Raw genomic sequence first — 57,458 nt, 5'->3', positions numbered from 1 at the left:
CGGCAATTCGTGCCATTCATTAACGATCAGACGACCTTGGGCATCTTTCGGAAGCGACATTTTTTGCACAAGCTCTACGGGTTGAATACCGGCCGTCCATACGGTCACATCCGTGATGATCGATTCGTTGCCGTTATGAATGACGCCATTTTCCAATGCGGTAATTCCGATGTGGGAACGCATTTCCACGTCGTGTTGACGAAACCAGTCGGCAACGTATTGCTGCAATTTTCCCGGAAACGCGGACATGACGCTATTCCCGCGATCGAGAATGCGGATATTGATATCCGAGCGGGCTTCACGCAGCTCGGCGGCGATCTCGACGCCGCTTAAACCGCCGCCGACGATCGATAATTGACCGTAGGGACGGATGTCGTTAATTTGTTGAAAGGTACGTCTTGTAGCCGATAGGGACTGGATGCTACAGGAATAATCCGCAGCGCCGAGAATGCCATGGTGATTGTCCGTGCAACCGAGAGCGATGACCAACGAATCGTAAGACAGCGGCTCTTGTTCCGAGATATGAACGAGTTTATTTTCCAAATCGACATCGAGAATATTCCCGTAAACCATTTGCAATTGCGGATGGGCGGGGAAATTCACGCGAATTTCCAAGTCGGCTACGGTTCCTGCCGCTAAAGCATAATATTCCGTTTTTAAGCCTTGATAAGGCATGCGATCCACGAGAAATAATTGGACATCGGCCGGGAGATGCTCAATCAGCTCCTGAATGACCATTTGTCCTCCGTAACCTCCGCCTAATACGACGACCTTACTCATACGTTGATCTCCTTTTATCGTGTGTTCAAAAAGCCGGTATCCAGCATCGGACAAGAGGGAGGCTTTTTGAACAATCTTTTATGTCGGTTTGCCTTAGTATGACACAGAAGAGCCCCCGTCTACCCGACGGGGAACTCAGGGGATTATTCGTATATTTTCATCTCGTTATAGAATGTGTCGCGTTCGACCGGGATACGCCCGGCGCCTTTGATCAACCAGACCAGATCCTCTCTGGTAATGCCGGCTGGCGTCAAAGCCCCCGCCGCATGGCTGATTTTCTCGCGAACGATCGTGCCATGAGCGTCGGATGCCCCCATTGTAAGCGCTACCTGCGTCAATTGGGTACCGATATTGATGAAGTAGGCTTTAATGTGCTGAATGTTATCAAGCATCAATCGGCTGATCGCAATGGCTTTAAGATCGTCGTAAGCGGAATTTCGCCGGCGAATGCTTGCTTTAGGACTGATCGGTTGCATGGACAGCGGGATGAACACTTGGAACCCGTTCGTCTCGTCTTGCAAATCCCGGATATGAATCATATGCTGGACTCGTTCTTCCAGCGATTCGATCGATCCGTATAGCATCGTCGTGTGCGTACGTAATCCAAGTTGATGAGCCGTACGATGAACGTCCAGATACTGCTCGATGTTCGCTTTGGTTACGCGCATTTTTTTGCGATATTGATCGGACAGAATTTCTGCTCCGCCGCCCGTTAAGGTTTCCAGTCCGGCTTCGATCAGGCGTTCTAGGACTTCCTTGAAGCTTAAACCGGAAATACGGGAGAAAAATTCGATTTCCGCCGCGGTATACGCTTTGATCGTCACGTTCGGATACTTCGCCTTGAGCGCCCGAATAGACTCCACGTAATACTCGAACGGTACGTTCGGGTTATGTCCGCCGACGATATGGAATTCGCGAACGCCAGGATGAATGTGCTGTTCCACGTAATCGATCATTTCCTGCGGGGATAACGTATAAGAGCCTTCTTGTCCCTCATCTTTACGGAAGTTGCAAAACGCGCAATGAGCTTCGCAGACGTTCGTGAAGTAGAGACTCATGTTTTCGATAAAATAAACCTTCTTGCCGTTCTTTCTTAAATTAACCTCGTTGGCCAATTGCCCGATTGTCAACAAATCATCGGAACGGTAAAGAAATACGCCATCCTCGAAAGATAGCCGTTCGCCGTTCCTGACTTTATCGGCGATTTCGGCCATTTGGCGATCGGGGTGCGTCGTAACGAGCGTCATAAGATGCGCCTCCTGTAACCCATTATTCTGATTCTTAGTAAGTACGAATAATGTCGCATAAGTTTGTGAAAAAAATAACTAGTATAAATGCGTACAAATCCTTCGTGAACAACTGTAAATATTATAAACCCGAACGTTAACCTCGGCAACTGGAAATAGAAAACGTATAAAGGTTGGCAAAATCGGGAATGAACTTGAATAATAAACAAATTATGGTTATGTTAGTAGTGAAAATATTGAACAAGGCGGTGTATTAACCTGAAACCCGAAATTTTGCCACTTAGCGAACTTGAAAAGCTGGACGAGGCAGAGAAAATTCAAACATTACAGCAGTATCGGGCGGCATATACGATTAAAGATTTAAGTCAAGCTTGGAGCTTGTCCAATCCGATTCAATATTACATGTGGCTGAAGAAACAAAGAATATACGAGCAAATCGTCCGTCGAGCGGATAAATTCGAGCCTTCGAAGGAATGGAAGAGAATGCAGGAGTCGGAAGGACGGGAAATCGAGAGAAGCCGGTTAAGGGATTTGTCCGCGGATCAATTTCGCTACATGCTGGATACCGATTCTACAGGACCCGAACTTGCGATGGTATTCCGGCGGTTAGCCGATTTCCTTCAGAATGAAATGGGGCACTTTCGTTGCCGAATAGAGCTGAAAGCACTCGCCCAACAAATTGCGGGCGATACCTCTCTTGAGGCTTAACACTCTCTAGGGTATACTGAAGAGAGTACACGCAAGGGGGAGGAACCGATAATGGTCAACATTAGCGAGTCTGCAACAGGCAAAATTCAAGAAATGCTGGCGGCGGAAGAGATGCCGAATATGTTCTTGCGCATTGGCGTCCAAGAAGGCGGATGCAGCGGGTTCTCGTACGGCATGGGTTTCGACGACGAGCTTCACGAAGGCGACAATGAGATGGATATTCACGGCGTTAAGGTCGTCGTTGACGGAGATAGCATGAAGTATTTGAACGGACTTCAGATCGATTGGAAAGAATCAGCCATGGGCGGGGGCTTCACCATCAACAATCCGAATGCCACCGCGACTTGCGGCTGCGGATCTAGCTTCCGTACGGCAACCGCTGCGGGTAATCCGGCTGCTGATCCTTGCTAATTGACAGCGAAGGAATGACTTAAGATAAAAACCTTCTGAACGGCGAGCGAATGTCTCGTCGATCGGGAGGTTTTATTTTTATGGAATTCACGCCTTGTTCAATAAAAACTAACAATTGCTTAATAGTTTTCCATGAACTTTCCAAAAGATTGGCGATTATGATCGATATACAATCCAGAAAACCGGAATATTCGCTTGAAATTGATTGCAGGGAGGAGGTAGCGAAATGGAGAGTAAAACGAAATTATCAATAATCATGCGGAGAATCGAGAATTTGCGAAATGAGATGGTTCAAAGCTTTTTGCAGAACGGCACCGATATGAGCAACCCGCAAGTGCTTCGTCTGTCTCGGCTACTCGACGATCAGCTAAATAAATACGAACGCTGTAAACGCGAAATAAAGTCCGGCAGTTCTAGTCCGACCGTGAAGTCACCGCTATTTATTTTCCGCAATCCCCATGTCGTAAGCCAATCCGGTCATTGCTTCTAATCGATGATTTGCTGCCATAGGCAATCGTAACCATCGTTGAAGCGTTATCCCAATCGTTCGGCACAATAGGCTATCCATGTTCAAGGCGATAGTCGAATGGTTAACGCTTGAAAACAAATAGAGGCGAATCTCCGGCGACATCCATCCAAGAACCTGTCCGCTTTAGAGAGTATGTATAAGTATACCCTCAGGAAAGGAGCCTCAATGGATGGAAGTTACGATTAGCAGGCAATTGGCCAGCAAGTGGCTGAAGACCAACACTTTGCTTTCCAATCCATACATTGCCCGGCATATTCCGCCTTCGCGGTTGTTTAACGCGGGGAATTTGCGCACGATGCTGTCGCGTTACGGGATGGTTGTCGTGAAGCCGGTTCGCGGAGCAGGGGGAATCGGCGTTATGAAAGTCGAAAGCATAGGCAGATCGTATAGGCTCACACATAAATCATCCAAACGGACGTTTTCCAGCTTCGATGGACTTATGCGCGCACTGAACGCCTCCCGAAGGAAACGCTCTTATTTGATTCAGAAAGGGATACATCTAGCCACGATCGGCGGACGGCCGATCGATTATCGGGTTAAATACGTCAAAATGAACGGAACATGGACTTATCGTTCGATGGTTGGCCGTTTGGCCAGAAGGGGATTGTTCGTCACGAATCTGTGCCGGGGCGGAACTCAGATGACCGCCGCTCAGGGAATAAGGCGTTCGCTCTCGTCACGGCTTGTCGGACCGAAGAAACGACAAATGCGACAATTGACGAATGCTTCAACGGCGCTACTGGAGAGTCGTTATCCGGGTATCGGGTCGCTAGGCTACGATTACGGAATCGACCGAAACGGACATATTTGGATGCTGGAGGTCAATACACGACCGCAGTAGTTGTCTTGAAACGACAGTCTTTTCTATAGATTCCTCTAATTGAATAATTTGCGGTCATGAAAGTTATTTATCCTCGATTTGAAGGGAAGCTTTCTTGTAAACTGTGTATAACTTCATCCACAAACCGCACAAAGCTGACAAAGGTCTACAGGCATTTTTCAACAAATTGCACACATATTGCGCACACCCTTCTGTGGATAACCGGCAAGCTTGTCCGTGAAGTTGGGGACATGCTATGATGCCTTCACAAAGCTCCCAATAAAGAAGGAAAGGGTGTGCGCGATGTTGCCTTTACTGTCCGATGACCTGCTATTGGATGCCTATCAAAGCGCGATTCGTTTGCAATTAGAAAGAGAGTTTGTACGGATGCTTAGGTCCGAGATTAAACGGAGAAAACTGTTCGTTCCGGAAGAACGGGGTTTCTAGATATGCCAAGCGGTTATTTCTACTGTAAAAGAGAAATGGCACGCGCTGCAGCGAACGGAATGCTGACAGGCTGTCTGGTCGGAGATTGCGGTTGTTGCGGCGTTCGATATGGGGAGGAAGGGTTCATAGGGGGAATACGGACCGCTCCAATCGTTCCAACGACCTTCGTCTTCGGCTGCGGAACCGCAATTCGGACAAGAAACCTCTAGGGGGTTTAAGGCATTGCAGACTGGACAAATCATAAGGGCATCCTCCTTAGGAGCCGGAATTACTCCGGTTTACCTCAGGTAGGATGCCCTTTTGTCGTTTATAATTTCATATTACTGCTATGTCCGGGAGACAGCTTCGCATTCGGATCTACGTATACTTTAGCGTTGTTGATCGCAGTTGGCGCCTCCCCGAATCCGACGGCAATGAGTTTAAGTTTACCGGGATAGGTCGTAATATCTCCCGCGGCGAAAATGCCCGGGATATTCGTCTCCATCCTGGAATCGACGATAATCGATCCGCCTTCGATGCTAAGCCCCCATTCGGCGATCGGGCCAAGCGAGCTAACGAAACCGAAGTTGATAATGACGGCGTCGACCGGATGCTCGGTAACGGCACCGGATTTCACGTCGGTTAGCGTTACCCTTTGAATCGATTCTTCTCCGTGAAGCGCGGTGATCTCGGTCGGAGTAATGACTTTTACTTTAGACTTCATTAATAATTCGACGCTATGCTCGTGAGCGCGGAATTTATCCCTGCGATGAACCAAGATGACTTCTTCGGCTATCGGTTCGAGCATTAATGCCCAATCGAGCGCGGAATCTCCGCCGCCGCTGATGAGAACTTTCTGATCGCGGTAACGTTCCAGATCGCTAACGAAATAGTGCAAATTGGATTTCTCGTATTGTGCCGCTTCCGGTAATTCCAACCGACGAGGCTCGAATGCCCCGACTCCAGCCGTTATAATAACGGCGCGTGCATGATGGACGCGTTTATCGGTAACAATTTCAAATAGGCGTTCCTCGAGCTTGGCGACTCGAACGACTTTTTCTTCCAAATACAGTCGGGATTGAAAATGCTCCATTTGGCTTTTCAAGTTATTGACCAACTCTTGAGCCGTTATTTTCGGAAACCCCGCGACGTCATAAATATATTTCTCGGGGTAGAGGGCTGCGAGTTGACCGCCGAGTTGTGGCATGCTTTCGATAAGACTTACGGACATTTGCCGCATTCCGCCATAGAAGGCCGCGAACATCCCGGCGGGGCCTCCGCCGATAATGGCAACGTCTACGGCAGGTTCGATACTTTGGTTCAATGGGGTGACACCTCCGTTATTGATGCCGAATCTTCGTTTTCATTATAAACTTGTGTTCGAACCATGGAAAGTCATTTGTAGAGATGTCCAAATTAATTCGTGAAAATGAACCTTGAAAATTGTTGGAAAAGCTTATATGATTACTTTGTAAATCTCCGTTAAAGTGACTTAACGAAGAACATTGTGTAATTTTTCACAAACTAAACACACACAAGGATTGGATGGGATCATCAATGAGCAGTATACCGAAAATTGTTATCCTGGGAGCAGGCTACGGCGGCGTACTCACCTCGCTTCGACTGCAGAAGGAGTTAAATTATAATGAAGCCGATGTAACATTGGTCAACAAACATGATTACCATTACATCACGACTCACTTGCATATGCCGGCAGCAGGGACGGACAATCCGGAAAATGCGAGAGTGAACATCTCCAAATTGATCGACGAATTCAAAATCGACTTCGTGAAATCGACGGTCGTGCAAATTCGTCCGCAAGACCGCAAAGTCATTCTCGAAGACGGAACGCTCTCTTACGATTATTTGATCATCGGTCTCGGCGGCGAATCCGAAACGTTCGGAATTCCGGGATTGGGCGATTACGCGATGAACATCCGGAGCATTAACTCCGTTCGTTTGATTCGCGAGCATATCGAATACCAATTCGCTCGTTTCAAACGCGAACCGCACCGTACGGATTACCTGACTTTCGTCATCGGCGGAGCCGGGTTTACAGGTATCGAGTTTATCGGCGAGCTTGCCGATCGCGTACCTGAACTGTGCAAACAATTCGACGTGGATCCATCGCTCGTTAAGATCATCAACATCGAAGCGGCTCCTACGGCTCTTCCCGGTTTCGATCCGGAGTTGGTCGAGTACGCTATGCAAGTGTTGCAGAAAAAAGGCGTTACGTTCCGCATCGGAACGGCGATCAAAGAATGTACTCCGGACGGCGTAATCGTCGGCGAAGGAGAAGAAATCAGATCGCAAACGGTAATCTGGACCGGTGGCGTACGCGGTAACCGCCTCATCGAAGAAGCGGGCTTCGAAACGATGAGAGGCCGCGTGAAAGTAGACGAATTCTTGCGCGCTCCTGGCCACGAGAACGTCTATATCCTGGGCGATAACTCCCTCGTATTTAATCCGGAGGGACGTCCTTATCCGCCAACCGCGCAAATGGCTATGCAACAAGGCGTTAATTGCGCGCATAACCTGGTTGCGTCTATCCGTAACCAACCGTTGAAAACTTACGCGTTCTCTAACAAAGGTACGGTTGCCTCGCTTGGTAAAGGCGAAGCGATCGGCGTAGCTTTCGGCAAGAAGTATAAAGGCCGCGTAGCTGCATGGTTGAAAAAAGCGATCGACATTCGTTACCTGTTCATCATCGGCGGAATTCCGTTAGTGCTGCGCAAAGGTAAATTCTTCTAATGAGACACTGCAGCGTGCAAGTGCGGGGCCTGTTAACACGAAATGAACTGGACCGTTACAATGCGCTGATGGAAGTGGGCTCATTCCTGGAATCGCAGAACCGATACGATCTTGTCGCGACGGTCCAAGCGGAAGTGGATCTTCTCATTCAACCCGGTATTGAACGGTTGAAGGAGAAAGGCCGGGCGCGGGATCGGATGACCCAGGAGTATTTGGAAGAAAAACGACTCGCGGAATGGGAAGCTCAGATGCGCGAATTGGATAACGAAGATTAAGTCTACAATTTCGGATTACGAAGCTCTCATGATTCAATCCAGCCCCTTAACGAGCAGCATAAGCTCGTTAAGGGGTTTTTCGACGTGTTATGGCACTGCATTCGGTGTAGAATAGAGATACAAACCGCATTTCGAAGAGGAGAGATAACGTTGTCATCCAGAGTCGAGAAGGATTCCATTGGAAGCAAAGAGGTGCCGAATTCGGTTTATTACGGCATTCAGACGCTAAGAGCCGTCGAGAATTTTCCGATTACCGGCGTAGCCGTGCACCCCGAGCTCGTTATCGCGCTGGCTCGAGTGAAGAAATCCGCCGCACTGGCGAACATGGAGTTGAAGCGGCTTCCTCATTCTATCGGACAAGCTATCGTGCAAGCCTCCGACGAGGTGGCGCAAGGACAATGGGCTGACCAATTTATCGTCGATTCCATTCAGGGCGGAGCCGGGACGTCCATCAATATGAATATGAACGAGGTTCTCGCCAATCGGGCATTGGAGATCATGGGGCATCGAAAGGGAGATTACTTCCATTGCAGCCCGAACAATCACGTGAACATGTCGCAATCGACCAACGATGCGATTCCGACCGCGTTAAGAATCGCGGCGCACGTTCTGACCGACCAACTGCTCGCGACGATGAGGGAAGTACGCCAAGGTTTCGAGCGTAAAAGAACCGAATTCGATGACGTCATTAAGATGGGGAGAACCCATCTTCAGGATGCGGTTCCGATCCGGATGGGACAAGAGTTCGGCGCGTACGCTAAAGTATTGGATCGGGACATCGGCCGGATTCATAGAGCCGCGGAGGGTTTGCTCTCCGTTAATATGGGAGCGACGGCGGTCGGGACGGGGCTGAACGCGTCACTTGAATACATTGAACTCGTCGTTAAACATTTAGCGACAGATTTGGATCTCCCGATACATTCAGCAGCCGATTTAGTCGATGCGACCCAGAACACGGACGCGTATACCGAGCTTTCCGCGGCGCTTAAAGTGTGCGCGGTTAATTTGTCTAAAATTTGCAACGATATCCGTTTGATGGCTTCCGGTCCTCATGTCGGACTGAACGAAATTTCTTTACCCGCCAGGCAGCCCGGATCTTCGATCATGCCGGGTAAAGTCAACCCTGTCATGGCTGAGGTCGTTAACCAAGTGGCCTTCCAGGTCATGGGCAACGATCTTACGATCTGCATGGCTTCCGAAGCCGGCCAATTCGAGCTCAACGTCATGGGGCCGGTTATCGCCTTTAACCTGCTGCAATCGCTTCAGGTGATGCAAAGGGCGCTAGACGTCTTTAACCGGTTCGCGCTGGAAGGCATGGAAGCGAATAGGGCCAGATGCCAAGCTTACGTCGATCAAAGCTTCGGAATCGTGACGGCATTGAATCCTCATCTCGGTTACGATGTCGCGGCGCAACTGGTGAAGGAAGCGACGGCGACCGGAATGACGATTAAGGAGCTCATTCTGGAAAGGAACTTGCTGACTCGGGATGAAATGAACGAAATTCTGGATCCGGTGCAGATGACGTCTCCGGGAATCGCGGGGGAAAGATTGCTGAAGGATCAAGATTAGGCGCGAGCCGGGCATAATATATCGGTCATGAGAGAAGTTATGATCGCAAAAAAGACCGTGGAAGCTCTCGTATTCGGAGCAAACACGGTCTTTTATTCGGAATTTATTGTTGCAGCAGCCGAGTCAGCGATTCGCCGGTCAGAAGATTGCCGACGTAGAACGCGCCGAACTCGCCGTAACGGGCGCTCACTTCATCGAAGCGCATTTCGTAAACGAGTTTCTTGAATTGCAAAGCATCGTCGGCGAACAACGTCACGCCCCATTCCCAATCGTCGAACCCGACCGAACCGGAAATGATCTGCTTCACTTTTCCGGCATACCCGCGACCGATCATGCCGTGGCTTCTCATCAGCGTTTTACGATCTTCCATCGGGAGCATGTACCAGTTATCTTGCAAGTCGCGTTTCTTGTTCATCGGATAGAAACAGATGTGCTTGCTCTTAGGCAGGATCGGTTTGAGACGGGCGACAATCTCGGGAACCTGCAACGGATCGACGCCGGGTGCGGCCATATAGTTGCTAAGCTCCACTACGCTAACGTATGAATACTCCTTGCGGGTAAATCGGGCAAAGCTTGAACGGTTGAACGAGTTCTCGATCGCATTCAGCTCTTCCAGCGTTTCCCGAAGATGCATGAAGATGAGGTCTGCTTTCTGCCCTACGATAGAATAGAGTGCCAAGCTTCCTTCTTTCCGCGCTTCGACGGCTTCCCAATCGGCCACCAAATTCGAAAGCTCGTTTAATGCGGTATCCTTCTCTGCCGGAGTAGCGGCATTCCAAGCTTGCCAATCGATACTGCGCAAGTCGTGCAATACATACCAGCCATCCAACGTTTGAGCTGCTTCACTCATCTATAATCTCTCCTTGTCCAACCTGTTTTCTCCCATTGTAGCCCAATCGGAAGGGAGGGGGCAAACCGTAGACTTCGCTATGTTCCGTAAAATAGATCACTTCCGCTTATTGTTCACATCCCATTCACACCCTGCTCGTTGACTGGCGCGGAACCAACTTGTAAACTGGATAAGTACACTATTTTGGAGGGACGCACAATGACCGGTGGAATACTCGGCGGGATATTATTCGGAATCGTCGGCTCGTTACTATGCCTGGTACTCTTTTTCGGTATCGGTTTCATATTGAACATGCTTATCAAAACAACCTGGTTTCCGCTATGGTTGTTCCTGATCATCATAACGCCTCTGGGCATCTGGCAATTATGGCAGGATGACCTGACCGTCACGGACAATATACAATCGCTGCTCGTATCGGATATGATATTGATCGTGGCTGGAGCGGTCGGCGCTTATTTAAGCGGCTGGGCGATCAGGGCGCTACGGCGCGGCGGGTACAAAATGTTCTAATAAGATAAGGAGGAGTCGAATGCTCCGATTATCTGAACGCATGAAGTTGGCGAAATACGCGCTCGTGGGCGGTTTGAACACGGGGGTGGATTTCGCCGTTTTTTGTGCATTCGTATACGGGTTTGGAATAGGATCGATCGCGGCGCAGACGGTATCTTATCTAGCGGGCGTGGCGAATAGCTATTTGTTGAACCGATATTGGACGTTTCAAGTGAAAAGCAAGCGGAATATGGCGGAGCTGGTTCGATTTATCGTGATCAACATCCTTTCCTTCGCCGCGGCTACGGCGCTGTTGCTCGGTTTGGAGCAGTGGGGTGCCGAGTCCGCGCTGGCGAAGATCGTATCGGTCGCGTGTTCGCTCGTCGTCAATTACGTCGGCTACCGATTATGGGTGTTTCAAGCTCGGAGGATGGACTCCGTCTAGTCGGATCACGCGGGCTATGGGCGATTTCGTTCGGTCCACCGCAAGGAGAAGACTTATTTTACATCTCTCCGGGAGGGTTGTTTTATGCTACAATAGAACAATCATTCATTTGTGAAAAGAGTTGTCGGTCCCGCTATGCGCGTGTCGAATATTATGGAGTTTACGGAGAATCATCGTTATTTTACCAGTCGTGATTTTGCTCTCAGCGGATTGGATCGTAAATTGTTTGTCTCCCTCTATCAACCGATGGTGGGGGCGATTTCGGCCGCTTTTTATCATTTGCTCTATCATCGGTTTGCGGAAGATTGCACGGGGTATTCCTCGCCCGAACCGCAGCGCGGATTGTTCCTAGGGCTCGGATTGGAACTTAACGCGGCCGGTCGCCAAACGGCGATCGATGCGGCTTCCCGGCTGGAAGCCGTCGGACTGCTACAGGTATACCGCAATCATAATCCATTAACGGAAGAATCGCTGTACGAGTACGTGCTTCTGAAGCCGTTAAGCTCGGCCGAATTTTTCTCCAACTATCATCTAACGCTTCTGCTAAGAGATAAAATTGGCAAGAGCGCCCTCTTAGAGCTTCGCGAAGAGCTCGCGATCGAGCAACCGCCGGAATTAGCCCGGTTCGTTAACCGCGAAGAGGCGACCGTGCCCTTCTACGAAATGTTCCGCATCAGTTCGGGCGCCACGGATCCGGAGCTTGAGATCGGTTGGGCGGAGAGCGCGAGCGCGCGAGAACGAACGCCTGCCACTAAGCAACAGGAACGGATACGACATAGCGAGATGATGCTGAGGTTTCCGCGAGGCTCCGCTAATCGCGGCTATGTGGAGCGACTTAACCGAGCGCCTGAATCGATGGCCCAACTGAACTATCTGGCCTATAAATTTAATTTGGAAGTTCCCGAAATTTGCCGCCTTCTCGATGAGGACGGGATCTTTCATCCCGACGGGACGTTAAATTGGGACGAGCTTCAGAACCGGGCGAATCTGATGTATCGCCAAGATCGGAAGCGAGACGAAGAGCGCGAACGTTACTTGTCCCGCGGGGAGGAACGCAAGCCTTCCGACGCTGGCGAAACGGGGCAGGTAAGCTCCGAATTGCAGCTGGAAATCCCGAAACGGTTTCAGACGGACGTCTCCGTCGAACGCTATAACGAGATGCTTCTGCGGGAACCCTACACGAGGATGCTCGAACGCTATTTTCCGGGGGCCGTTCCGGATGCTTTCGTCGGGATTTTCGAGCGGATAGATATCAATTACAAGCTGCCCGAGCCTGTCATTAACGTTCTTATTCATTACGTCTTTTCTATGGGGCATGCCCAGCGCTTAACGAAATCTTTCGTCGATTCCATAGCATCCAACATGTTGGCCAAGGGGATCGACACGTTGGATAGGGCGGTTCAATACATACGCGAGCAAGAAAAACTGAATGCTGCGTTGGAACGAAAGCGTCGGGGCGAAGAGCCTGCGCGCGCGGGCGGGAATTCATTCGGCTCGCAAGGACGGAATACGCGGAGAAAACCCGCCATGTCGGTCGTTAAGGATACCGGACCGACTCAACAGGTCACGCCGGAAGAGTTAGAGAAAATGCTTGAGCTTGCTAGGGAGCTCAAGGGGAAAAGCTAATTCGCCGATGATGCGGATGAGCCGAACGACCAAGCCTAAACGGCTATCGTCGGTTTAGACGGCGAAGGAACGTTTATGACGGAGGTACTTCAGAAAAGAATGGTGCCACGGCGGCATGTTTGTCTGAATGACTAAACAAAAAGGGGGAACGGGAAATGGAATCTTTGGGAGAGGCGCTCCGCCGCATGCCAAGCTTGCAGCGTGGCAACGCGGAACAAATCGCGAATCAGGTACTCAACGACCCGCTCGTACTAAAGCTGCGTTCCCGTTATCCCGAACTGGACGAAACGGTGCTGCGCTCTAACTTAAACCGGTTATATCAGATGACTACCGAATATCGGGCTTGCAAGGAATGTCCGGGACTTGCCAAGTGCCCGAACGATATGCAAGGCCATTCTACTGGAATCAATTGCGTTGAAATCAACGGACGTTGGCAAATCAACGATTACAAAACCGCTTGCTCCAAATGGACGGCCAACGAGCAGCAGGAGCAGATTCGTCGCAGGATTACGAGCTTCTACGTCGATGAAACCGTATTGGGAGAACATTACGACGAAGCGGAAATGATAAAGCTCGACGCCAATCGGATTCTTGCCGTTAATAAATTGCAGAATTACGTCAGCACGACGATTAATCAAGGCTTACAGAAGCAAGGGTTATACTTAAACGGAGACTTCGGCACGGGCAAAACCTACTTGGCAGGTTACTTGCTTCAGAGGCTAGCGAAGGAAGGCTTCTCGGGCGTAATCGTGTACATGCCGGAGTTCGTTGAGGATGCCAAAGCGCTCATGTTCGAGCCGCAAAAGCTCAAAGAAACGATTACGCTTATGAAGGACGCCGACCTTCTCGTCTTCGACGATATCGGCGCCGAGAATTTGACCCCGTGGGTCAGAGATCACGTGCTCGGAGCGATACTGAATCATCGGATGAATCGCAAGCCGACCTTCTACACGTCGAACCACGACCTTGACGACTTGGAGAGGCATTTCAGCTTCACGCACAAGGAAGGCGAAGAAATGCACAAAGGTCAGCGGCTGATGGATCGCGTGCGTCCTTTCGTCGACGTGATCCATGTTAGAGGCAGGAATCATCGGGGATCGTGATCCCTTCAATACGGGACTAATTCAGGCAACAACTCTCGAATTCGAGGGTTGTTTTTTTATGCGACAGGACCATAGACTAATTTCCACGGTTAGCTTGCTGCCAGCGGCTTGTAAGGGCTCAGTAATTGGAAGGAAGATAGGCGGAAAATCCGCAGGAGGACTCACTAAAAGGGAAATAGGCGGAAATTCCGTCTAACTTGGGCGTAGGTAGGCTTGCAAGCAGAAAAATAGACGGAAAATCCGTCTAACTCTGTCGCGGGTGGGCTCACTAGCAGGGAAATAGGCGGAAAATCTGTCTAACTCAATCACGAGTCGGCTGTCTAACAGGAAAATAGGCGGGAAAATCAGTCTAACTCGGTCGCGGGTGGGCTCATTAACAGGAAGATAAGCGGATAATCCGTCTATGTCGGGAGTAGCCTTAATATCTGAATCATAATAAAGGATTTATCAATTTTTTTTATAGCAGTTATTGACAGCTAGCAAGATCACCTGTTATCATTGCTCCATTACCAACTAAACAGGTAGGAATTATAAAACGGGTAGGAATTGTAAGCTTGTATGACTGGCTACCGGAATGGCCATCCGGTGCTTGCGCAAATCGCTGTATCCATTCATTAATCGAATAATAGGGGTGCATGAAAATGAAAACATTTAAAAACCTCAAGCTGGTCTTAATAGCGGTATTAATCATTACGGTATTGTCGGCATGCGGATCTAATAAAAATAATGAATCCTCTGCAACCGCAAGCGGTTCCGAATCTAGTCCGAGCGCGGCAGCGAGCGGATCGGGGGAAACTCCGAAAGACATCGAGTTGCTTAACGTCTCCTACGACCCGACTAGGGAGCTGTACGAGGAATTCAATAAAAGCTTCGCGGAGTATTGGAAACAAAAAACGGGCGGGAAAATTACGATCAAGCAATCGCACGGCGGTTCAGGCAAGCAAGCCCGCGCGGTTATCGACGGGTTGCAAGCGGACGTCGTCACTTTGGCGCTTGGATACGATATCGATGCCATAGCGGAAACGGGCGCGCTAAAAACGGATTGGCAACAATCTTTCGAGCAGAACAGTACTCCTTATACGTCGACTATCGTTTTCCTCGTCCGCAAAGGGAATCCGAAAGGCATCAAAGATTGGGGCGACCTGATCAAGGACGGTATCCAAGTCATTACCCCGAATCCTAAGACGTCCGGTGGAGCACGTTGGAACTACCTTGCGGCGTGGGGTTACGCGACGAAGACGCTTGGTTACGATGAAACGCAAACGTTGGATTTCCTCAAGAAGCTGTTCAAGAACGTACCCGTTCTCGATACGGGAGCCCGCGGATCGACGACGACGTTCGTGGAAAAGGGAATCGGAGACGTATTGCTTGCATGGGAGAACGAAGCGTATCTGGCTTTGAAAGAATTCGGCGATGATTACGAGATCGTAACGCCTTCGATCAGCATTCTGGCCGAGCCGCCGGTTGCCATCGTCGACAAAAACGTGGATAAAAAGGGTACCCGCGCGGCGGCCGAAGAATATTTGAAATATCTGTACACCGAGCAAGGACAGGAAATCGCGGCGAAAAACTTCTACCGTCCTAGACTCCAATCGGTTGCGGACAAATATAAAGATCAGTTCGGGCAACTGAATTTGTTGACGATCGATCAGGATTTCGGCGGTTGGAAAGAAGCGCAGAACAAACATTTCTCCGATGGCGGAACGTTCGATCAAATTTATACGCCGGGATCCTAACCAAGGGCCGGGAAGAGGAGTTAAGGCGGGCACATGACATTACTTCGCAAGAAAGACCGGGTATTGCCGGGATTATCCCTCACGTTAGGATTTTCGGTTCTTTACTTGAGCCTGATCGTATTGATTCCGTTGGCGGCACTCGCGATTAAGTCGGCGGAACTTTCTCCCTCCCAGTGGTGGGATACCGTATCCGGTCCCCGGGTCGTGGCCTCATACAGATTAAGTTTGCTGACTGCCTTCTTCGCCGCGTTCGTGAATCTGGTGTTCGGGTTGTTGCTAGCATGGGTGCTAGTGCGGTATAAGTTTCCCGGCAAAAAAATCGTCGACGGGTTGATCGATCTGCCGTTCGCATTGCCGACGGCCGTAGCGGGTATCGCGTTAACGACGATCTACGCTCCGAAAGGTTGGGTCGGTTCCCTCCTGGAGCCGCTAGGCATTAAGGTGGCTTACACGCCGATCGGGATCACGCTCGCGCTCATCTTTATCGGAATCCCGTTCGTCGTCCGAACGGTACAACCGATCCTGCAGGATATGGAGTCGGATATGGAAGAGGCGGCGGTTCTGCTCGGATCGTACCGGGCGCGAACGTTTTTCAAGATCATTTTGCCGGATTTGATTCCTCCGTTACTGACGGGCTTCGCGTTGGCGTTCGCCCGAGGCATCGGAGAATACGGCTCGGTCGTGTTTATATCCGGTAACATGCCGATGAAAACCGAAATCGCTCCACTACTTATCATCACGAAACTCGAGCAATACGAATATGCCCAAGCGGCGGCGGTAGCGGTCGTGTTGCTCCTAATTTCCTTCTTTCTATTGTTCCTTATCAACATTTTGCAAAGGTGGAGCAATCGCCGCCTGCGCACCGTTAAGGGAGGTTAATCGATATGGCAGGCATCGTCACGAATCCCCGTAAAGGGAAAAGCCTACCGACCCGACCACACCTGACGGAATCCAAAGCCGTTCGGTATACGCTAATCGGAATCGCGCTGTTATTTCTTGGATTAATCGTCATTCTTCCGATGGTATCCGTAATCGCCGAATCGTTCCGGAAAGGGTGGGAAGCCTACTTGTCCGCGCTATCCGATCCGGATGCGATGTCGGCGCTCAAGTTGACTTTGATCACGGCGGCGGTTGCCGTACCGCTCAATACGATTTTCGGCGTCGCGGCGGCTTGGGCCATCACGAAATTCAAATTTCGCGGCAAAAATCTGCTCGTCACGTTAATCGACCTTCCGTTCGCCGTATCGCCGGTCGTCAGCGGTTTGATCTACGTACTGTTGTTCGGAGCTCAAGGGTTTCTGGGGCCATGGCTGGATAAGCACGACATCAATATCATTTTTGCGACGCCGGGTATTGTTCTGGCTACGATGTTCGTCACTTTCCCGTTCGTCGCCAGAGAGCTCATTCCCCTCATGGAAGCGCAAGGCGTTCAAGACGAGGAAGCGGCCGTCAGCTTGGGAGCGCGAGGGTGGCGGGTATTCTTCAAAGTTACGCTGCCGAATATCAAATGGGGCTTGTTGTACGGCATGATACTTTGTAATGCTAGAGCCATGGGCGAGTTCGGGGCGGTATCCGTCGTCTCCGGTCACATCAGGGGAGAGACGAACACCTTACCGCTGCACATCGAGATCGTCTATAACGAGTACCAATTCAGCGCAGCTTTCGCCGTTGCTTCGTTATTGATGTTATTGGCAATCATTACGTTAGTCGTTAAATCCATCTTGGAGAGCCGCATGAGCGAAGAGCATTGATTCTATTTCAACATTTCAGAAAGTAATAAATTCACTCTACTATTTCTGAAATGTCTCCGACATAAACGTTCCCCGCCATCCCAAAGGACGGCGGAAGCCGTTTATGCTTGATTCACTGAACTTAATCGGGAGGGAAACGCAATGGCGAAACCGGTAGAAGTGGACGATCGTTGGCTTGGGAGAATTGCCGAGCAGGTAAACGGTTTGGAGTACGGCGAGGTGAATATCGTCGTACATGACGGAAGAATCGTTCAGATCGAACGCAAGGAACGAAAAAGATACGATGATTCCATAAGGATCATTAAACAGGAGAAGAACGAAGCATAAAGATAAAAGCCGTCAGGGAGCATTTGCCCCTGACGGCTTTTACGTTTCATCGCACGTATTAAGAAATCAAAAATTTAACGACGACCGCAACGGTGAATACGACGAACATGAAGCCGAACATGGCTCCGAAGCCGAGTGCCGTATCCATTAAATCGTCGCGCGGCTCTTCATTGATGTGAAGGCGGGGATCTCTAGCGTTTTCCATGGGAAGCCTCCTGACAATATCTATAACTACAGTATACCCAACAACGCTTTTTGTTGTAAAGTATTCCTGCTTCTTTATCGTGACAAGTTTGCGACAACCCCGAATTGGATACAGCGATAAAGGGCTCGGCTGTGCTACAATGGGAGGAACGGGTGTTCTGCCCCATTCATGCCAATCATTCCATTCATGTCGTATAGAGGAGGTGCCGATCGTGGACATCTTGAGTCCATCCGCTAATCGCGATAAGGCGATGGAAAACATACGCCACAAGCTGGCGTTGCTTCCCGATCAGCCTGGCTGTTATTTAATGAAAAACGATGAAGGCAAAATCATCTACGTAGGCAAAGCGAAAGTATTGAAAAACCGCGTGCGCTCCTACTTCACGGGAAGTCACGACGGCAAAACGCAGAAGCTGGTTTCGGAAATCCGGGACTTCGAATATATCGTCACCGCTAGCAATACGGAATCGTTGATTTTGGAGTGCAACTTGATCAAGGAACATTTTCCGCGTTATAACGTGCTTCTTAAGGACGATAAATCTTTCCCTTATTTGAAAATTACCCATGAAACGCACCCTAAGCTGGAAGTAACCCGACGGGTCGTGAAAGACAAAGGAAAATACTTCGGGCCTTATCCGAACGCTTACGCGGCGCAGGAGACGAAGAAGCTTCTGGATAGGTTGTACCCGTTGCGCAAATGCAATACATTGCCGGAAAAAGTATGCCTGTATTATCACATGGGGCAATGCGTCGCTCCGTGCGAATATCCTGTGGAACAAGCCGTTTACGACGAGATGATCGGCGAGATTTCGCGGTTTCTGAACGGCGGGCATGCGGAGATCAAGAGAGATCTGAAGCGCAAGATGGAGCAGGCCGCCGAACAATTGGAATTCGAACGCGCGCGGGAGTATCGGGACCAGATCGTCGCAATCGAAGCGCTTATGGAAAAGCAGACCATCAATATGGCGGACGCGATGGACCGGGACGTATTCGGTTATTCGGTCGACAAAGGCTGGATGTGCGTACAGATTCTCTATATGAGACAAGGGAAAATGAATCAGCGCCACATGTCTGTATTCCCGTTCTATGGAGACGCTTATGATGACTTCCTTAGCTACGTGACCCAGTATTATAGCGACAATCCCGCTTTGCCGAGGGAGATGCTGCTACCGGTCCCCCCGGGAGATGAGCAGCCCGTCGAGAACGATGTCGCGCCTGCAGCTAAAAACTTGATCGTGGCGGAAGCCAAGGAAGCTTACGGCGACGATGTCGCGGATGCAGCCGAAGAGGGAGAAGCGGCCGAAGTCGGGGAGGCGTTGCGCCGCTGGCTGAAGATTAAGGTGGCGGTTCCCCGGAGAGGCTCGAAACGCCAACTCGTCGCGATGGCTTGCGACAATTCGCGCGTAGCATTGGAAGAAAAATTCCGTCTGATCGAGCGGGATGAATCGCGCAGCGTGAAAGCGGTAGAAGGCTTGGCCAACTGGATCGGCATTCCGAGCGCCAACCGCATCGAGGCGTTCGATAATTCGAATATTCAGGGGACGAACCCCGTGTCGGCGATGATCGTATTTACGAACGGCAAACCGGACAAGAAAGAATATCGCAAATATAACGTCAAAACCGTGCAAGGGCCGGACGATTACGAATCGATGAGGGAAGTCGTTCGCCGGAGATACGAGCGCGTGCTTAAGGAAGGGCTTCCGCTACCCGATCTGATCGTCGTGGATGGCGGTAAAGGGCATATCGCTTCCGTACTCGACGTGCTGGTGAACGAGTTAGGCATGGACGTTCCGGTATGCGGCTTAGCGAAAGACGCGAAGCATAAGACGGCGCAACTGCTCGTCGGCGATCCGCCGGAAGTCGTTCCGTTGCCGCGCGACAGCCAGGAGTTCTACTTGCTGCAGCGTATCCAAGACGAGGTTCACCGCTTCGCGATTACGTTTCACCGCGAGAAGCGCGCCAAGTCGATGATCGCTTCCCGGCTCGACGCGATACCTGGGATCGGAGAGAAACGCCGCAAGCAGCTATTAAGCCATTTCGGCTCGTTGAAGGCGATCAAGGAAGCGCAGGTTTCCGATTTCAAAGCCGTATCGATCGGAGACGCGCTCGCGCAGCGCATTCTTGAGACGTTAAACACGGAGTAGTCGGAAGAGTTCATAGAAGAGTTCATAGAACCGTTAAGGAGCGATAGTTCCTTGGCGGTTTTTTTGTACCTCGCGGACTCTAACCAAGACTTTAGTCTATTTAGAATTGGACATAAGAAGGGATACGATTCCGACGTGGAACGGTGGGTGCGAGGTACTCCAGCCCGATACAATGGAATCAGGTACTAAACGGACATTCAATTCCTTATAAAGGAGAAATGAAAAATGGAAAAAGGACGAAATTCGGTCCCCCTCCCTAATTGCGCAAACGAGCACCTTAACAAGAATACGGTTAAACAGATGATATGGCTGACTTGGGAAAAAGGAATGGACTTGATCATGGGATTAAGAAGCGAGCACACGCTAAAATTCGGGATATGCAAGGTGATGGTCAAGAAATACTCCGGGGAGAGCATTCGCTGCGAAGACGGGACTTGGATAGACGACGGGGATCGAATTGGAGAGCTCCATCTGAACAACAGGAGGATAAATGAATTAACTCGCAAATTCGGGGTGGATAGAGCCGCTCTTCAGACGGCTCGCGAAGTGCGCGCATCCATGAAGGAAATCGGCGAAGCGCTGGATACGCGAATGGAGATGGCTCAAGTGAAAGCTTTGGTCGGAGTGACCCTGCTTCACAGAGGGCTTACGCACGGTTTGGGGTTCGAGCAGCACCGTTTGCCTTCGAAGCGGTTCGAAGTAATAACGACGCTCTATCTCAGATTATTGCTGCGGTTTATGCATCCTGACGGCTTAAGGCATATTGATCGGAATCGCGAGAAATTAACCCCCGTTTTACTCGTATCATCGAGATCGGCGTTTTGCCAAAGGTTTAATTCCAACCGGCGTTGGTTTAGATTTTATCCCGAGAATACCGAGTCGGTTAAAATCGTAACTTTATAAAATCTTCAGAAATTTCTCGAGTCGTTCCTTATTTCTCTCCTCTAATATAACCTTATCGACTTTTGGATGAGGAGTGGGAAACATGAAAACGAATGTTTCGATAGCGGGCAATATCAAGAGCAGCCGCGCCGGAACCTACTTGCCGTTATTAGGCTTGTTAGCAATACCGATAATCAATATCCTGTACTTCCTGCAAAACCACGGAGGGGATCACGTTCAATCTTTAGTTACCGAAGTGGATCGGAACACGCCTTTTATTCCGGCGTTTTCGGTTCCCTACCTGCTTTGGTATCCTTTTCTATTGCTTGTATTCGTCCTTATCGTGCGTAAGGATAAACGGGAATACTACCGAACCTTGTTGGCGTTCTGCACGGGTTTGCTTCTGTCCAACGTGATCTATTTGATGTTCCAAACGACCGTTCCCCGGCCTGAAGTGGATTCAACGGGCTTTTTTAACAACCTGGTCATGTTCGTATATGAAGGCGATGAGCCTTACAATTGCTTCCCTAGCATCCACGTCATGACCAGTATGCTGATGATATTGGGTTCCCGGGCGCTCGGATGGAGGATGAGAGTACCTATCTTCATTTTTGCATGTAGTATTATCGCTTCCACTCTCTTCATTAAGCAGCATGTGATCGCCGACGTCTTCGCGGGAATACTTCTGGCTAAATTCGTATTCTGGTTGGCGGGATACCTAATCTCGATATTCCGGAAACGAACGATGGCGGAAAAAGCGGGGAGGACCCGGTATGCGAATTATGAGTAAGGAGGCCCGCGTTTTTTTCAATAAATTCATGAAAAAGCCCAACCAGATCGGCAGCGTCGTTCCGAGTTCGAGGTTTTTGGCCGAAAGCATGGTAGGTTCGATTCCCTGGCATAACGTTAAGGCCGTAGCGGAATTGGGAGCAGGTACCGGAGCGATCACGCGCGCGATCTCTAGAAGAGCGGGTCCGGATACGCGGGTGTATTTATTCGAGAAGGATTCGAAAATGCGAAAACAGCTTAAGTCGGAGTATCCCGATTACACTTGCGCCGCAAACGTGACCAATATGCTTCGAATTCTCGAACAGGAAGGGGAAAGTCAACTCGATTGCATCGTTAGCGGCCTTCCTTTTTATAATTTTCCTCAGCATTTACGCGATAAGCTTATGGAGCAAATTATAGGAGCGCTAAAGCCGGACGGATTATTCGTAGCTTTTCAATATTCCCTTCAAATGAGAAAGCAGATGTCCAAACTGTTCGAAATCGAGAAAATAAAGTTCGTGCCGTTGAATTTTCCGTCCGCCTTCGTCTATGTTTGCCGGAAAGCGACGGATTCCCATAATGATGTCGAATTTATCGTGGAACGAAAAGCGGATCAGGGTTTAGAATAGGACTAGAAGACATTCCGCTGTTAAGGTGTGTGTGAGGATGCAAATGCATAAAAATACGATTCTGGTCGTCGATGACGATCCCGAAATCCGCGATGTCGTTCACGTCTATTTGCGTAACGAAGGATTTCATGTCCTAGAGGCGGATAACGGGTTTCGCGCATTGGAGATTTTAGCCACGGAGCCGGTGCAACTGATCATTCTGGACGTCATGATGCCTAATCTCGACGGAATTAAAGCCTGCCTCAAAATCAGGGAAACGTCCAACATCCCCATTATCATGCTGTCCGCGAAACAGGAAGATATCGATAAAATTACGGGACTTTCGACGGGAGCGGACGATTACGTTGCCAAGCCCTTTAGTCCTTTGGAATTAATGGCAAGGGTTAAGGCGCAGCTTCGCAGGCAAAACCTGACGGTCAAAGTAGAGAATAATAACGTTTTGCATATTAACGACTTGAAGATCGACGTCGCTCAGCACCAGGTTACCGTAAAGGGGAAAGAGATTGCCTTAACTCCGCTGGAATTCGCGATTCTCGAACTTTTGGCTAGCCATAAAGGACAGGTCTTTCATGCGGATAAAATTTACGAGAAGGTGTGGAGGGAGACGGCGGGGTATTCGGACAATACGGTCATGGTTCACATCCGCAATATTCGCGAGAAAATCGAAAATAATCCTCGCGATCCTCGCTATATCAAGACGGTATGGGGAGTAGGTTATAAAATTGAAAAATAACTTTTTTTCGATCGTATCCGGCCGGAGGAGCCTTCGTTTTCAAATGATATGGACGTTCTTGGCCAGTTTCTTTACCGGCTCTTTGGTATCCATATCGATCCCTGTAGGTCTGTTGTTCGATATTCCCATATCGATGATCGCGTTTATCGGTACTTTTGCAATATCCTTTGTCCTGTACACGCGACATACGATGAAATATATGCAGAAGTTGTCCGAAGGTTTGACCGTGATCTCGGGCGGCAATCTTCAATACAGAATCCCCGTTATCAGGCAAGACGAGCTAGGCACGGTAGCCGAGCATATCAATGCGATGGCCGAGAAGCTCGAAACCTTGATCGAGAAAGAACGCCAAGTCGAGAAGTCGAAAATGGAGTTGATCACCGGCGTATCCCACGATCTTAGAACGCCGCTTACGAGCATCATCGGTTATTTGGAGCTGCTGAAAGAGAAGTCTTATCGGGATGAAGCCGAGTACGAACGTTTTATCGGAAACACCCATAATAAAGCGCAGCAATTAAAGACGCTCATAGATGAACTGTTCGAGTACACTCGCCTAACGCAAAGCGATAATAAGCTCGAGCTGCAGACGATCGATCTTCGGGAGATGCTCAATCAAATGCTTGTGGAAATCGAGCCTCTCGCCAAAGAAAACGAAATCTCGTTCGATGCGCGCCTCACCGAACGCTCCTTATTCCTGGAAGTAGATCCCGAACAAATCAGGAGAGCGATCGATAATTTGCTTATGAACGCGTTGAAATTTTCGTTGAAACCCGGAATCATCCGGGTTTCATTGGCAGTTCGGAGTGATCATGTAACCATTTCGATCGAAAACGAAGGTGCGTTAATTACGAAGGAGCAAGAGGAGCATCTTTTCGACCGGTTCTATAAAGCAGACGACTCCAGAACGAATATGAACCTCGAAGGAGGAGCGGGTCTAGGCTTGTCGATCACTCGTAGCATCGTAGAGATGCATGGAGGTCAAGCATACCTCAAGCATAAGGGCGGCCGGTTTCTTTTCGCGATCGAATTGCCCTATGAAGCCACCATATGACGATGCCGACGAGACCGGGCATGACAAGACTGAACACGCCGCCGGCGAAATCCCACGGCAAACCGTCGAACATCATTTGCATGCCCATTAGAATCGCGTCCAACGTGACGTGGGCGAAAATGACGGTCATAATGCCGAAGCGCAGCATGAACCAACCGAATAGAAAGGACATCAGCACAAGCTCGATAATGCGCGTATAGACAGGAAAAATCGCGTATCCGACATGACCGAGCGCCCAGATCAAACCCGGAGGAACGATGGCAATCGTCGTCAGAACGACCGCGGTTTTGTTCGATGGTTCGCGGCCAAGCAACTTCCTCGCACCGGCAACAAACCAATTGCGGAATACGCCGATCCCGAACAACCGGCTTTGCAACTCCTCCGAAATACCGGCGCACCAAGCCAGTAGGGGAAGAAGCAAAGGAATGCTCATATTGTACATCGATTGCGTCGCGTCCGAGGAAGCGAACGAGCCTAAGGTTTGTTCGAGAATAAGCAAGATGAGCGATTGCGCCCCGAGCAGGATAAAGGCGAGGAAATACCCTTCTCTCACGCTCTTCAGTATCGCAGCTCCGTAACCGGGCTCTTTCCATCTCGGCCATAAGGAACGTCCCATCGATTTCCACAAGCCGTCCCCCCCGACCGCGGAGAAGTAAGTCAGCAAGGCCATGGCCGCAAACGTAACCAGGTTGACGATGAGGTTAACATTATCCCCGATACTTGCGCCGGCGTCCCAAGATTCTGCGCGCAAACCAGGAATCCTGTTAAATGTTAAGCCAGCATGGAGCACGAAGAACGCGATCGACAGGAAGATGCCCCTACGGTAGGAAGTATGGCCGCCATGGGTTCCCGTGTACACGATGGCAAGGATGAACAGGATGATCTGAGGCAGGAAAAATCCGAACATGGAAAGATTGATCGACCACTTTTCTTGGTTCTCGATATAATCGAGGAAAGACGAGGGGAGATCTACGCCATAAGTTGCTGACCCGCCTCGCCATTCGGGGAAGGACGAGTGCAGAGCGCTATATCCTGGCGGCATGTCGACTTTAAGCCATAATTTGGCTTCACCGATGTCGCCTTTTGTTGAAACGAACTTAAGAGTTCCGTACTTGACCGGTTGATCGTCCCACTTCCACTCTTCGGGATTAACGCCCCAGAATGACGCGTATTGTAACGCTTTTGCCGCAAGCTGAGTTCCGCTCTCCTTGTCTCCGGCGGACTCGATCGATTGAGCAGGCTTATCGCCATAGTGCTCCCATGCGACCAAACTCCCGGTTTCCATGTTCAGGAATAGCAGAAGTCTGCCGATATCTTCGCGAAGATGCAGTTCAACCGCGTATGTATCGGTAGGAGTACCCGAGGACCATTGTTTGTCGTAGTCGGTAAAAAAATCGTTTTTGGAAAAGTAACCGGTGGCATCGCTATTGGTCAGATGCGTAACCGTCGTTTTCTGCAACTGATCCGATGGAATACCGAATTTTTCCTCCGCCCAGTTCAGCGCTTTCGCTTCGGCTTGGGATCTCGTCATCACATTTTGAACATCGGTTGCAAACAATTGCCCCGTTACGGGGAATACTTGAATGAACAAAAAAATAATCATACCGATCGTGGCAGTCCAAATCCATCGCTTATCCATCGAGGATGGAGCAAATCCAGTCAAATCGCATACCTCCTAAGTGCAATAAAGGCTCAAGTAAACGCATACAGCACCTTAAAGCTAGTAAACGCCGTGGTTTTCATCAAGTATCTCTCATTTTCGATGAAAATGAAAGCAAAGAGAACGATAATCACTGTCCGGGGGCATAACCATGCGGAAGCCATCGTAAAAATCGTTCAAACGGGTCGGTTTGGGCTCATTTAGACGTTGTCCCCCTTTGTCGGAAAGAATATAATTCGATGGTACGTTCTGAAAACCCGACTTTTTGAACCCTTCAACCAACTAAATAGCTAGCCGAATTTCTTAAAGAAGAAAACGGGGGAACCAACCGTTCATGGGTACAAGTTTAATTGTATTCGACGAACCCGGGGTGAATTCCATCCGCGCGATAAGTGCGGTAGATAGGGCGGCCTGTTCGAGCCCGAATCCGACAGCTAACCTCGTAGGCTATATGACGAACAGGACTCGCGTGCGATCGATCAAGCACTGGGAATCCAGTGCTTTTTTTGTTGCGCACAGCCCGCGTATTTTTCGCAATAACCGCCTTGCCCTATGCATGACCTTGAATATCCGTATGAGGTGACTTCTTTGATTAAGAAAGCCGTTCGATGGTTCAGCGCATCGCCGCCGAGAACATTGTTGTTAGGATTTTCCTTCATTATTTTCCTTGGCGCGCTGCTGTTAAGTTTGCCTATTTCTTCCGTTAGCGGACAAACGATGTCTTTCATTGACGCCTTGTTTACTTCCACGTCAGCGACTTGCGTAACGGGATTAGTCTTATTCGATACCGGAGCTTACTTTTCCACGTTCGGGCATTGGGTCATTCTGCTGCTTATCCAAATCGGCGGAATCGGCTTTATGACGATGGCAACGTTGTTCGCGCTGATCCTGAGAAGAAGGATTTCGCTTAAGGAAAGACTTATTTTGCAAGAATCGCTTAATCAAGGCAGCATCGAAGGACTCGTTAGGCTTGTCCGAAAAGTAATATTTTATGCCTTGGCCCTTGAGACGGTAGGCGCGATATTGTATACGATCCGTTTCTCGATCGATATGCCCTTAGGGCGCGCGATGTATCATGGAGTATTCCATTCGATTTCAATTTTCAATAATGCCGGTTTCGACTTGTCGGGCGACTTTACCAGTTTCTCCAAATACTCATCCGATCTCTATATGAATATCGTTTCGATGGGATTGATTATTCTCGGCGGTTTCGGCTTTATCGTCCTTGCGGATTTGTTCGACTGGAAGAAGAAATGGAAATTCTCCTTACATACGAAGGTCGTTCTTAGCGTGTCGGCCGCATTGATCGTAGTTGGGGCGTTGATCATTCTGATCTTCGAATTTACGAACAGTCGGTCGATCGGGGAGGAAGGGTTCGGACAGAAAGTGCTTATGTCGTTCTTCCAATCCGTGACGACGCGGTCCGGGGGAGTTACGACGGTAGATATTACCGAGTTTCGTCAAGCGACGCAATTTTTCATTATTATCTTGATGTTTATCGGCGCTTCCCCGGGCTCTACGGGCGGAGGAATCAAGACGACGACTTTCGCCGTGCTGGTAGGTGCCGTGCTCGCTATGATTCGGGGGAAAGAAGACGTCGTATTGTTCCGTCTTCGATTGGCGCAAGAACGTGTATACAAGGCCGTAACGGTAACGCTGTTCTGTATCGGAATCGTATTGTTAGGCACGCTAGTGCTTTCCACGACGGAAGACGCGGCATTCCTGAAAATTTTGTTCGAAGCGACTTCGGCATTCGGTACGGTCGGTTTATCGATGGGTCTTACCGGTGACTTAACGTTAGCAGGGAAATTAACGATCATATTCCTCATGTTCATTGGCCGCTTAGGTCCGCTGACCTTGACGTACGCCCTAGGTCCGAAACCGGGTCGCGTACTTTACCGTCATGCGGAAGGTAAAATCATTATCGGATGACGGGGTGGTCGATGTGGTACGGAAATGGTTTAGTTCGCTCATAGCTTCCCCGCCCAGACTTCTCGTGTTGGGATTCGCAATGATTATATTGCTCGGCGCGGGATTGCTGATGCTGCCCTTCTCGCACACCCAAGACTCCGCTCCCCGGTTCATCGATGCGCTGTTTACGGCAACGTCGGCGACCTGCGTCACCGGACTTGTCGTGGTCGACACCGGGACGTACTGGACAACGGCCGGTCAACTCATCATATTGACTATGATACAGGTCGGCGGATTAGGATTTATGACGATGGCAACGTTGTTCGCGATTATTCTTAAACGCCGGATTTCACTGAAGGAAAGGCTTGTTCTGCAAGAATCGTTAAACCAGACGAGTATCGAAGGCATCATACGTTTAGTCCGTAAGGTAGTCGTTTACGCTTTAACGATCGAGCTTGTCGGAGCAATTCTGTTCACTGCGCGTTTCCTGTTCGATATGCCCGTTGGAGAGGCCATGTATAAAGGCGCGTTTCATGCGGTGTCTTTCTTCAACAATGCGGGGTTCGACATTATGGGGGACTATCGGAGTCTCGTAGATTATGTAGGAGATCCTTTGGTTAATATCGTAACGATGCTGTTGATCATTCTAGGCGGACTCGGTTTCGTCGTCTTATCGGACTTGGTCGACTTTCGTAATATGAAACGTAAATTATCGCTTCATTCCAAAGTCGTGCTCAGCATGTCCGGTATTCTGATCGTAACGGGAGCGGCGCTTATTCTCATCTTCGAGTACACGAACGGCAAAACGTTCGCTCCTCTCGGCTTCGGAGAGAAGCTGCTGGCCGCTTTCATGCAGTCGGTGTCTCCGAGGACGGCCGGCGTTAACTCTGTGGATATTGCGGGCTTACGGCAAGCGACGCAGTTTATCATCATTATCCTCATGTTCATCGGGGCTTCTCCCGGTTCTACTGGCGGAGGAATCAAGACGACGACTTTTACGGCGCTTGTCGGAGCCGTCGTTGCGATGGTCAGAGGTAAAGAAGATGTCGTATTGTTCAAAATGAGGTTGGCTCAGGAACGGGTGTACAAGGCGTTAACCGTTACGTTATTCGCGTTCGGTCTCGTCATCGTGGCGACGATGATCTTGTCGACGACGGAAGATCACCAATTCCTCATGATCTTGTTCGAAGTAACTTCCGCGTTCGGTACGGTCGGCTTATCGATGGGTCTAACCGGAGATTTGACCGTCGCTGGAAAAATCATCATTATCCTTATGATGTTTATGGGGCGGTTAGGTCCGCTGACTTTGACATATGCGCTTGGACGAAAGCAAGGGCGGGCCTTGTATCGTCATGCGGAAGGTAAAATTATTATCGGGTAGAGGACGGAAATATCATGAAGATGAATCAATTCGTTATTATAGGGTTGGGACGGTTCGGATCGAGTTTAGGCGCGGAGTTGATCAAATTAGGTTATGAAGTGCTTGGCGTGGACCGCGACGAAGAGAAAGTACAAGAACTGTCCAACATTCTTACGCACGCGGTCGTTGCGGACGCTACGGAGGAAGAGGTGCTGCGTTCGATCGGCGCCCGGAACTTCGATTGCGGCGTCGTGGCGATCGGGGACGATATACAGGCGAGTATACTGGCAACGATTCTGTTGAAGGATCTCGGCGTCAAGAAGGTCGTGGCGAAAGCGGTATCCGATCTGCACGGCCGCGTATTGGAGCGGGTCGGCGTGGACAGGATTATCTATCCGGAACGGGATATGGGGGTTCGCGTGGCCCATCAGCTCGTTTCGCCGAACTTGTTGGATTATATCGAGCTGTCCAAGCAATATACGATAGCGGAGCTTGCGGTTCCGGAATGCCTGTCGGGCAAGTCGCTGGACGATGTGAACCCGAGGGGGAGATTCGGTTGCAGCATCGTGGCTATCAACAAACCGAAGGGGATCATCATCGCTCCCGTGGCGAAGGATACCTTATCGAAGGACGACGTGATGGTCGTTATCGGCACGAATGATCAGATCGAGCAATTCCAAGAGTCGATCGGACAATAGCCGGCTGGAAAAGTTATTAGCGAGAGTTGAATGAAATCCATCCCATTCGTTCAGGATATAGTTAGAATGAGCGGTTATGGGGGGATTGGCGAGATGACGATGTCGCGCTTTAGATCGGTGGTGATGGCGCTGGTAAGCGCCGTCACCCTTTTGTCTTTGTTGGGGGATTGTACTGGTGCGCATGCCGCTTATGCAGCTGGAACAACGCAGGTTAAGCCGTCCGGCAATCATTGGTCCGAATATGAACGCAAGTATGAAGGCGTGTTCGTATTGTCCGCGTCCCGGGGTTCGCGCAAAGTCGCGTTAACGTTCGACGACGTGCCGGACCCCCGGTTCACGCCGCAGGTTCTGGACGTCCTGAAAGCCAAGAAGGTTCATGCGACTTTCTTCGTCGTAGGAACCCGCAGCTCGAAACATCCGGATTTAGTCAAACGAATCCACCGGGAGGGCCATAACCTAGGTAATCATTCGTATAGCCACCCTAATTTCTCTAAGCTGAACTTCGCGAAGGTGCAAGAGCAGATCGAACGAGCGGAGCACGTGATCGAGGGGATCGTCGGGTTTAAACCAAGGCTAGTGCGTCCTCCATACGGGGAGATTTTACCAAAACATCTGGACTGGGCGAAAAAAAGAGGATATACGGTAGTGAATTGGGATGTGGATTCATCGGATTGGCGACAGTTAAGCTCGGATCAGGTGTTTCGGAACGTCACCCGCTCGGTACGGCCGGGTTCCGTCGTGCTGATGCATGCCGGAGGCGGACAAGGACAGAGCTTGTCCGGTACGGTCAAGGCGCTTCCGCAAATTATCGACTGGTTGCGCGCGAATCATTACGAGCCCGTGACTTTAACCGATCTGCTGGATATTCCCGAACGCAGAAAAGGGCAGTAAAATCGTACCCGACCGTGGAAATCGGTCAGGTAGGCAGCTTACGAATTGTATGGTTGCGGAGTGAACGGATTAAATAAACCTAGGGTCCGCAATCGGAGCCTAGGTTTATTTATAGCGCGCGATATTCGAATGGCCGGAACTATTCTAAAATGTAGACTTTGACGTTCTGAAAACCGAAACTCGAGACGAAAGAACGGGAACCCGGAACGAAAATATCGATTCGTTTGCCCTTGATCGCGCCACCCGCATCCAATGCCCGCGCGTACATGCCTCCCTGAGGCAAGCCATTGAAATCGTATCCTTCAATGTATACTCTCGTTCCGAAGGCGATGACTTTCGGGTCCACGGCTATCGTTCCGAGCTTAAGCGGATTGCCGAAATAATCGACAGCCCCCCATCCGCCGTTCTCCTCGGCAGCAGCCGAATAAGCCGAAGCTTTAATGTCGATAATTTTGGAGTAAGCGAGCGACTCCGCGGTCGACGTCGATTGCATTTGGACGGGCTTGCTCGAGTCGGCAGCGGCTGTCGCCTTGGAAGCGCTCCCGGAGTTGGCCGTGCTGCTCGGGATCACAAGCTTTAATCCGGTGTAGATATTCAAAGGATCGACGGAAGGGTTCGCGTTCATCAATTTCTGAAGCGGCACTTTGTATTGGGTTGAAAGCTTCCAAAACGTATCGGAATTTTTAGCGGTGTGAGTCGTTGCCGCGTGTGCTGTCAGTCCCGGTAGTGCCAATGCCGCTCCAAGAAGAAGCGCTGAAGATCGTATGCTCAATTTTTTCAAACCGTGTTTCATTACGTATATCCTCCTAGAGATGGGCCGGCGAGGTTAGCTGTCGGATTCGGACTGGGAGATCAGCCCTGCGCGATTGCGCTTCACCCCTGCACATGTATAGGTTCGTTTCGAGTATGTGCTTTTAATACTTGTCCCCCCGCACCTGACGGTTTTGGCCGGAATGTTTTGTTGTTGCGTTCCTAAGAAGGGCGCCCCAACTACCTGTAAAAGGTACCATAGCGAGCAGGCGGTTAAAACAGGAAAAATCAGGAGTCGGACCGATTTTTTCGTTAGATTAAGATTCTTTGAGACGGTTTGCCCCGCGGTCGAAATAGGCGGTCGTTTCCTCGATCAAATAGCGCGTCGAAGGAGCGAGCCAGACCGGGTCGCCGTGAATGAGAGACGTCGTCCGCTTAGTCCCCTCAAGCTCTTTGATGCGCACGAGGTATAAATCGTTATCGATGAGAACTTGCTCGCGCAGGTAAGATTTAGGAAGCAAAGTGCCCGCGCGGCAAGCGGATAATAACCGAATAATGGCCTCGAAAGAGTCGATTTCCATCCGGACATCCGGCTTAAGGTTATATTTTTTTAATAATTCGTCTGTCAGAGTTCGGTACCACGTTCCCGGCGCAAAAAGAATCATCGGAAGGCCGTCGAGATCGGACATTTCCAATTGCGTTCTTTCTAATATAATATGCGTTCTCGGAAGGACGAGGATAAGATGATCTTCAAACAAGGGTAAACTGGTAATAGCGGGATCGTAGATGACGGACGAGGCTACGATTCCGAAATCGACTTTGCGTTCTTTAACGAGCGTGGCGATTTCGTGCGACTTGCCCGTGACGGCTTTAATCTCAAGATTAGGGTGCTTCTCGGTAATTGCGGTAATAAGATCGGGCAGCGTCGTCTGGAGAGTCGTCAAGCTGGCTCCGATCGTAGCTACGTGCGCTTCCGACGATTTGAAAGCGTTCAGTTTCTGTAAATAGCTGCCGTGGAATTGTCGTAACTCAAGCGCGAATTCGTAAGTGACTTGTCCGGCTGCCGTTAGTTCGAGTCGCTTGCCGATTCTTCGGAACAGGTCGACCTCAAGCTCCGATTCAAGCCGGGCTAAACGGCGGGACAGGGCGGGTTGCGACAGGTTTAATCTTTCCGCTGCTTTGTTTAGGCTTGTTTGTTCTACAATCGTCGCGAATAGCCGCATATCTTCGAGCACAGGGAACACCATCCTCTTATGCGTTTTAGTTATAAGTTTTAATATTAAATAAGCAGTTCCATTATAAGCGAAAATAGGGTAACCTTAAAAGCGGTGACAAAATGGTGACGTATGGAAACTTCGTCATCTGAAGTCGAAGCACGGATGCGAAAGGAGATCGAACACAGACATGAAAGGTAATTCTTATTTACCGAGAAAGCTTCATTCGTTGCTTGGCGTAATTCCGCTTGGATTGTTCATTATCGAGCATGCGCTGACGAACTATTCCGCTTACGAAGGCGGACAGGAGGGCTTCACGAAAAGCATCGACTTCTTGAACAGCGTACCTCTTGTATTCTGGCTGGAATTGTTCGTTATCTGGTTGCCCATTTTATTCCATGGGGTATACGGACTGTACATCGCGTATCAATCGAACATTAACACGGGCCGATTCAGCTATGGCCGCAACTGGGCGTTCACGTTGCAACGGATTACGGGGGTAATCACGTTTATTTTCGTGGCATGGCATTTCTACGAAACCCGATTCCAGATTACGCTCGGCAACGTTACGCATGAAGAACTGGGTCAACACATGAACGGAATCGTTAGCGACCCGCTCGTCTTCACGGCTTACATCATCGGCGTAATCGCCGCGACGTTCCACTTCGCGAACGGTTTGTGGGCTTTCTTGGTGAGCTGGGGAATTACGGTTGGCCCGCGCGCTCAGAAAGTTTCCTCTAATATTTGCATGGTCATCTTCGTAATCTTGTCGGCACTGTTCTTGTTGTCCTTGTTCGCATTCCGCGGCGACGAGTTCGCATCGGCTGCAGCAACGGCGTTAAGTTCAGTCTCGATCGGTTAGAGGGAGGAGAAACAAATTATGGCTACTCAAAAAGTAATTGTCGTCGGAGGCGGACTTGCCGGATTAATGGCGACGATTAAAGCGGCGGAAGCGGGAGTTCGGGTCGATCTATTCTCGCTGGTACCGGTTAAAAGATCTCACTCCGTATGCGCGCAAGGCGGTATTAACGGAGCTGTAAATACAAAAGGCGAAGGCGATTCCCCTTGGGAGCACTTTGACGATACGGTGTATGGAGGCGACTTCCTCGCGAATCAACCTCCGGTTAAAGCAATGTGCGAAGCGGCGCCCGGCATTATCCACTTGATGGACCGGATGGGCGTAATGTTCAGCCGTACCCCGGAAGGATTGCTCGATTTCCGCCGGTTCGGAGGAACGCAATATCACCGTACGGCATTCGCCGGAGCTACGACGGGACAGCAACTGTTGTACGCGCTGGACGAGCAGGTTCGGCGTTGGGAAGTCGCGGGACTGGTGCAGAAATTCGAGCATTGGGAATTTACGGGAGCGGTCATCGATGACGACGGAGTTTGCCGCGGGATTTCCGCGCAAGATCTGCGCACGATGGAATCGGTCACGTTCCGCGGCGATGCGGTCATTCTGGCCACCGGCGGTCCCGGGATTATTTTCGGCAAAACGACGAACTCCGTAATCAATACGGGAACGGCGGCGAGCGCGGTTTATCAGCAAGGCGTGCATTATGCGAACGGGGAGTTCATTCAGATTCACCCGACCGCGATTCCCGGCGACGACAAAAACCGTCTCATGAGCGAATCGGCAAGGGGAGAAGGCGGCCGGATCTGGACCTATAAAGACGGCAAGCCTTGGTACTTCCTCGAAGAAAAATATCCGGCATACGGTAACCTCGTTCCGCGGGATATCGCGACTCGCGAAATCTTCGACGTGTGCGTAAACCAGAATCTCGGCATCAACGGCGAGAACAGAGTTTATCTCGATCTTTCGCATAAGGATCCGAAGGAGCTTGACGTTAAGCTTGGAGGAATTATCGAAATCTACGAGAAGTTCACCGGAGACGATCCGCGGAAAATTCCGATGCAGATCTTCCCGGCGGTTCACTATTCGATGGGCGGCTTGTGGGTCGATTACAATCAAATGACGAACGTTCCGGGGCTATTCGCTTGCGGAGAGTGCGATTATCAATATCACGGCGCGAACCGTCTCGGCGCGAACTCCTTGTTGTCCGCGATCTTCGGCGGCATGGTAACCGGACCGAAAGCGATCGAGTACATCCGTGGATTGAAAAAATCGGCCGAGGACGTATCGGAGAGCGTATTCGAGAACGAGCGCAAAAAACAAGCGAACAAATTCGAGTCGATCCTGAAAATGGACGGCAAGGAAAACGCTTATGTATTGAGCAGAGAGCTCGGCGAATGGATGACGAACAACATGACCGTCGTCCGTTACAACAAGAAGCTGGAAGAGACCATCGGCAAGATCAAGGAACTCAAACAGCGTTACAAAAATATTAATATCAACGATACCGCGAATTGGAATAACGCGGGAGCGGCGTTTACCCGTCAGCTGTGGAACATGCTTGAGCTGGCCGAGGCGATGACGGCAGGGGCGCTTCAACGCGACGAAAGCCGCGGAGCTCACTATAAGCCGGACTTCCCTGAACGCGACGACGATAACTTCTTGAAGACGACTTTAGCGTCGTTTACGCCGGAAGGTCCGCAGATTTCGTACGAGGACGTCGATGTATCGTTGATTAAGCCGCGGAAGCGCGACTACTCCACCAACAAGAAGAAGGAGGGCTAAGTCATGGCGGAAGCTACTACTGCAACGAAAGCGACCACGGCTACGGGTCGTAAAGTCAAGTTCATCATTACGCGACGGGAACGTCCGGATGCCTCCCCATTCACGGAGGAATTCGAAGTTCCGTACCGCCCGAATATGAACGTCATTAGCGCGTTGATGGAAATTCAGCGCAATCCCGTTAAATCCAACGGAGAGAAAACCGCTCCGGTCTGCTGGGAATCCAACTGTCTGGAAGAAGTGTGCGGAGCTTGCTCGATGGTCATCAACGGCAAGCCGCGCCAAGCGTGCAGCTCGCTCATCGATAAGCTGGAGCAGCCGATTCGCTTGGAGCCGATGGCGACTTTCCCTGTCGTAAGGGATTTGGTCATCAACCGCGAACGGATGTTCAACGCGCTTAAGAAGGTTAAAGCTTGGATTCCGATCGACGGTACGTACGATCTTGGACCGGGTCCTCGCATGGCCGAATCGAAACGCCAATGGGCTTACGAGCTGTCCAAGTGCATGACTTGCGGCGTTTGCCTCGAGGCTTGCCCGAACGTCAACGATAGGAACAGCTTCATCGGCCCGGCGTCGATCTCGCAAGTTCGCTTGTTCAACGCCCATCCAACGGGCGAAATGAACGCTCACGAGCGTCTTGACGCGCTGATGGAAGAAGGCGGCATCGAAGGCTGCGGTAACTCGCAGAACTGCGTTCGCTCCTGTCCGAAAGGCATCCCGCTAACGACTTCCATCGCGGCGATGAACAGAGACACGACCAAGCAACTGTTCAAGCAATGGCTTGGCATGTAATACAAAGAAACGCCGCCTTCCCTTCGGGGAGGGCGTTTCTTGTTTGGGGGAACTTTGGCAAACTTGGCAAAACTCGACTAGCTCCAGTAACTCCAGTAGCCCCAGTAAAATCCAGTAGCTCCAGTAGCTCCAGTAGCCCCAGTAAAATCCAGTAGCTCCAGTAGCCTAAGTAGCTCGAGTAGCTCCAGTAGCTCCAGTAGCTCCAGTAGTCCCAGTAGTCCCAGCAGCCTCTTTAGCTCCATTAGCCTCAGTAGCTCCAGTAGTCCCAGCAGCCTCTTTAGCTCCAGTAGCCTCAGTAGCTCCAGTAAATCCAGTAGCCTAAGTAGCTCGAGTAGCTCGAGTAGCTCCAGTAGTCCCAGTAGCCTCTTTAGCTCCAGTAAATCCAGTAGCCTCAGTAGCTCCAATAGTCCCAGTAGCTCCAGTAGCTCCAGTAGCTCCAGTAGCTCCAGTAGCTCCAGTAGCTCCAGTAGCTCCAGTAGCCCCAGTAGCTCCAGTAGTCCCAGTAACTTCCAGTAGCCTCCAGTAGCCTCAGTAGCTCGAATAGCTCCAGTAGTCCCAGTAAATCAGCCGCCCGTACACCTAAGTGTAAAAAATACAACTAGTTTGTGGAGTTTTTCTCGCTCGAATGACTAAGTGTAAAAAATACAACTAGTTCAGGCGAATATTTCGATTTAACACGAATTCAGTCAAATTAAGTGTATCTTTTACATTTAGATGGTGGAAACGAGGAATTTAGGCAAATCTAAATGTAATTTTTACACTTAGATTTTCTGTCGGCTGGAGTGAGTAGAATTTTAGATTAGCTGGACAGTCATTATCCAGTCAATGGTTCATTGGTACTTGAACGAGAAAGCGCATTTATGCATTAAGCTCGGTAGTATTAGGTGAGTTTGTCTTGAATTAGCTACTCCGGAATAGCTACTTCTGCACCGACATCGGATATTATCAAATAAAATGAATAGCCCCATCAGCGACTCTATACCATACGACTCTATCGCCTTTACCGGTAATGACAGGTACAATCCAGCCCTTTGCTAATAGCTGCCGAATAATCCTCATGGTTGTTCTGTAATTGATCTGAAAATTTCGTGATACATCGATCGGACGAAATGGGCGGGCGAGTCTAAGTGCGAATTTGATGACTTCCTTTTCGCCAAGTTGAGTGACTTGCTCAGGTACTTGAACATCTTGAAATTGGCTAAAAAATAAACGAAGCAATGTGGTGCATAATTCCGGGCGGTTTGCAACGTTGTCATACGTCAAGGAGATGAGGCGATAACCGATCCCTTGTAGAAACAGTTCTCGATTTGAGTCATTATCGAATCCGTTTCTATCCATATCTCGAATGTGCTTGGCAAAGCCTTTGATTTCGAATAAGAGGGTGAAATTCCAAGGTGTTTTCCAAGCAAAATCGGCGAAATAGGATCTGCTGCGCCAATCCATAATTTCATACTCAGGATGCAAATTATCCAAGTTTCCTTTAAGAACCCACCATATATTCTGCAGAAATAGCTTCTCACCGTGAAAATTTCGACTTATCAACCGGCCTCTCCGTTCACCTGATCTTCGCCCAATATGATTTTGCATAAACTCCGCGTAAGCTTGTTCAAAATCCATCATTTAACCCCCTTAGAATTATACGCAATACACCAACACCAACACCAACACCAACACCAACACCAACACCAACACCAACACCAACACCAACACCAACACCAACACCAACACCAGTCAAATTACTCAGGTTAATCCTTTCAAGCATAAAAAAGAACGCCCCTATCCGCGAAAGCGGGATAAGGACGTTCTTCGTCTCATAGAAGATAGTATAGTTGGAAAAAGAAGATTTGAATAGTCCCGAGGTAGCGGCCGAGGCTACGCCTGTTGTTGTGCTCAAGTCCGCAAACAGACCACAAACGTTCCAATGAACAGTAACCTACGGTCCCAACCGCATTCCCGTTAACAGCTCCCCTCGAATCCCATTATCCCTTAACAGCACCGGCGGTTAAGCCCTTCATGAACGTTCTGGAGCCCAAAATGAACAAGATCAGCACCGGGACGGTAGTCATCGCGAGAGCGGCCATGCGGGCGGCGTAGTCCGTGCGATGGACCATTCCGAGATTGGAGATGAACAGCGGCAGCGTGAACCAATCCGATTTGTTGATCGTGACCAGAGGGAGCAAGTAGTTGTTCCACGACCACAGGAACACCATCGTCGCCATCGTCGCGAGCCCCGGCTTAATGATCGGAAGGACGATGCGGAGCAAGATGCCCGGCTCCGAGCAGCCGTCGATGCGCGCGCATTCGAGCAGATCGTTCGGAACCGCATCCCGCATGAACTGGATCATGAAGAACGCACCGAACGGGAACGCCATCCAGACGAAGATAATCGGCCAAAGAGTGTTTCCTACGCCGATGTGGCGCATTTCGATAATGTAGCCGATCAATCCGACCTGCGTCGGCACCATCATCGTAAGGATAACGAAAATCTGCAGAAAATTTCGGCCGCGGAATTTGAATTTGGCAATCGCGTAACCGATCAACGTGCTAGTGAACAGCGCGAGCGCGACGGATGTGATCGACACGACCAAGCTATTGCCGTATACCCGCAGGAAGTCGGATTTGAATACCGTCTTCAAGTTCTCGAATAAATAGTCGCTGGGAAGAAGCGGAATTCCTTTGAACAAATCCTCATTGAAATACGTACTCATGACGATCATCATGTAAAAAGGAAACAGCGACAAGATCGATATCAGAATGAGACAAATCCACATAAGCTGCTTCATCGCTTATCCTCCTTTTGCGCGCTTAGGCGGTAGCTGATGACGGAGAAAAAGACGATCAATACGAACAAAGTATAAGCGATTGCCGAAGCATATCCGAAGCGCGTATTGGAAATGAACGATTCGTCCACGAATTTCCATATGACAGTAAGCGCCGTATTGTCCGGTCCGCCGACTTGCACCGATCCCGACCAACCGCCGTACAGCAGCTTAGGTTCATCGAACAATTGAAGGCCGTTGATGACTGAAGTGACGATCAAGAAAACGGAGATGTTTCTGAGCAACGGCATCGTGATGTTACGAAAAGTATGGAATCCCGTCGAGCCGTCGACTTTGGCCGCTTCGTATACGTCTTGCGGTACAGCCGTCATGCCTGCCATGAAAATTACCATGAAATAGCCAAGATTGCGCCATACGACCATCAGGGCAATGACCGCGCGCGACGTCCAAGGATCTTGGAGCCAATAAAAACCTTCCTGCATTAAACCTAGCTTCACGAAGATGAGGTTGATCAAGCCGGTTTGCCAATCGAATAAGTACGAGAAAATAAAACCGATGGCGACCGGTGTCGTAATGTAAGGCAGAACGTTAACCGTTTGAAAAAACTTTCTTCCTCTCGTTAATTGAAAAGTCCAGTAGGCGAGAAGAAGGCCTAAAATCAGCGTGACCGGTATGAACATCGCCATCATGATCAGCGTATTCCAGAGCGATTTGTAGAACAACGGATCTTTCGTTAACAAGTCGACATAGTTGCGTAAGCCGACAAAGGTTTTCTCGCCGATTCCGTTCCAATCGTTCAAGCTCAAGTAAAAGGAATAGAGTACCGGGTATAATTGGAACGCCGCGTAAGAAAGAATGAAAGGCAAAGCGAAAAGGTAGGGCCACATGCGTGGCCCCCATTTCCGTTTGCGGGATGCGGCGGAAGACGATTGAAGTGTGCGTTCCGAATTCACGTTCATCCCTCGTTTATGCAAGTTTTTATTTCACGGTGGCGTCGGTTGCTTTGTTCTTCACTTCCGTGATGAACTTCTGCAAAGCGGCGTCCGCAGTGATGGAAGTGTCCTTGGTCCACAATGGATAAAGCGCATTGAATACGCTATCTACGACGGAATCGTACTTGGATTGCGCTTCGCCCTTCATGTCGGGAACGATGTTTTCGATGAAGTACTTCGCGAGGTTTTGTCCGCCGAAAAATTCATCGTAAGCTCCAGGAGCTTCAATCAGCGCTTTTTCGTTCTCGTAGAACGCTTTGGAGCCCGTCATGTTGCCGAACGTTTTGAAATTATAAGCCGAGCCTTCATCGGACAAGTAAGCGAATTGCATGAATGCCCAAGCAGCTTCTTTGACTTTGCTGTCTTTGTAAATACCGATCGCGGTTCCGCCGCGCGTAAATCCGCCTTCCGGCGCTTTCACGAGCCCCCATTTGCCGCTGCCTTCCGGATCGTTGGCGGAAATGTGCCATTTCGGTCCCCAAGGTCCCATCGGGTAGAACATGAATTGGCCTTTCGCCATCGACGCGGACCATGCCGGAGTCCAAAGCTCGTTCTTGCCAAGAATGCCTGCGTCTCTCATTTTGAACAGCGTTTCGAGCGGTTTTTGAAGTTTGGTCGTTAGGTCTACTTCGGTTCCGTTAACGTAGGAGTTGAAGTTTTGTCCGCGAAGCACGATAAAAGCATCGCCCAATCCCGGGAACATCAGCACTTTGCCCCCGCTTTTCTCTTTCAGCTCTTGTCCTTTAGCGATAAAAGCATCCCAAGAGGAGATCAGCTTCTCGAGCTCGGCAGGATCGTCCGTTCCCCAATATTCTTTAGCAAGGTCGCGGCGGTATGCGAAGCCGGCAGGCGTAATCGCTTGGTCGATGGCGATTAATTCGCCTTTGGGGTTCTGCAGGTAAGGAACGGTAAAATCAAGCACCGAGCTTTTTTCGAAGTTGTAAGGAGCGTTCTCAAGGTTATCGAGCACGCCTAGATCGAACAGTTTGCCGCGGTATGCGGATTCGCCAAGAATGATGTCCGGAACGTCGGAGCCGGAAGCGATACCGCTTTGCAGCTTCTGCAAGTAATCGTTCGGGTTAACGACGGTGACTTCGACTTTGATGTTCGGGTATTTTTTGTTGAATTCGGGAATCATGCCTTTTTGGAACGTTTCGTCCCAATCCCAGATTTTCACGGTGCCGCTAAGGTCGTTCGGGTTGGCGCTAGCCGCTTGGCTAGCCTCAGGGCTTGAGCTGATTGCGCTTGTCGTTGCCGATGGTGCTGCATTGTTATTGTTGCTGCCGCACGCTGCCAGCGAGACGGCTAGCAAGGATAGCGAGGCGAGCAGGGTCGCCCGTTTCTTGAGTCCGATTGTCTTCATTCTAGTAACCCCTCCTGTATATCTTGTGGAAAACGCTTACCTTGTTCATGTTAACAGCGAGGGTTAAACGGGAAAACGAGGGTAAACGGTTATTTTGTATAAAATCCGGCGATCCGGTTAATCGATCGATTTTAACGGCAGCCTTATCCGAATGAGCGTACCTTGTCCATCAGGGCGGTCGATTTCGACGCCGAATGACGAGCCGTAGTGGAATTGAATACGTTCCCGGATATTGCCTAGTCCGATACCGCGGGTTCTTTCGGGAACGGAAAGCGATAAGTCGGGTATTCCCGGATCGCTATTTTCAACTATGCCGACTCCATTGTCTTCGACTTCCAATACGATTTGGTTATGAGCTTCATAAGCTCTGATCGTAATTCGTCCGTCTTCACGATCGGAAGGAAATAACCCGTGCATAATGGCGTTTTCGACAAGAGGCTGAAGAAGCATCCGCGGAACTTGGGAATCCCATAACTGTTCATCCGCTTGCCACTCTATGCAAAAGCGATCCGGATAGCGGGTTTGTTGGATGATCGCGTATTTATCCACGATTCGGCGTTCTTCCTTAAGCGTCGCGAATTCGGCCCCGTCCCCGGTTTTGATCGTATCCTGAAGAATAGCGATTAAAGCTTGGGTCATCTCGGCGGCTTGAACGTTCCGACCCGCATGGCACAAGTAAATAACCGTATTCAGCGTGTTGTACAGAAAATGGGGATTGATTTGCGCCATCAACAGGTCGATTTGCATTTTGCGTCTCATGTCTTGGTCTCGAATAGAGGATTCGATATGAGATTTCAAGTCGTGAACCATTCGGTTAAAGCCTGTCCCGAGGATTTCCAACTCGTCTCCGCTATGAATGGATACGCTCGTGTTCAAATCCCCTACGGCCACCCGTTTCATCGCTTGGGTCAACCGGGAAAGCGGCTTCGTTAAGCTTAGAATGATCGGCAGCATAACGACCAAGCTAAGTCCGATGGCGGATAGGATGATCAGAATGTAAAAATAGAAAACGCGATTGATTTTCTCGAACAGCCTGTCTTTCGACAATAACGCGACTTGATTCCAGCCTTGATTCATGGAAGAGTCGGTTAACGCGATCCTTTTAGCATCCTCCCTGAAGTTCCTTTCCGACAAGGACACGGTATTCATAAATGCATGGTCATCCGAGGAGAGACCGGAATGGCTTTCGTATAACAATTTGCCCGATCCCGTGGTCAGTCTGATTTGTTCGAAGTCGCCGGCGCTTTGCAGGAACGCATTGTCGATTTCCGAGTAGGCGACATCCAATACCAAATAGCTGTAAGGAGAAACGTTATCCCCGATCGGGCGGTATTTTAGAATATAACTGAATACTTGGCGGTTGCTTCCGATATAGAAAAATTGATGAGGCGCAGAGAAGCCGCTGCGATCTTCGATCCGATCCACGAACCAATGCTGCTTCAAGTATTCGGCGAAATAATCCTCGTAGCCGCTATTGTTGGAGAAGGTTTCTTGGTCCGGCCTTACGATAATAATGTTCTGGACGTAATGGTTCAAAGCGGCGAACCGTTTGAGCTTCTCCTGTACGGCTTGCTTGCGAAAATAATTCTCCTCCAACGAAGGGCTTGGAGGCGCGTAGACGAGCGAACCGATTTCCTCGTCCGATACGATGTATTCCGCCGTTTTCGTTACCTGCTCCTGAACTTTCTTGAGCTGGAAGGAGATTTGCGCCAGCTTCGTCCGGCTGTCCTTGATCGATTGCTCCCGGATGATGTTCTTGGCGTAATCGTAAATAAAAAATCCGCTAAGCATTAAAGTGACGGATACGACGAGCGCCGTGCTGGCGATGATTTTCGATCTGATTTTCATGCGCATCGCTTGCTCACCGTTTCCTTTCCACGTACTCGAGCGGAGTCATTCCCGTCGATTTGCGGAATACTTGGCTGAAGTATTGGCTGTTCCGATAGCCTACGAGCTCCGCGATCTCGTATATTTTGTATTTTCCCTCTTCCAGCATCGCTTTAGATTGATCGATCCGAACGGCCGTCAGAGCGTCCAATACCGTTTGCCCGGTTTCTTCCTTGAACAGGTGACGCAGGTGATCGCGGCTGATGCCGATGTGATCGGCGATTTCTTGAGCTCCGACGTCCTCGGAAAAGTTTTTGCGGATATACTCTAGAGCTTGAATCACTTTTCTGGAATACGTGCCGAAAGAAACGGATGACTTCGATAAAAAGCGGTATTCGGCGATAAACCAATCTTGGATGCCGTCCAAGGAGGTCCATAACGAGGCGTCGATTTCATTCCTCATCCATAACTGCTCCAACGAAGGCAAGTTTAACGTTTCTCTGCTTTGTTCGAGTAAGGAAACAAGTTGCTTGCACATGTCGGTAAAGCCTATCAGATCTTTAGCAGCCAAAGCTTCGGAAAATAGACTTGAGAGCAGAGAGGGGATTTCTTCGAATTGAAACGTTTTCATTTTTTCGGTAATGACCTTCATCGCTTGATCCGCGATGAACCGGATCGGTTTGTAGTTTTGCCGATCCTGTAAGCGATAGAGAAACCGTGGACCGTAAAATACGGAACAGGATAACCAAACGTTAGCTTCGTGAAAGTGGCTTGGAATGCTCCTCCAATCGGATATATCGTGGGAGACAACGACGGATGCCGTTCCGCCGGCTTGATCCTCGACCGTGCGTCGAGCCAGCATGGCATTCTCGTGGGCTCGGTCCCACAGCTTATGTTCGCTTCGAATCCCTGGGGCGATAAATAAAAATGCGAATTGGGACTTGCGAATAGGGATCGACGCGAGCAACGACTCGTCCTCGAGTTCGACCTGCACCGGTTCGAACGCCGGCGGGATCGGAGAGCCGATATTCGACATCGCGGTTAAGAGGGGGAATGGCCGATCTTGTTGAACTAAGACCAACTGAAAGAAGTCTGACTCCGAGTAAGCTTCGGCTACCGACTGCCACTGCTCTTGCGTGACCGGCCTACCGCTTAACAACTCTCCGAGCAACGATCTGCGCGAAGCGGCTTGCTTTTGCAAGTCGCCCTCGATTACTTCCTTGAGTAACGTCAACTCGCGAGTTAAGTAATCGGTCTGCAATTCATGTTTAATCCAGTAGTTGGACAAGCCGAGTTGTATAGCTTCCTTCGCGTAATCGAATTCTTTGTAGGAGGATAATAAAACGATTTGGGGTTTATGGTGTTCGGCCGCGGTGGCTAGGACGCGTTTGCAAAATTCAAGCCCGTCCATGACGGGCATTTTGATATCGACGATAATCAGTTGAGGGCGGAACTGCTCTACGAGAGATAACGCCTTGAGGGGATGGGTAGCTACGCAGCTAATCTCAAACCCCAATTCCTCCCAAGGCACCAAGCTTCGAATATGTTCGATAGCCAATATTTCGTCATCCAAAATCAACACGCGGATCGGTTTCATCTGTCGTCTTCCCCTATCCAGTCATAATGTAACCTCTATATTAACTGATTCTGACGAGATAGGTTATAAATTGATTTCGGTTTTTTTGTTCATCGGGCTGCGTGGAGGTTACCATGAGACGATTGCTGGAGGGATTCCAGCGTAGAGGATCCGCGATAAATTTGACGTCCAAGGATAACGTGTTGGATAAGCCGGTCGAAGTATCGGCAACGTATACTCCGCGGACCGTACCGCTTGGCGTAATGCCCGCGTAGGCGAGTTTTTTTCCGTCCGGGGACCATGCGGTTCCGTAAATCTGGGAGTCTTGCGCGATCGCTTGGAGAACATTTCCTTCAAGATCCGTAATGATAAGCTCCATTTCGCCGCCGTTGCTTAGTTTGCGGACGATAGCCAGACGCTGTTCGTCGGGGGAAGGCACCATCCAAATCACGTTGGTGAATTGTGCGGTAACGACCGTATTTTCTTGCGGGCTGGTGAGCAATGTGCCTTTCAGAGACGTGAAATAAACCCTTTCGTTCAAGAAGGCAACATTGTTGGGGAACGGAATGGCGGTGTCCGCAACCAAGCGAGGCCTATCGTTACCTACATCCGCTACGTACGCTTTTCCGTCGATCGTAGCGAATACGACGGATTCGTTATCCATCCAACGCCCATTTTGATTATCCATCGCATCCGCTTCCGTGAAAGAAGCGGTTTTGCCGGTTGCGAGATCAAGAAAATGGCCTTGACCGGTGTTGCTCTGCAAGGAGAACGTTTTGTAGAAAATCCGGGTTCTGTCGGGACTTGCCAAGGCGAATCCTTGATTCTCGTTGGCAGGAAGAAGAGGGACTTGAGCAGCCGTGGACAAGGTATGGACGTAAAGATTGTGAGGATACCAATCCGAACCTTCGATGTGCTCCGGTTTGAAATCGCGATTTTCCCGGTCGATAATGATTTGCTCTTCGCTGAGCCAGTCCAATCCTCGAACATCGACTAAACGAACTAAAGTATTGGTCTCCGACTTGTCGTAGGAGGTCAACTCCGGATTGTCCAGGACGGTAATCGCTTTGCCGGCGATTTGCACAGTGTCTCTGTCGGAGGTTTGTTGCTGCTGACAGCCGACCAGCACGAGCATAGAAGCGCATATTGCTCCCGTCGTTATCCTCGTAAGGATTGAGGATAGCAAGCGGCGCTTAGGTGCTCCTCGGGAGTGCCGGGTTTTGCGAGAATAAGATCTCATAGATGCTCCTCCTCGTTACGTTGCGAATGGAAAAGGGGGAACGCTAATCGGAAAGACGAACCGGTTTCGCTCGATATTAGCTCGATTGTCCCATTATGTTTTTCGACCAATTGCTTAACGAGCGCGAGCCCGAGTCCGGTTCCTCCGCTTTCTCTTGACCGGTCTTTGTTGACCGTGTAGAAAGGCTCGAATATTTTGGTTCGGAATTCCTCGGGTATGCCGATGCCCGTATCCTCGATCTCGATGACGGCCTTATTTACTTCGATTCGGTTGCTAATGTAAACATATCCTCCGGAGAGGTTGTATTTAATCGCATTATCGAGCAGATTAACGAGGATGTGCACCATGCTCTCGCGATCCGCCCATATGGTGACGTCATTAAGCCGCGAAACGAGGGTAACGCCGAATCGTTCCGCTTTCGCTTTCATCCGCCCGACTAGATCCGCTAGCAGTTCCCGAACTTGAACTTGCTCCGCTTGGAATTCGAAATCGTATTTTTCCAGGGCGGCAAGCCGCAAGATTTTCTCCACCATATCCGTGAGCCGATCCGTTTCAAGCCGAATGTGATAGACCGCATCCTCTTGCAATGCGCCGTCGTCCGGATAAATCTCCATGAGCTCGGAATAGGCTTTAATGGAGGTGAGCGGAGTCTTGAATTCGTGGCTGATATTCCCGATGAATTGTCTTTGCTGTTGTTCGAGCTTCTGCAACTTGTCGACGGCTAAACGCAGCTTCTTCTCTTCCGCCTTCATAGTCGCCATGCTGTTCTGAATTTCTTTACTCATGTAGGTGATGCTCTGACTTAGCTGACCGAGCTCATCGTTTCTCTTAATCGGGGAGACCTGCAAAAACTGCCCTTTGCGAATACGTTCCGCAGCATGATTAAGCGTAACGATCGCCGATCCCGCTCGCTTGAAATAGAGATAACCGAGAATGAAGCTGATGGCAAGAACGGCCGCGCCCGTGAATTGGAAAAGACCCAAGATCGTGTCGTAGAATCGAATGTCGTTCAGCAATGAATATTGAAATTGAATGACGCCCATCTGCTCTCCGGGCCCTTGCATGGGAGTCAGATAAAGCAGAGACTGCTCTTCATACTGGTAGGCGATTTTCCCTTGCAGCGCGAAAGATAATGCATTGTTCACTTCGTAAGACGAACTGAGGGGGACGGAATCCCCGACCTTCTTGCCATCGCTATCGTACAATACGACGTGTAACCCGGTGTATACGGCCAAATCCATGGCGAATTGCTGGCCGCGAGCTTGCAGGAACCTCTGCGCGTCAATGGGCGGCGAAGTTAGATAGGCTTGTTTTATGCTTAGGTTGGCGATTCTGGTTTGTTGCAATAGCTCTCGTTCGATTCTGAGCTGCTGGTGATCCTTAATTCCCTTAAGGACGAATATGCTCAGAACCAAGACAGTGAGAAACAAGAGAACGGCGAGAAAGAGGCTGAATTTGATCTTGATGCTGATCGATTTCATGGTTCGAGACCGACCGATTTATACCCGACGCCGAATACGGTGTGAAGCAAACGTTGGCCGGAATCGCCCAGTTTCTTGCGTAACCTCTGCATATGAATGTCGACGGTTCTAGTGCCCGCCGCGTACTCCATGCCCCATACGGCATCGAGCAGTTCGTCGCGGGTATATACCCGTTCCGGGTGCAAGAGCAGAAGGACGAGCAAATCGAATTCCTTCGGCGTCAAATCCACTTGCGCGTCTTCCACGAACACCGTTCGCTGCTTCAGATGAACCGCTAACTGGCCAACGGCAATCGTTTCGGCGTCGGGTTCTTTTTTCTCCAGACGACGGACAAGCGCTTTGACCCTTGCCAGAAGTTCGCGCAGGTCAAAGGGCTTGGTCATATAATCGTCAGCGCCCATTTCGAGGCCGACGATTTTATCTACGATATCGTTCTTGACGGTGAGCAGGATGATGCCCATGTTGGATCGGTCGTTCAGCTTGCGGCAAACCTCGTATCCGTTAAGCTTAGGCATCATGACATCCAGCACGATGACATGCGGCTTAAAGCTGAGCGCTTTGTCCAAAGCGGCTTGTCCGTCGTAAACGGTTTCCACTTCGTAGCCTTCCTTAAGGAAGGCATAGGAGATCGGGTTTGCGATTCCGGGCTCGTCGTCGGCAATGAGTATGCGTTTGTTCATTCAGTCACCCGATGTTTTGGATTATGCTTTCTGATTAACGGCTGCGGCGACGTCTTCCAAGTATTGCTCGAACGTCACGTTCTTCTTAGTTATGTCCTTAGCGACATCTTTTCCAACATAACGAACGTGCCAAGGCTCGTAGGAATATCCGGTTATCGATTCTTTACCCTTCAGGAATCGGATAATAAACCCATGGTCGACGGCATGTTTGGCCAGCCATTTCCCTTCCTTCGTCTCGCCGAAGCTTTCTTCCAGCGCGTATCCGACGCTAGCGCTCGATATATCCATGGCCAGTCCGGTTTGATGTTCGCTTTGACCGGGGCGGGCGCTCGTACGGTTCGCGACTTCTTCGCCCTTGTTTTTGGCGTTATTGTCGAAAATTCCCTTCTGAGTGGCGTATGAACGATATCCGGATACGGCTTTTAGCGATATGCCGTCGTCCTCGGCTGCTTCGAATAGCGACTCCAAGGCGTTGGCGGCCTCTTTGCGCATTTGTTTTTTCGGAGAATTTCCCGAGAAAGAGAACGGGACATCCGGGACGATCAAATCATTAGGAACGTAATCGGAAGGCAAATTGCGCTTTTTGTTTACAAGAATATACAGGCTGTTCGTATTTGTAACGACGGCAAGGCCGTCTTTGTTGCTTTCGATCGTCGATTCGGGCAAACTGTTCGCAAGTAATGCGAAAATTTCCGTTTCTTTAAGCGGCGGTTCGACTATTTCCGTCGGTTTAGGAGAAGGCTTGGGTTCGGACGGTTTAGTTGCAGATGGTTTAGTCGACTCGGACGGCTCGGGCGTTTCGGTTGCATTAGACGGTTTATCGGTATTAGAGGGCGAAGGAGTCGGGGTTACCTCCGGCTCGTTCGACGGAATATTCGATGGCTGCTCCGTAATGGGCGTTTTGTTCGCATTTACTTGTGACCACAAACCGGCGATGATGATGGCTCCTATTATCGCGATGATGACAACGCTCTTTTTCATTCTCTATCTCTCCTTCAGAACTTTCGTCTGATTACAAGAATAGGAGAGAGATGTTTCCGTAATATATCGACATGTTTCTAAGTTGTAAACGACTTGAAATTAGGATGAATGGTCTATGAAAATACCGATAATTTGCGAGTTTAGGCGGAGAGAAGCGGGTAATCGGTTTAAACAAAGCTAGACTTTAGTCCAGTCGGATACCGTTCATTAGCCAAGGGCATTATTTCCTTTCTTCGTTTACCATGAGGGTAGCAATGGAAAGCCGAGGAGGACATCATGAAGAAAATGAAAGTGTATCAAGCTTGGATCATCTTAATAAGCTCCTTGCCGCGAGGGATCGGAGCTTTCATAATCACGGTTGCCGGACTAAGCGTCGGGCTTCCGCTGGCTATATTCGTCGTCGGATTGCCGCTCCTCGCCGGCATGATTATAGGTTGCGAACGAATTCTAAACATGGATCGCAAGCTTCTGGCCGAGTTGGATCATCGCGAAGCGGCAACCACTCCGCAACCGGAAGGAGCGAAGCTCGGGGACTTCGCGAAAGACGAGAGACTTAGAAATTGGCGAGGCTGGGCGAGTATTCTAGGGAACAAGCAAGCTTATTGGAACTTGGTATACGGGTTATTCCAATTTCCCGTTTCGATCCTCGCATTCGTCTTTGCGATTCTCATTCCCGCGGTAGGGATAGGATTGACGTTATCACCGTTAGCCGAACTCGTCAGCACCCAATATTTCTCGTTCGATTTATTCGCCAAGGATTGGTTCATGAACTGGCTATTCCCGGAATGGTCGAGTTACCAACGCTCTTGGTTTAACGCCGGATTGGGCGCCATTCTTCTAATATCAATGCCGTTTCTCATGAGAAAGCTTGTTGGTTATTACGCGGCATGGATCCGTTGGATATCCGGAACGGAAACATTCAACAACGTCATTCAGGTGAAAGAAGCTTAAAAAGAACCTAAAAAAGAACCTAAAAAAGAACCTCCAGATCCGCTGCAGTTGAGCGGGTAGGGAGGTTCTTTCGCGTCTTCAGGGGTTCACCGGTTTACATCCACTGTTCGCCCCAGTTTTGGATGGAATGAATGACTTCCTCCAATTGTCTGCCTTTTTCGGTTAACTCGTATTCAATTCGCACCGGCATTTCCGGATATACGGTTCGTGTGAGAATTCCCGCCGCTTCAAGCTCTTTCATGCGATCGGTTAGCATTTTATCGCTCATTTCGGGAATTTGCTCTTTAATATCCTTAAACCGTTTGGGACCTCCGAGCATGACCCGGATAATGAGACCCGTCCATTTTTTGCCCAGTAACTCTGCTGCCGATTCGTATTTGGGGCACATTTTGGAATAGTCCATACCGACTCCTCCTTTGTTCTCATTTTAACATACACACTTCAGAAAAGTAAGTAATAACTCTATTTACTTAATAATAAATAGTTACTTGACAAAAGTAAGTAAAGTAAATTACACTGGGAACCAGCAGAACGACAGGTTGATGCTAAAACAAATCGAGAGGCGTGGGTTAGAATGGAATGGGGATTATTGTTGCTTAGAGTCATTATCGGATTATTGTTCGCGGGGCACGCGATGCAGAAATTGGCTGGTTGGTTCGGAGGACACGGCTTGGCGGGTACGGGGGGATTTTTCGAATCGATCGGGATCAAGCCGGGTCGCACGATGGCCTTACTGGCGGGACTCGCTGAGCTCGTCGGAGGACTTTTGTTCGCGTTCGGGTTGTTTACTCCGCTTGCTGCTTTGCTCATCATCGTAACGATGTTAATGGCTATCGTTAAGGTACATGGGAAAAACGGACTGTGGGTTACGCAAAACGGGTATGAATTCAACCTTGTGCTTATCGTCATTGCCGTATCCGTTGCGCTTATCGGACCGGGTGACTATTCTTTAGATGCTTTGTGGGTAAACTGAACCGGAGATCGAACAACAGTGGAATTAACAGTGGAATTAACAGTGGAATTAACAGTGGAATCAGCTTAGAATAACTGCGGAATAAGCATTGGAATAACCACGGAATAAACATTGAAATAACCGCGGAATATCCCTATTTCATATGGGAAAAGTGATATTTGTTACACAAATGAAATATTTCTGTGATCTCCTTGTCGCAGAGGTCGGATATTATAATTAACAAGACCCCCTTTTTTCATATGATTGAAGCCTGCCACCGTTGGCGGGCTTCCTTTTTTTTGCGTGCAAAAGAAACACGCAGGTCCCAGCCCGCAACAACGGTGCAGAGCACCGCTATTTCGCCCGAAACCCCGTCCCAGGCCGCAACAACGGTGCTGAGCACCGCTATTTCGCCCAAAATCCCGCCCGAGGCCGCAACAACGGTGCTAGGCACCGCTATTTCGCCCGAAACCCCGCCCGAGGCTGCAACAACGGTGCTAGGCACCGCTATTTCGCCCGAAACCCCGCCCCGGGCCGCAACAACGGTGCAGAGCACCGCTATTTCGCCCGAAACCCCGTCCCGGGCCGCAACAACGGTGCTGAGCACCGCTATTTCGCCCGAAACCAAAAAGGCTGCCCCACGAATATGGGACAGCCCCCCTATGCTTACAACGGCACGATAACTTTCCGTTTCTGCCGGAAAAACACCCAACGGCTAAAGCCGATCTCGCGAAGCCGCTTCCGGACGAGCTCCCAATCGTCTCCTACGCGAGAGGGCACGTGCGCGTCCGAGCCGAAAGTCACGTCCGCGCCGAAGTGGAGGGCGCGCTCAAGAATGGCGTCCGAAGGATACCATCCTCCGCAATCTTTCGTGCCGCCGCTCGTGTTGATTTCAATGGAAATATCGTTGGCGGCTACCGCTTTCAGAGCTTCGTCGATTTCGGATTCGGCTCCGCGGATATCGGCAAAGCCGGGATAGTAACCTTTCATCGCGTCGATATGGCCGAGAATCTGGAACAACCCGCTATTCGCGGAGTCGCGAATAAGCTCGTAATAGTGTTTTTTCTCGTCGAGTTGTTCCGCATCGTCTTTGCCTTTCCACCTGGTTCGGTTAAATATGCTGACTCCCCGCGTTTGGTGAACGGAACCGATAATGTAGTCGAACGGATAGGGTTCGTAGGAGGAACGGTACAACTCGATCTGATCGATATAGAAATCGGATTCGACGCCGAGCAGAACTTCGATCCGATCTTGATACTGCTCCTTCAAACGCAAAACTTCGGCGATATAATTAGGGAAATCGCTTCGCGCCATCGCGATTCCGGGTTGGGGCTGATCGAGTTCGTGAGCGAAATAAGGCGAGTGGTCGGAAATGCCGATAACCTGAAAACCCGCTTGGATGGCGGCTTCGATATAGTCCTTGATCTTATCCGATGCGTGTCCGCATCTGTCGTGGTGCGTATGCAAATCGAACTTCATATGATCTCTCCTCGTTCTCCTTTATTCGCTACCGATAAACTGATCTTCCGGCATGCCTTTCAAATCGTTCAAAAACTGCCGCATGGCGCTGTTGACGTAACGGCCCGATTTGGTCATGACGCCGACGGGGTGGCTGACTTCGAGCTCGTTAACGGGGATCATTTTAAGCGTTCCTCGTCGTAATTCTCCCGCGATGGATTGCTTGGAGACGATAGCGGCTCCCATGTTAAGCTCCACCATTCGCTTGACTTCTTCGCTGCTTCCGAGCTCCATGACGATATTCGGTTCTAGTCCGTATTCCTTGAAGACGCGGTCCGTGAAACGGCGACCGAGCGTATCCGGCGATAAGAGGATGAGCGGAATATCTTTGAGCATGTTAATCGTAATCCGGTTGGAGGAGGCTAGCCGATGTTGCGGAGCGACGACGAATTCGAAGGTATCGTAGTAGAGCACGGAAGTTTCTACCTGCGGGCTTCTGTCCGTTAAGTAACCGATGCCGACATCGATAGTGCCATTCTCGACGCTGGAAAGCACTTGAGTGGAATTCATCGATAAGATGCTCGTTTTGATCAGGGGGAATTGATTCTGAAAATAGGATAGCACCCTGGGCAAAATTTGAATCGCGATCGATGTCGTCGTTCCGAGGATAATGTGGCCTTGAGGCACTTCGTTCAAGTCGGACAGCTTCTGCTTTAATTGTTCCACGATGGCTAATATTTGTTCGGCATGATCCAGGAAAACTTGGCCGCGGTCCGTTAAGGTTACCGGATGATTGCGGTCGACCAGAATCGCTTTGAATTCGTCTTCCAAGCTCTTGATTTGGGCGGATACCGCAGGTTGCGTCAAGTTGAGCAGTTCGCCGGCTTTGCGGAAGCTCAGCGTCTTGGATATGGTGACTAACGTCTCCAGTTGGCTCATGTTCATCTCGTCGCCTCCTTTGCATTGAATAAATTTATCACATCTAATAGATCGTATAAAAAGGATTTGTCGTTGTTTTCATTATAGGGGATTATTTCTTCCGTCGCAAAGGGTTGAAAGTTACTCAAATTTGAGTATAATATCGAATGAGATATCCAATCCGATGGGAAATATGGATACTTCGGACACAGTGAAGGAGTTGATTGGCAATGGATGCGAAAAAGAGCAATACGAACCTCGTCGTAGCCGGTTTACTACTCGGCCTATTCATGGCTGCATTAGATCAGACGATCGTATCGACGGCGATGACGACGATCATTAAGAAACTCGGAGGATTGGAGAGCTTCATCTGGGTATATTCGGCTTACATGATCGCTATGGTCGTATCTACGCCGATATTCGGTAAGCTATCCGATATGTACGGACGGAAAAATTTCTTCCTCATGGGACTGATCTTGTTCCTCGGAGGATCGATTCTTTGCGGAACCGCGCAGAACATGGATCAATTGATCATCTATCGAGCGATTCAAGGGATCGGCGGCGGGGCATTGATGCCGATCGTGTTCACGATTATTTTCGATCTGTTCCCGGCTGAAAAACGGGGCAAAATGATGGGTTTATTCGGAGCCGTGTTCGGCATATCGAGCGTATTCGGTCCGATCATGGGCGGCGCGATTACGGATCATTTGAGCTGGCGCTGGATCTTCTACATCAACGTACCGATCGGACTGCTCGCGATTTATTTCATTGCGAGGGCTTACCACGAAACGAAAGTAAGCAGGAAACAAGTGATCGACTGGGCGGGCGCGATTTTGTTGACCGGTACGATTCTGTGCCTCATGTTCGGACTGGAGCTGGGAGGCACCGAAGGCTGGGCATGGGATTCGGCGAAAACGATCTCGTTGTTCGCGGGATCGGCGATCTTGTTCGTCTTATTCTTGCTAGCTGAGAAGAAAGCCAAAGATCCTATCATTAAACTTAGTCTGTTTCAGAAGCGGTTATTCACGAGCAGCATGGCGATCAGCCTCTTATACGGAGGCGTCATGATTGCGGGCGCGTCTTACATTCCGATTTTCATCCAAGGCGTGTTCCATAAGACGGCCACGGAAACGAGTACCGTTCTAACGCCGATGATGCTCGGGGTCGTCTTGAGCAGCCAGCTCGGGGGCAGATTCGCGACTCGGTTCAGATACCGGGACGTGATGCTCGTATCGGCGCTCACCTTGCTGGTCGGTTCCTACTTGCTCGGTTTTGTTATGGACAGGGAAACGAGTCGTTTGACGATCACGTTATTCATGGTCATTATCGGGCTGGGAATGGGAGTGTCCTTCTCGCTGCTTAATATTTCTACGCTCAACTCCGTTCCTCCGCAGTATAAGGGTTCGGCATCGTCTTTAATCACGTTTTTCCGAACGATCGGTTCCGCTCTAGGCGTGACAGTATTCGGAACGCTTCAGAAGCACGAATTTCAGCAAGGCATTCAAGAACTGCCCAATCTGAATCCGGAAATGGCCGCGCAGATCAAGGGAGGGCAGGCGCTGCTCGATCCGGCTTTGCAGGCTAAGATGGGATTGTCGCCGGACGCCGTAAACGCGCTTCTCGGCAAACTCGCCGATTCGATTATTTACATTTTTCAATGGTCGGTCTTGTTACCGGCGTTGGCTTTGGTGTTCGTGTTGCTTATGGGAAGCGCGAGGATGGAGAAGGGGAAACTTGGGGCGGGTTCGCATGGTCAGTCGGGTCAGCAAGATTCGTCCGGGCAGAAGGGCGATCCAGGTTTGAAAGGGGACGCAGCCGGCAAGCCGGAGCCATCTTTTCATGGAGGCTAAATTCCCATGTCCATGAAGCTATTGATCCTCGGTCTATTAAGCGAATGCAATCGGCACCCTTATGAAATTAGGCAAACGATCAAGGCGAGGAATTGGCACCATGCCTTTAAGATCAAAGACGGATCATTGTATTACGCGGTCGATCAGTTAAGGGATGAAGGATTAATCGAAGTGGCGGAAACGATTCCCGTCCAAGGAGACAATCGTCCGGACAAAGTCATCTATCGAATAACGGAACAGGGGAAGACGGTTCTTCGGAAACTGATCTACAATGAAATGGATCAGGAATTCTATCCGCTGCATCCTATGTTCATGCCCCTAGCGTTCGCGAGGCATGCCGACAATGCCCTTATGGGATCATTGATCGAGAAACGGTTGGAAGCTTGCGAAAATACGATCGAGCATCTTAGGGGAGTATTGGAGCTTAAAGGAGGGTGGCTGCCTCGAGGGTCCGTTCGATTTATTCAAGGCGCATTGCGATTCAGCGAAACGGAAAGGGAATGGCTGCAACAATTGCTCGACGACGCGAGATCCGGGAAATTGACGGATTTCGGGAGCGGCCACGACCGAAAATAACGATTTAGTAGTAGTCATATGCCCAGAATTATTCGCAACGGTTGGAACGCCGACCGACTGCGTTTTTTCTGGGCATTTTAGCGTGAGCGGTTCCTACATAATCAGATACACGCTTAAAATCTGTAACACGTCTATCTTCCTTAAATAATGTTAAAGCCGCTATCGCATTAAAGGAAAAGGTACGGTTGCCGTCGAAAGTTACCTGCAACGCAGCTAAACAGCAGAAGAGGCGGTAGACCATGGATGATAACAAGCAAATAAAAGCCTGGGTCATGTACGATTGGGCGAATTCTGCTTTTGCGACGACGATCATGGCAGCCGTTATGCCGATCTATTTCATTAGCGTCGCTGGCGGAACGGACGGCAGCTGGAGCTTTACGCAAACCGCTGCCGCGATCGTCGTCGCGCTTATGTCGCCGCTGCTCGGGGCGATCGCGGATCATACGGGCAGGAAAGCTGCTTTTCTAAGGGTTTTCAGTATCATTGGCGCGGTTGCCAGCGCGGCATTGGCATTCGTGGGACCGGGTGATATGTGGCTGGCTTCGATTCTTGTCGTCATCGGCATGGTCGGCTTCGGTACGGGGAACACGTTCTATGACGCCATGCTGAACGATATTACTTCTCCGGCTCAGCGGGACAAGGTGAGCGCCCGGGGATATTCGATGGGGTACTTGGGCGGCGGCGTGCTGCTTGCGGTCAATTTGGGATTGATCCTGGGTTGGGAATCGATCGGGTTACCCGATAAAACCGCCGCTTCGCAAATATCGTTCGTTACGGTGGGGATTTGGTGGTTCGTCTTCTCGTGGCCATTGTTCCGAAGTATTAAGGATACTCGGTTAGCCCGGGAGGGAAGCGTATTTGCCACTCTGAGGGCGGGAACTCGACGTCTCGGAGAAACGTTCTCCCGGATCAAGCGATATCCTGAGTTGATGAAATTCATGGTCGCGTACTGGTTCTTCTTCGACGGAATCAATACGATTATCGTTATGGCGGCAAGTTACGGCACGACGATCGGTATCAAGGACGACGACTTAATCGCCGCTCTGTTGCTGACGCAATTTATCGGATTTCCGGCGACGCTGCTCTTCGGGAAGTTAGCGGTAAAATGGGGAAGCAAGAAAATGCTCTACGCCTCGTTGATTACCTATCTTATCATCGTCATTCTGGGTTACTTCATGACGAACGCAATGCATTTCTTCATTTTAGCTTGCTTGGTCGGTCTCGTGCAGGGCGGATCGCAGGCGACTGCCAGAGCGATCTTCAGCAGGCTGATTCCTCCCGGACGGACGGCGGAGTTTAACGGATTCCTCAGCTTCACGAGCCGTTTCTTCTCCTTCGGAGGTCCGCTCGTGTTCGGAATCGTTAAGCTCGTGAGCGACTCGAGCCGTTCGGCTCTGCTCGCCGTCGCTTTCTTCTTCTTAGCTGGAATCCTATTGCTGACGTTGGTGAACCTTGTCAAGGGAGAACGGGAAGCTACGCAGTATTGACCGGGGTAAAGCGATTGGAATCGGGATCGTGATCGAGTTAACTTGGAACTACGGAATCCGCGAAAGTAATCTTGCCTGCTTCGCACGGAAGACCGGTTTCATACGAAATATTCCGAAGCAGCCCGCTGAACTTATCCTTCAGCAAGGCTGCTTCTTCGTTCGGGCCGGCTTCGAGCCAAGC

The 57,458-nt window shown here is 50.0% G+C and carries 59 protein-coding genes and 2 riboswitches (2 of these 61 running past the window's edge); of the genes, 34 read left to right on the top strand and 25 right to left on the bottom strand.

The window, feature by feature from the left end; all coding sequences use genetic code 11:
- Together HH215_RS13780 and mqnE are read right to left on the bottom strand one after the other, a co-directional pair.
- Positions 1-780, bottom strand: partial view of an NAD(P)/FAD-dependent oxidoreductase gene (locus tag HH215_RS13780; protein ID WP_169280439.1) — the 5' portion only. The gene continues 279 nt to the left of window position 1, outside the view; the window shows 780 of its 1,059 coding nt (coding positions 1-780); it begins with the start codon at positions 778-780; the stop codon falls past the left edge of the window.
- A 143-nt stretch (positions 781-923) separates the two neighbouring features.
- Positions 924-2,027: an aminofutalosine synthase MqnE gene (gene mqnE / locus HH215_RS13775; RefSeq protein WP_169280438.1), complete on the bottom strand. Its 1,104-nt coding sequence runs from the start codon at positions 2,025-2,027 to the stop codon at positions 924-926.
- Positions 2,028-2,300: 273 nt separating this feature from the next.
- Here mqnE and HH215_RS13770 point away from each other — a divergent pair, with 273 nt between their 5' ends.
- The 5 genes from HH215_RS13770 (at position 2,301) to sda (ending at position 4,942) form a co-directional block, all read left to right on the top strand.
- On the top strand, positions 2,301-2,735 hold the full coding sequence (locus HH215_RS13770; RefSeq protein WP_169280437.1) for a hypothetical protein: 435 nt from the start codon (positions 2,301-2,303) through the stop codon (positions 2,733-2,735).
- Positions 2,736-2,786: 51 nt separating this feature from the next.
- The gene (locus HH215_RS13765) at positions 2,787-3,146 is read left to right on the top strand and encodes a HesB/IscA family protein (RefSeq protein ID WP_169280436.1); all 360 of its coding nucleotides are present in this window, start codon (positions 2,787-2,789) and stop codon (positions 3,144-3,146) included.
- A gap of 226 nt (positions 3,147-3,372) precedes the next feature.
- Positions 3,373-3,636 (top strand): aspartyl-phosphate phosphatase Spo0E family protein, encoded by a 264-nt coding sequence (locus HH215_RS13760; RefSeq protein ID WP_169280435.1) that lies wholly within the window; start codon positions 3,373-3,375, stop codon positions 3,634-3,636.
- A 208-nt stretch (positions 3,637-3,844) separates the two neighbouring features.
- Positions 3,845-4,516 carry a YheC/YheD family protein gene (locus HH215_RS13755; RefSeq protein WP_169280434.1) on the top strand — a complete coding sequence of 224 codons (672 nt, stop codon included), beginning with the start codon at positions 3,845-3,847 and terminating at the stop codon, positions 4,514-4,516.
- A 282-nt stretch (positions 4,517-4,798) separates the two neighbouring features.
- Positions 4,799-4,942, top strand: a complete 144-nt coding sequence (gene sda, locus HH215_RS13750; RefSeq protein WP_310735596.1) for a sporulation histidine kinase inhibitor Sda — start codon at positions 4,799-4,801, stop codon at positions 4,940-4,942.
- A 307-nt stretch (positions 4,943-5,249) separates the two neighbouring features.
- Here sda and HH215_RS13745 read toward each other — a convergent pair whose 3' ends face one another.
- A complete protein-coding gene (locus HH215_RS13745) occupies positions 5,250-6,245 on the bottom strand; it encodes an NAD(P)/FAD-dependent oxidoreductase (protein ID WP_256376723.1) in 996 nt (331 codons plus the stop codon).
- Positions 6,246-6,478: 233 nt separating this feature from the next.
- Here HH215_RS13745 and HH215_RS13740 point away from each other — a divergent pair, with 233 nt between their 5' ends.
- The 3 genes from HH215_RS13740 to aspA all read left to right on the top strand — a co-directional run bounded on the left by HH215_RS13740 (position 6,479) and on the right by aspA (position 9,516).
- The gene (locus HH215_RS13740; RefSeq protein ID WP_169280433.1) at positions 6,479-7,672 is read left to right on the top strand and encodes an NAD(P)/FAD-dependent oxidoreductase; all 1,194 of its coding nucleotides are present in this window, start codon (positions 6,479-6,481) and stop codon (positions 7,670-7,672) included.
- Complete coding sequence (locus HH215_RS13735; RefSeq protein ID WP_169280432.1) at positions 7,672-7,947, top strand: hypothetical protein; 276 nt, start codon at positions 7,672-7,674, stop codon at positions 7,945-7,947. The genes HH215_RS13740 and HH215_RS13735 overlap by 1 nt, the downstream gene beginning before the upstream one ends.
- A gap of 150 nt (positions 7,948-8,097) precedes the next feature.
- Complete coding sequence (gene aspA, locus HH215_RS13730) at positions 8,098-9,516, top strand: aspartate ammonia-lyase (RefSeq protein ID WP_169280431.1); 1,419 nt, start codon at positions 8,098-8,100, stop codon at positions 9,514-9,516.
- Positions 9,517-9,619: 103 nt separating this feature from the next.
- On the opposite strand, the gene hemQ is transcribed toward aspA, so the two are convergent.
- Positions 9,620-10,366, bottom strand: coding sequence for a hydrogen peroxide-dependent heme synthase (hemQ, locus tag HH215_RS13725; RefSeq protein WP_169280430.1), 747 nt, complete (start codon positions 10,364-10,366; stop codon positions 9,620-9,622).
- Between the two features lie 198 nt (positions 10,367-10,564).
- On the opposite strand from hemQ, the gene HH215_RS13720 reads away from it, so the two are divergent.
- The 8 genes from HH215_RS13720 (at position 10,565) to HH215_RS13685 (ending at position 17,843) form a co-directional block, all read left to right on the top strand.
- A complete protein-coding gene (locus HH215_RS13720) occupies positions 10,565-10,876 on the top strand; it encodes a YuiB family protein (protein WP_169280429.1) in 312 nt (103 codons plus the stop codon).
- A 19-nt stretch (positions 10,877-10,895) separates the two neighbouring features.
- On the top strand, positions 10,896-11,300 hold the full coding sequence (locus tag HH215_RS13715) for a GtrA family protein (protein ID WP_169280428.1): 405 nt from the start codon (positions 10,896-10,898) through the stop codon (positions 11,298-11,300).
- Positions 11,301-11,435: 135 nt separating this feature from the next.
- A complete protein-coding gene (locus HH215_RS13710) occupies positions 11,436-12,926 on the top strand; it encodes a DnaD domain protein (RefSeq protein ID WP_169280427.1) in 1,491 nt (496 codons plus the stop codon).
- 155 nt (positions 12,927-13,081) lie between these two features.
- Entirely contained in the window at positions 13,082-14,029 is a 948-nt protein-coding gene (locus tag HH215_RS13705) for an ATP-binding protein (protein ID WP_169280426.1), read from the top strand.
- 641 nt (positions 14,030-14,670) lie between these two features.
- Positions 14,671-15,765, top strand: a complete 1,095-nt coding sequence (locus tag HH215_RS13700; protein WP_375140499.1) for a sulfate ABC transporter substrate-binding protein — start codon at positions 14,671-14,673, stop codon at positions 15,763-15,765.
- A gap of 33 nt (positions 15,766-15,798) precedes the next feature.
- Entirely contained in the window at positions 15,799-16,644 is an 846-nt protein-coding gene (cysT, locus tag HH215_RS13695; RefSeq protein ID WP_169280424.1) for a sulfate ABC transporter permease subunit CysT, read from the top strand.
- Positions 16,645-16,649: 5 nt separating this feature from the next.
- Complete coding sequence (cysW, locus tag HH215_RS13690) at positions 16,650-17,516, top strand: sulfate ABC transporter permease subunit CysW (protein WP_169280423.1); 867 nt, start codon at positions 16,650-16,652, stop codon at positions 17,514-17,516.
- A gap of 141 nt (positions 17,517-17,657) precedes the next feature.
- Positions 17,658-17,843 (top strand): YezD family protein, encoded by a 186-nt coding sequence (locus HH215_RS13685; RefSeq protein WP_169280422.1) that lies wholly within the window; start codon positions 17,658-17,660, stop codon positions 17,841-17,843.
- Between the two features lie 58 nt (positions 17,844-17,901).
- Here HH215_RS13685 and HH215_RS13680 read toward each other — a convergent pair whose 3' ends face one another.
- A complete protein-coding gene (locus HH215_RS13680) occupies positions 17,902-18,048 on the bottom strand; it encodes a YqzM family protein (RefSeq protein WP_169280421.1) in 147 nt (48 codons plus the stop codon).
- A gap of 250 nt (positions 18,049-18,298) precedes the next feature.
- Here HH215_RS13680 and uvrC point away from each other — a divergent pair, with 250 nt between their 5' ends.
- From uvrC to HH215_RS13650, 6 genes are all read left to right on the top strand, one after another.
- Positions 18,299-20,191, top strand: coding sequence for an excinuclease ABC subunit UvrC (uvrC, locus tag HH215_RS13675; RefSeq protein WP_217362318.1), 1,893 nt, complete (start codon positions 18,299-18,301; stop codon positions 20,189-20,191).
- Between the two features lie 225 nt (positions 20,192-20,416).
- Positions 20,417-21,094 (top strand): YkoP family protein, encoded by a 678-nt coding sequence (locus HH215_RS13670; RefSeq protein ID WP_169280419.1) that lies wholly within the window; start codon positions 20,417-20,419, stop codon positions 21,092-21,094.
- Between the two features lie 82 nt (positions 21,095-21,176).
- Positions 21,177-21,863 carry a phosphatase PAP2 family protein gene (locus HH215_RS13665; protein WP_169280418.1) on the top strand — a complete coding sequence of 229 codons (687 nt, stop codon included), beginning with the start codon at positions 21,177-21,179 and terminating at the stop codon, positions 21,861-21,863.
- Positions 21,856-22,470: a class I SAM-dependent methyltransferase gene (locus tag HH215_RS13660; protein ID WP_169284378.1), complete on the top strand. Its 615-nt coding sequence runs from the start codon at positions 21,856-21,858 to the stop codon at positions 22,468-22,470. Before HH215_RS13665 ends, HH215_RS13660 begins: the two co-directional genes overlap by 8 nt.
- A 43-nt stretch (positions 22,471-22,513) precedes the next feature.
- The gene (locus HH215_RS13655; protein ID WP_169284377.1) at positions 22,514-23,203 is read left to right on the top strand and encodes a response regulator; all 690 of its coding nucleotides are present in this window, start codon (positions 22,514-22,516) and stop codon (positions 23,201-23,203) included.
- Positions 23,204-23,246: 43 nt separating this feature from the next.
- On the top strand, positions 23,247-24,254 hold the full coding sequence (locus HH215_RS13650) for a sensor histidine kinase (RefSeq protein ID WP_254450473.1): 1,008 nt from the start codon (positions 23,247-23,249) through the stop codon (positions 24,252-24,254).
- Here HH215_RS13650 and HH215_RS13645 read toward each other — a convergent pair.
- Positions 24,193-25,917, bottom strand: coding sequence for a CPBP family intramembrane glutamic endopeptidase (locus HH215_RS13645; RefSeq protein WP_169280416.1), 1,725 nt, complete (start codon positions 25,915-25,917; stop codon positions 24,193-24,195). The two genes, HH215_RS13650 and HH215_RS13645, sit on opposite strands and share 62 nt — an antisense overlap.
- Positions 25,918-26,196: 279 nt before the next feature.
- A riboswitch (cyclic di-AMP (ydaO/yuaA leader) is annotated at positions 26,197-26,378 on the top strand.
- 127 nt (positions 26,379-26,505) lie between these two features.
- On the opposite strand from HH215_RS13645, the gene HH215_RS13640 reads away from it, so the two are divergent.
- The 4 genes from HH215_RS13640 to HH215_RS13625 all read left to right on the top strand — a co-directional run bounded on the left by HH215_RS13640 (position 26,506) and on the right by HH215_RS13625 (position 30,774).
- A complete protein-coding gene (locus tag HH215_RS13640; RefSeq protein ID WP_254450574.1) occupies positions 26,506-27,846 on the top strand; it encodes a TrkH family potassium uptake protein in 1,341 nt (446 codons plus the stop codon).
- Between the two features lie 13 nt (positions 27,847-27,859).
- On the top strand, positions 27,860-29,206 hold the full coding sequence (locus tag HH215_RS13635) for a TrkH family potassium uptake protein (RefSeq protein WP_375140498.1): 1,347 nt from the start codon (positions 27,860-27,862) through the stop codon (positions 29,204-29,206).
- Between the two features lie 14 nt (positions 29,207-29,220).
- Complete coding sequence (locus tag HH215_RS13630; protein WP_169280413.1) at positions 29,221-29,883, top strand: potassium channel family protein; 663 nt, start codon at positions 29,221-29,223, stop codon at positions 29,881-29,883.
- Positions 29,884-29,949: 66 nt separating this feature from the next.
- Positions 29,950-30,774 (top strand): polysaccharide deacetylase family protein, encoded by an 825-nt coding sequence (locus HH215_RS13625; protein ID WP_254450472.1) that lies wholly within the window; start codon positions 29,950-29,952, stop codon positions 30,772-30,774.
- A 139-nt stretch (positions 30,775-30,913) separates the two neighbouring features.
- Here HH215_RS13625 and HH215_RS13620 read toward each other — a convergent pair whose 3' ends face one another.
- A complete protein-coding gene (locus HH215_RS13620) occupies positions 30,914-31,567 on the bottom strand; it encodes a 3D domain-containing protein (RefSeq protein ID WP_169280412.1) in 654 nt (217 codons plus the stop codon).
- Between the two features lie 5 nt (positions 31,568-31,572).
- Positions 31,573-31,734, bottom strand: a riboswitch (cyclic di-AMP (ydaO/yuaA leader).
- 107 nt (positions 31,735-31,841) lie between these two features.
- The gene (locus tag HH215_RS13615; protein ID WP_169280411.1) at positions 31,842-32,759 is read right to left on the bottom strand and encodes a LysR substrate-binding domain-containing protein; all 918 of its coding nucleotides are present in this window, start codon (positions 32,757-32,759) and stop codon (positions 31,842-31,844) included.
- 169 nt (positions 32,760-32,928) lie between these two features.
- Between HH215_RS13615 and HH215_RS13610 the strand changes: the two genes are divergently transcribed.
- Genes HH215_RS13610 through sdhB form a run of 3 tightly spaced genes read left to right on the top strand, consistent with a single transcriptional unit; the run spans position 32,929 to position 36,165 of the window.
- Positions 32,929-33,600, top strand: coding sequence for a succinate dehydrogenase cytochrome b558 subunit (locus HH215_RS13610; RefSeq protein ID WP_169280410.1), 672 nt, complete (start codon positions 32,929-32,931; stop codon positions 33,598-33,600).
- Positions 33,601-33,618: 18 nt separating this feature from the next.
- Complete coding sequence (sdhA, locus tag HH215_RS13605; protein WP_169280409.1) at positions 33,619-35,376, top strand: succinate dehydrogenase flavoprotein subunit; 1,758 nt, start codon at positions 33,619-33,621, stop codon at positions 35,374-35,376.
- Between the two features lie 3 nt (positions 35,377-35,379).
- Entirely contained in the window at positions 35,380-36,165 is a 786-nt protein-coding gene (gene sdhB / locus HH215_RS13600; protein ID WP_169280408.1) for a succinate dehydrogenase iron-sulfur subunit, read from the top strand.
- Between the two features lie 77 nt (positions 36,166-36,242).
- Here sdhB and HH215_RS36060 read toward each other — a convergent pair whose 3' ends face one another.
- From HH215_RS36060 to HH215_RS13540, 12 genes are all read right to left on the bottom strand, one after another.
- Positions 36,243-36,569: a hypothetical protein gene (locus HH215_RS36060; protein WP_217362293.1), complete on the bottom strand. Its 327-nt coding sequence runs from the start codon at positions 36,567-36,569 to the stop codon at positions 36,243-36,245.
- A 541-nt stretch (positions 36,570-37,110) separates the two neighbouring features.
- A complete protein-coding gene (locus tag HH215_RS13590) occupies positions 37,111-37,785 on the bottom strand; it encodes a hypothetical protein (RefSeq protein ID WP_169280407.1) in 675 nt (224 codons plus the stop codon).
- Positions 37,772-37,927 (bottom strand): hypothetical protein, encoded by a 156-nt coding sequence (locus HH215_RS36055; protein WP_169280406.1) that lies wholly within the window; start codon positions 37,925-37,927, stop codon positions 37,772-37,774. Before HH215_RS36055 ends, HH215_RS13590 begins: the two co-directional genes overlap by 14 nt.
- Positions 37,928-38,144: 217 nt before the next feature.
- Entirely contained in the window at positions 38,145-38,948 is an 804-nt protein-coding gene (locus HH215_RS13580; RefSeq protein ID WP_169280405.1) for a carbohydrate ABC transporter permease, read from the bottom strand.
- Positions 38,945-39,832 carry a carbohydrate ABC transporter permease gene (locus HH215_RS13575; RefSeq protein ID WP_169280404.1) on the bottom strand — a complete coding sequence of 296 codons (888 nt, stop codon included), beginning with the start codon at positions 39,830-39,832 and terminating at the stop codon, positions 38,945-38,947. The genes HH215_RS13580 and HH215_RS13575 overlap by 4 nt, the downstream gene beginning before the upstream one ends.
- 91 nt (positions 39,833-39,923) lie before the next feature.
- On the bottom strand, positions 39,924-41,300 hold the full coding sequence (locus HH215_RS13570; protein WP_169280403.1) for an ABC transporter substrate-binding protein: 1,377 nt from the start codon (positions 41,298-41,300) through the stop codon (positions 39,924-39,926).
- Between the two features lie 117 nt (positions 41,301-41,417).
- The gene (locus tag HH215_RS13565) at positions 41,418-43,148 is read right to left on the bottom strand and encodes a sensor histidine kinase (protein ID WP_169280402.1); all 1,731 of its coding nucleotides are present in this window, start codon (positions 43,146-43,148) and stop codon (positions 41,418-41,420) included.
- 13 nt (positions 43,149-43,161) lie between these two features.
- The gene (locus HH215_RS13560; protein ID WP_169280401.1) at positions 43,162-44,724 is read right to left on the bottom strand and encodes a response regulator transcription factor; all 1,563 of its coding nucleotides are present in this window, start codon (positions 44,722-44,724) and stop codon (positions 43,162-43,164) included.
- Between the two features lie 40 nt (positions 44,725-44,764).
- Positions 44,765-45,943 (bottom strand): TolB family protein, encoded by a 1,179-nt coding sequence (locus HH215_RS13555; RefSeq protein WP_169280400.1) that lies wholly within the window; start codon positions 45,941-45,943, stop codon positions 44,765-44,767.
- Positions 45,940-47,424 (bottom strand): sensor histidine kinase, encoded by a 1,485-nt coding sequence (locus HH215_RS13550; RefSeq protein ID WP_169280399.1) that lies wholly within the window; start codon positions 47,422-47,424, stop codon positions 45,940-45,942. Before HH215_RS13550 ends, HH215_RS13555 begins: the two co-directional genes overlap by 4 nt.
- The gene (locus tag HH215_RS13545) at positions 47,421-48,104 is read right to left on the bottom strand and encodes a response regulator transcription factor (RefSeq protein ID WP_169280398.1); all 684 of its coding nucleotides are present in this window, start codon (positions 48,102-48,104) and stop codon (positions 47,421-47,423) included. The genes HH215_RS13550 and HH215_RS13545 overlap by 4 nt, the downstream gene beginning before the upstream one ends.
- Positions 48,105-48,125: 21 nt before the next feature.
- Complete coding sequence (locus tag HH215_RS13540) at positions 48,126-49,085, bottom strand: M15 family metallopeptidase (RefSeq protein ID WP_169280397.1); 960 nt, start codon at positions 49,083-49,085, stop codon at positions 48,126-48,128.
- A gap of 276 nt (positions 49,086-49,361) precedes the next feature.
- On the opposite strand from HH215_RS13540, the gene HH215_RS13535 reads away from it, so the two are divergent.
- Positions 49,362-50,036 carry a sensor domain-containing protein gene (locus tag HH215_RS13535; RefSeq protein ID WP_169280396.1) on the top strand — a complete coding sequence of 225 codons (675 nt, stop codon included), beginning with the start codon at positions 49,362-49,364 and terminating at the stop codon, positions 50,034-50,036.
- Between the two features lie 94 nt (positions 50,037-50,130).
- On the opposite strand, the gene HH215_RS13530 is transcribed toward HH215_RS13535, so the two are convergent.
- Positions 50,131-50,439, bottom strand: a complete 309-nt coding sequence (locus HH215_RS13530) for a winged helix-turn-helix transcriptional regulator (protein ID WP_169280395.1) — start codon at positions 50,437-50,439, stop codon at positions 50,131-50,133.
- Positions 50,440-50,610: 171 nt separating this feature from the next.
- Between HH215_RS13530 and HH215_RS13525 the strand changes: the two genes are divergently transcribed.
- Positions 50,611-51,009, top strand: a complete 399-nt coding sequence (locus HH215_RS13525) for a DoxX family protein (RefSeq protein ID WP_169280394.1) — start codon at positions 50,611-50,613, stop codon at positions 51,007-51,009.
- A 235-nt stretch (positions 51,010-51,244) separates the two neighbouring features.
- Here HH215_RS13525 and HH215_RS13520 read toward each other — a convergent pair whose 3' ends face one another.
- Genes HH215_RS13520 through HH215_RS13510 form a run of 3 tightly spaced genes read right to left on the bottom strand, consistent with a single transcriptional unit; the run spans position 51,245 to position 53,391 of the window.
- Complete coding sequence (locus HH215_RS13520) at positions 51,245-51,616, bottom strand: hypothetical protein (RefSeq protein WP_169280393.1); 372 nt, start codon at positions 51,614-51,616, stop codon at positions 51,245-51,247.
- A 38-nt stretch (positions 51,617-51,654) separates the two neighbouring features.
- Positions 51,655-52,467 carry a histidinol-phosphatase gene (locus HH215_RS13515; protein WP_169280392.1) on the bottom strand — a complete coding sequence of 271 codons (813 nt, stop codon included), beginning with the start codon at positions 52,465-52,467 and terminating at the stop codon, positions 51,655-51,657.
- 21 nt (positions 52,468-52,488) lie between these two features.
- On the bottom strand, positions 52,489-53,391 hold the full coding sequence (locus tag HH215_RS13510) for a LysR family transcriptional regulator (RefSeq protein WP_169280391.1): 903 nt from the start codon (positions 53,389-53,391) through the stop codon (positions 52,489-52,491).
- A gap of 203 nt (positions 53,392-53,594) precedes the next feature.
- On the opposite strand from HH215_RS13510, the gene HH215_RS13505 reads away from it, so the two are divergent.
- From HH215_RS13505 to HH215_RS13495, 3 genes are all read left to right on the top strand, one after another.
- Entirely contained in the window at positions 53,595-55,214 is a 1,620-nt protein-coding gene (locus HH215_RS13505; RefSeq protein ID WP_169280390.1) for an MDR family MFS transporter, read from the top strand.
- Between the two features lie 6 nt (positions 55,215-55,220).
- Positions 55,221-55,790 (top strand): PadR family transcriptional regulator, encoded by a 570-nt coding sequence (locus tag HH215_RS13500; protein WP_169280389.1) that lies wholly within the window; start codon positions 55,221-55,223, stop codon positions 55,788-55,790.
- A 239-nt stretch (positions 55,791-56,029) separates the two neighbouring features.
- The gene (locus HH215_RS13495) at positions 56,030-57,277 is read left to right on the top strand and encodes an MFS transporter (protein WP_169280388.1); all 1,248 of its coding nucleotides are present in this window, start codon (positions 56,030-56,032) and stop codon (positions 57,275-57,277) included.
- Positions 57,278-57,314: 37 nt separating this feature from the next.
- Here HH215_RS13495 and HH215_RS13490 read toward each other — a convergent pair whose 3' ends face one another.
- On the bottom strand, positions 57,315-57,458 hold the 3' portion of the coding sequence (locus tag HH215_RS13490) for a zinc dependent phospholipase C family protein (protein WP_169280387.1). 804 nt of this gene lie beyond the right edge of the window; 144 of the gene's 948 nt are visible here — the last part of the coding sequence; the start codon falls outside the window, past its right edge — the gene reads right to left on this strand; its stop codon occupies positions 57,315-57,317.

Source organism: Cohnella herbarum (assembly GCF_012849095.1).
Lineage (GTDB): Bacteria > Bacillota > Bacilli > Paenibacillales > Paenibacillaceae > Cohnella > Cohnella herbarum.
Note: the sequence above shows the minus strand (reverse complement) of the source record. Positions and strands in the feature narration are given on the sequence as shown.

Bases quoted from the DNA above. Each gene is read 5' to 3' on its own strand.
- HH215_RS13525 (WP_169280394.1), top strand. From the start codon at position 50,611: ATGGAATGGGGATTATTGTTGCTTAGAGTCATTATCGGATTATTGTTC.
- HH215_RS13630 (WP_169280413.1), top strand. From the start codon at position 29,221: ATGAAGATGAATCAATTCGTTATTATAGGGTTGGGACGGTTCGGATCG.
- HH215_RS13620 (WP_169280412.1), bottom strand. From the start codon at position 31,567: ATGAAACACGGTTTGAAAAAATTGAGCATACGATCTTCAGCGCTTCTT.
- sdhB (WP_169280408.1), top strand. From the start codon at position 35,380: ATGGCGGAAGCTACTACTGCAACGAAAGCGACCACGGCTACGGGTCGT.
- HH215_RS13570 (WP_169280403.1), bottom strand. From the start codon at position 41,300: ATGAAGACAATCGGACTCAAGAAACGGGCGACCCTGCTCGCCTCGCTA.
- HH215_RS13535 (WP_169280396.1), top strand. From the start codon at position 49,362: ATGAAGAAAATGAAAGTGTATCAAGCTTGGATCATCTTAATAAGCTCC.
- HH215_RS13580 (WP_169280405.1), bottom strand. From the start codon at position 38,948: ATGAAGCAGCTTATGTGGATTTGTCTCATTCTGATATCGATCTTGTCG.
- HH215_RS13590 (WP_169280407.1), bottom strand. From the start codon at position 37,785: ATGATGGATTTTGAACAAGCTTACGCGGAGTTTATGCAAAATCATATT.
- HH215_RS13565 (WP_169280402.1), bottom strand. From the start codon at position 43,148: ATGAAAATCAGATCGAAAATCATCGCCAGCACGGCGCTCGTCGTATCC.
- HH215_RS13575 (WP_169280404.1), bottom strand. From the start codon at position 39,832: ATGTGGCCCTACCTTTTCGCTTTGCCTTTCATTCTTTCTTACGCGGCG.
- HH215_RS13735 (WP_169280432.1), top strand. From the start codon at position 7,672: ATGAGACACTGCAGCGTGCAAGTGCGGGGCCTGTTAACACGAAATGAA.
- mqnE (WP_169280438.1), bottom strand. From the start codon at position 2,027: ATGACGCTCGTTACGACGCACCCCGATCGCCAAATGGCCGAAATCGCC.
- HH215_RS13740 (WP_169280433.1), top strand. From the start codon at position 6,479: ATGAGCAGTATACCGAAAATTGTTATCCTGGGAGCAGGCTACGGCGGC.
- HH215_RS13550 (WP_169280399.1), bottom strand. From the start codon at position 47,424: ATGAAATCGATCAGCATCAAGATCAAATTCAGCCTCTTTCTCGCCGTT.
- HH215_RS13705 (WP_169280426.1), top strand. From the start codon at position 13,082: ATGGAATCTTTGGGAGAGGCGCTCCGCCGCATGCCAAGCTTGCAGCGT.
- HH215_RS13760 (WP_169280435.1), top strand. From the start codon at position 3,373: ATGGAGAGTAAAACGAAATTATCAATAATCATGCGGAGAATCGAGAAT.
- HH215_RS13495 (WP_169280388.1), top strand. From the start codon at position 56,030: ATGGATGATAACAAGCAAATAAAAGCCTGGGTCATGTACGATTGGGCG.
- HH215_RS13700 (WP_375140499.1), top strand. From the start codon at position 14,671: ATGAAAACATTTAAAAACCTCAAGCTGGTCTTAATAGCGGTATTAATC.
- HH215_RS13560 (WP_169280401.1), bottom strand. From the start codon at position 44,724: ATGAAACCGATCCGCGTGTTGATTTTGGATGACGAAATATTGGCTATC.
- HH215_RS13515 (WP_169280392.1), bottom strand. From the start codon at position 52,467: ATGAAGTTCGATTTGCATACGCACCACGACAGATGCGGACACGCATCG.
- HH215_RS13555 (WP_169280400.1), bottom strand. From the start codon at position 45,943: ATGAGATCTTATTCTCGCAAAACCCGGCACTCCCGAGGAGCACCTAAG.
- HH215_RS36055 (WP_169280406.1), bottom strand. From the start codon at position 37,927: ATGCTTGAAAGGATTAACCTGAGTAATTTGACTGGTGTTGGTGTTGGT.
- HH215_RS13655 (WP_169284377.1), top strand. From the start codon at position 22,514: ATGCATAAAAATACGATTCTGGTCGTCGATGACGATCCCGAAATCCGC.
- HH215_RS13715 (WP_169280428.1), top strand. From the start codon at position 10,896: ATGCTCCGATTATCTGAACGCATGAAGTTGGCGAAATACGCGCTCGTG.
- HH215_RS13765 (WP_169280436.1), top strand. From the start codon at position 2,787: ATGGTCAACATTAGCGAGTCTGCAACAGGCAAAATTCAAGAAATGCTG.
- HH215_RS13685 (WP_169280422.1), top strand. From the start codon at position 17,658: ATGGCGAAACCGGTAGAAGTGGACGATCGTTGGCTTGGGAGAATTGCC.
- cysW (WP_169280423.1), top strand. From the start codon at position 16,650: ATGGCAGGCATCGTCACGAATCCCCGTAAAGGGAAAAGCCTACCGACC.
- HH215_RS13500 (WP_169280389.1), top strand. From the start codon at position 55,221: ATGTCCATGAAGCTATTGATCCTCGGTCTATTAAGCGAATGCAATCGG.
- HH215_RS13505 (WP_169280390.1), top strand. From the start codon at position 53,595: ATGGATGCGAAAAAGAGCAATACGAACCTCGTCGTAGCCGGTTTACTA.
- HH215_RS13710 (WP_169280427.1), top strand. From the start codon at position 11,436: ATGCGCGTGTCGAATATTATGGAGTTTACGGAGAATCATCGTTATTTT.
- uvrC (WP_217362318.1), top strand. From the start codon at position 18,299: ATGGAAAACATACGCCACAAGCTGGCGTTGCTTCCCGATCAGCCTGGC.
- HH215_RS13625 (WP_254450472.1), top strand. From the start codon at position 29,950: ATGAGCGGTTATGGGGGGATTGGCGAGATGACGATGTCGCGCTTTAGA.
- sda (WP_310735596.1), top strand. From the start codon at position 4,799: ATGTTGCCTTTACTGTCCGATGACCTGCTATTGGATGCCTATCAAAGC.
- HH215_RS13660 (WP_169284378.1), top strand. From the start codon at position 21,856: ATGAGTAAGGAGGCCCGCGTTTTTTTCAATAAATTCATGAAAAAGCCC.
- HH215_RS13530 (WP_169280395.1), bottom strand. From the start codon at position 50,439: ATGGACTATTCCAAAATGTGCCCCAAATACGAATCGGCAGCAGAGTTA.
- HH215_RS13755 (WP_169280434.1), top strand. From the start codon at position 3,845: ATGGAAGTTACGATTAGCAGGCAATTGGCCAGCAAGTGGCTGAAGACC.
- HH215_RS13545 (WP_169280398.1), bottom strand. From the start codon at position 48,104: ATGAACAAACGCATACTCATTGCCGACGACGAGCCCGGAATCGCAAAC.
- HH215_RS13650 (WP_254450473.1), top strand. From the start codon at position 23,247: ATGATATGGACGTTCTTGGCCAGTTTCTTTACCGGCTCTTTGGTATCC.
- HH215_RS13510 (WP_169280391.1), bottom strand. From the start codon at position 53,391: ATGAACATGAGCCAACTGGAGACGTTAGTCACCATATCCAAGACGCTG.
- hemQ (WP_169280430.1), bottom strand. From the start codon at position 10,366: ATGAGTGAAGCAGCTCAAACGTTGGATGGCTGGTATGTATTGCACGAC.
- HH215_RS13665 (WP_169280418.1), top strand. From the start codon at position 21,177: ATGAAAACGAATGTTTCGATAGCGGGCAATATCAAGAGCAGCCGCGCC.
- sdhA (WP_169280409.1), top strand. From the start codon at position 33,619: ATGGCTACTCAAAAAGTAATTGTCGTCGGAGGCGGACTTGCCGGATTA.
- HH215_RS13720 (WP_169280429.1), top strand. From the start codon at position 10,565: ATGACCGGTGGAATACTCGGCGGGATATTATTCGGAATCGTCGGCTCG.
- cysT (WP_169280424.1), top strand. From the start codon at position 15,799: ATGACATTACTTCGCAAGAAAGACCGGGTATTGCCGGGATTATCCCTC.
- HH215_RS13610 (WP_169280410.1), top strand. From the start codon at position 32,929: ATGAAAGGTAATTCTTATTTACCGAGAAAGCTTCATTCGTTGCTTGGC.
- HH215_RS13540 (WP_169280397.1), bottom strand. From the start codon at position 49,085: ATGAAAAAGAGCGTTGTCATCATCGCGATAATAGGAGCCATCATCATC.
- HH215_RS13670 (WP_169280419.1), top strand. From the start codon at position 20,417: ATGGAAAAAGGACGAAATTCGGTCCCCCTCCCTAATTGCGCAAACGAG.
- HH215_RS13680 (WP_169280421.1), bottom strand. From the start codon at position 18,048: ATGGAAAACGCTAGAGATCCCCGCCTTCACATCAATGAAGAGCCGCGC.